General features: G+C 64.3%; 54 protein-coding genes (1 of these 54 running past the window's edge). 26 read left to right on the top strand and 28 right to left on the bottom strand.

Translation table 11 applies throughout. The features are described from left to right. Window positions 1-283: 283 nt before the first annotated feature. Window positions 284-1564 carry an SGNH/GDSL hydrolase family protein gene (locus BTH42_RS22060; RefSeq protein ID WP_075303289.1) on the bottom strand — a complete coding sequence of 427 codons (1281 nt, stop codon included), beginning with the start codon at window positions 1562-1564 and terminating at the stop codon, window positions 284-286. Between the two features lie 115 nt (window positions 1565-1679). Further along, window positions 1680-3302 (bottom strand): NAD(P)/FAD-dependent oxidoreductase, encoded by a 1623-nt coding sequence (locus BTH42_RS22065; protein ID WP_075303290.1) that lies wholly within the window; start codon window positions 3300-3302, stop codon window positions 1680-1682. A 206-nt stretch (window positions 3303-3508) separates the two neighbouring features. Between BTH42_RS22065 and paaA the strand changes: the two genes are divergently transcribed. From paaA to BTH42_RS22105, 8 genes are all read left to right on the top strand, one after another. Beyond that, window positions 3509-4507 carry a 1,2-phenylacetyl-CoA epoxidase subunit PaaA gene (paaA, locus tag BTH42_RS22070; protein ID WP_075303291.1) on the top strand — a complete coding sequence of 333 codons (999 nt, stop codon included), beginning with the start codon at window positions 3509-3511 and terminating at the stop codon, window positions 4505-4507. Window positions 4508-4604: 97 nt separating this feature from the next. After that, complete coding sequence (gene paaB / locus BTH42_RS22075) at window positions 4605-4889, top strand: 1,2-phenylacetyl-CoA epoxidase subunit PaaB (protein ID WP_075303292.1); 285 nt, start codon at window positions 4605-4607, stop codon at window positions 4887-4889. A gap of 8 nt (window positions 4890-4897) precedes the next feature. Beyond that, on the top strand, window positions 4898-5701 hold the full coding sequence (gene paaC / locus BTH42_RS22080; RefSeq protein WP_075303293.1) for a 1,2-phenylacetyl-CoA epoxidase subunit PaaC: 804 nt from the start codon (window positions 4898-4900) through the stop codon (window positions 5699-5701). Between the two features lie 7 nt (window positions 5702-5708). Continuing rightward, window positions 5709-6260 carry a 1,2-phenylacetyl-CoA epoxidase subunit PaaD gene (gene paaD / locus BTH42_RS22085; RefSeq protein ID WP_075303294.1) on the top strand — a complete coding sequence of 184 codons (552 nt, stop codon included), beginning with the start codon at window positions 5709-5711 and terminating at the stop codon, window positions 6258-6260. 1 nt (window position 6261) lies between these two features. Next, complete coding sequence (gene paaE, locus BTH42_RS22090; RefSeq protein WP_075303295.1) at window positions 6262-7350, top strand: 1,2-phenylacetyl-CoA epoxidase subunit PaaE; 1089 nt, start codon at window positions 6262-6264, stop codon at window positions 7348-7350. Window positions 7351-7499: 149 nt separating this feature from the next. After that, entirely contained in the window at window positions 7500-8315 is an 816-nt protein-coding gene (locus tag BTH42_RS22095) for a DUF1835 domain-containing protein (protein WP_075303296.1), read from the top strand. A 12-nt stretch (window positions 8316-8327) separates the two neighbouring features. After that, window positions 8328-8939: a TetR/AcrR family transcriptional regulator gene (locus BTH42_RS22100; protein ID WP_075303297.1), complete on the top strand. Its 612-nt coding sequence runs from the start codon at window positions 8328-8330 to the stop codon at window positions 8937-8939. Window positions 8940-9285: 346 nt separating this feature from the next. Next, window positions 9286-9954 (top strand): GNAT family N-acetyltransferase, encoded by a 669-nt coding sequence (locus BTH42_RS22105; protein ID WP_075303298.1) that lies wholly within the window; start codon window positions 9286-9288, stop codon window positions 9952-9954. A 90-nt stretch (window positions 9955-10044) separates the two neighbouring features. Here BTH42_RS22105 and BTH42_RS22110 read toward each other — a convergent pair whose 3' ends face one another. Next, window positions 10045-10542 (bottom strand): Lrp/AsnC family transcriptional regulator, encoded by a 498-nt coding sequence (locus BTH42_RS22110; protein ID WP_075303299.1) that lies wholly within the window; start codon window positions 10540-10542, stop codon window positions 10045-10047. Window positions 10543-10677: 135 nt separating this feature from the next. On the opposite strand from BTH42_RS22110, the gene hppD reads away from it, so the two are divergent. Next, on the top strand, window positions 10678-11775 hold the full coding sequence (gene hppD, locus BTH42_RS22115; protein ID WP_075303300.1) for a 4-hydroxyphenylpyruvate dioxygenase: 1098 nt from the start codon (window positions 10678-10680) through the stop codon (window positions 11773-11775). Window positions 11776-11924: 149 nt separating this feature from the next. Here the strand turns inward: hppD and BTH42_RS22120 are convergent, their stop codons facing one another. Beyond that, complete coding sequence (locus BTH42_RS22120; protein WP_075303301.1) at window positions 11925-12128, bottom strand: hypothetical protein; 204 nt, start codon at window positions 12126-12128, stop codon at window positions 11925-11927. 392 nt (window positions 12129-12520) lie between these two features. On the opposite strand from BTH42_RS22120, the gene BTH42_RS22125 reads away from it, so the two are divergent. Further along, window positions 12521-16123, top strand: coding sequence for an indolepyruvate ferredoxin oxidoreductase family protein (locus BTH42_RS22125; RefSeq protein WP_075303302.1), 3603 nt, complete (start codon window positions 12521-12523; stop codon window positions 16121-16123). A 177-nt stretch (window positions 16124-16300) separates the two neighbouring features. On the opposite strand, the gene BTH42_RS22130 is transcribed toward BTH42_RS22125, so the two are convergent. Together BTH42_RS22130 and BTH42_RS22135 are read right to left on the bottom strand one after the other, a co-directional pair. After that, on the bottom strand, window positions 16301-18583 hold the full coding sequence (locus BTH42_RS22130) for an NADP-dependent malic enzyme (RefSeq protein ID WP_075303303.1): 2283 nt from the start codon (window positions 18581-18583) through the stop codon (window positions 16301-16303). A 346-nt stretch (window positions 18584-18929) separates the two neighbouring features. Next, a complete protein-coding gene (locus BTH42_RS22135; RefSeq protein WP_075303304.1) occupies window positions 18930-20177 on the bottom strand; it encodes an MFS transporter in 1248 nt (415 codons plus the stop codon). A 280-nt stretch (window positions 20178-20457) separates the two neighbouring features. On the opposite strand from BTH42_RS22135, the gene BTH42_RS22145 reads away from it, so the two are divergent. From BTH42_RS22145 to BTH42_RS22175, 7 genes are all read left to right on the top strand, one after another. Then, window positions 20458-21144, top strand: coding sequence for an orotate phosphoribosyltransferase (locus BTH42_RS22145; protein WP_075303305.1), 687 nt, complete (start codon window positions 20458-20460; stop codon window positions 21142-21144). Between the two features lie 254 nt (window positions 21145-21398). Continuing rightward, on the top strand, window positions 21399-21995 hold the full coding sequence (locus tag BTH42_RS22150; RefSeq protein ID WP_075303306.1) for a YbhB/YbcL family Raf kinase inhibitor-like protein: 597 nt from the start codon (window positions 21399-21401) through the stop codon (window positions 21993-21995). A 54-nt stretch (window positions 21996-22049) separates the two neighbouring features. After that, the gene (locus tag BTH42_RS22155) at window positions 22050-22622 is read left to right on the top strand and encodes a flavodoxin family protein (RefSeq protein ID WP_075303307.1); all 573 of its coding nucleotides are present in this window, start codon (window positions 22050-22052) and stop codon (window positions 22620-22622) included. 182 nt (window positions 22623-22804) lie between these two features. Continuing rightward, entirely contained in the window at window positions 22805-23752 is a 948-nt protein-coding gene (gene argC / locus BTH42_RS22160) for an N-acetyl-gamma-glutamyl-phosphate reductase (RefSeq protein WP_075303308.1), read from the top strand. 500 nt (window positions 23753-24252) lie between these two features. Beyond that, window positions 24253-25623: a DUF2957 domain-containing protein gene (locus BTH42_RS22165; protein ID WP_075303371.1), complete on the top strand. Its 1371-nt coding sequence runs from the start codon at window positions 24253-24255 to the stop codon at window positions 25621-25623. A gap of 142 nt (window positions 25624-25765) precedes the next feature. Then, window positions 25766-27019, top strand: coding sequence for a DUF2957 domain-containing protein (locus BTH42_RS22170; protein ID WP_075303309.1), 1254 nt, complete (start codon window positions 25766-25768; stop codon window positions 27017-27019). A gap of 197 nt (window positions 27020-27216) precedes the next feature. Then, on the top strand, window positions 27217-28041 hold the full coding sequence (locus BTH42_RS22175; protein ID WP_075303372.1) for an OmpW family protein: 825 nt from the start codon (window positions 27217-27219) through the stop codon (window positions 28039-28041). A gap of 220 nt (window positions 28042-28261) precedes the next feature. Here the strand turns inward: BTH42_RS22175 and BTH42_RS22180 are convergent, their stop codons facing one another. Next, complete coding sequence (locus BTH42_RS22180) at window positions 28262-28897, bottom strand: LysE family translocator (protein WP_075303310.1); 636 nt, start codon at window positions 28895-28897, stop codon at window positions 28262-28264. A 173-nt stretch (window positions 28898-29070) separates the two neighbouring features. Further along, window positions 29071-29940, bottom strand: coding sequence for an NAD(P)-dependent oxidoreductase (locus tag BTH42_RS22185; protein ID WP_075303311.1), 870 nt, complete (start codon window positions 29938-29940; stop codon window positions 29071-29073). Between the two features lie 93 nt (window positions 29941-30033). On the opposite strand from BTH42_RS22185, the gene BTH42_RS22190 reads away from it, so the two are divergent. Together BTH42_RS22190 and BTH42_RS22195 are read left to right on the top strand one after the other, a co-directional pair. Next, complete coding sequence (locus tag BTH42_RS22190) at window positions 30034-30792, top strand: Mut7-C RNAse domain-containing protein (RefSeq protein ID WP_075303312.1); 759 nt, start codon at window positions 30034-30036, stop codon at window positions 30790-30792. Between the two features lie 136 nt (window positions 30793-30928). After that, window positions 30929-31207, top strand: coding sequence for a hypothetical protein (locus BTH42_RS22195; protein WP_075303313.1), 279 nt, complete (start codon window positions 30929-30931; stop codon window positions 31205-31207). A 182-nt stretch (window positions 31208-31389) separates the two neighbouring features. Here the strand turns inward: BTH42_RS22195 and BTH42_RS22200 are convergent, their stop codons facing one another. Together BTH42_RS22200 and BTH42_RS22205 are read right to left on the bottom strand one after the other, a co-directional pair. After that, window positions 31390-31608 (bottom strand): hypothetical protein, encoded by a 219-nt coding sequence (locus BTH42_RS22200; protein ID WP_075303373.1) that lies wholly within the window; start codon window positions 31606-31608, stop codon window positions 31390-31392. A gap of 290 nt (window positions 31609-31898) precedes the next feature. Next, on the bottom strand, window positions 31899-32651 hold the full coding sequence (locus BTH42_RS22205; RefSeq protein WP_075303314.1) for an IclR family transcriptional regulator C-terminal domain-containing protein: 753 nt from the start codon (window positions 32649-32651) through the stop codon (window positions 31899-31901). 258 nt (window positions 32652-32909) lie between these two features. Between BTH42_RS22205 and BTH42_RS22210 the strand changes: the two genes are divergently transcribed. Then, window positions 32910-33839, top strand: a complete 930-nt coding sequence (locus BTH42_RS22210) for a DMT family transporter (RefSeq protein ID WP_075303374.1) — start codon at window positions 32910-32912, stop codon at window positions 33837-33839. Between the two features lie 61 nt (window positions 33840-33900). On the opposite strand, the gene BTH42_RS22215 is transcribed toward BTH42_RS22210, so the two are convergent. The 4 genes from BTH42_RS22215 to BTH42_RS22225 form a co-directional block, all read right to left on the bottom strand. Next, window positions 33901-34152: a hypothetical protein gene (locus BTH42_RS22215; protein ID WP_075303315.1), complete on the bottom strand. Its 252-nt coding sequence runs from the start codon at window positions 34150-34152 to the stop codon at window positions 33901-33903. After that, window positions 34149-34355: a hypothetical protein gene (locus tag BTH42_RS34925; protein ID WP_143752160.1), complete on the bottom strand. Its 207-nt coding sequence runs from the start codon at window positions 34353-34355 to the stop codon at window positions 34149-34151. Before BTH42_RS34925 ends, BTH42_RS22215 begins: the two co-directional genes overlap by 4 nt. Window positions 34356-34943: 588 nt before the next feature. Next, on the bottom strand, window positions 34944-35921 hold the full coding sequence (locus BTH42_RS22220; protein ID WP_075303316.1) for a DUF2242 domain-containing protein: 978 nt from the start codon (window positions 35919-35921) through the stop codon (window positions 34944-34946). Between the two features lie 222 nt (window positions 35922-36143). Continuing rightward, on the bottom strand, window positions 36144-36860 hold the full coding sequence (locus BTH42_RS22225; RefSeq protein WP_075303317.1) for a lytic transglycosylase domain-containing protein: 717 nt from the start codon (window positions 36858-36860) through the stop codon (window positions 36144-36146). A gap of 364 nt (window positions 36861-37224) precedes the next feature. On the opposite strand from BTH42_RS22225, the gene BTH42_RS22230 reads away from it, so the two are divergent. The 3 genes from BTH42_RS22230 to BTH42_RS35555 all read left to right on the top strand — a co-directional run bounded on the left by BTH42_RS22230 (window position 37225) and on the right by BTH42_RS35555 (window position 38170). Then, entirely contained in the window at window positions 37225-37485 is a 261-nt protein-coding gene (locus BTH42_RS22230; protein WP_075303318.1) for a DUF6723 family protein, read from the top strand. A gap of 99 nt (window positions 37486-37584) precedes the next feature. Next, window positions 37585-38028: a hypothetical protein gene (locus BTH42_RS35550; protein WP_178392216.1), complete on the top strand. Its 444-nt coding sequence runs from the start codon at window positions 37585-37587 to the stop codon at window positions 38026-38028. Next, on the top strand, window positions 37988-38170 hold the full coding sequence (locus BTH42_RS35555) for a hypothetical protein (protein WP_178392217.1): 183 nt from the start codon (window positions 37988-37990) through the stop codon (window positions 38168-38170). Before BTH42_RS35550 ends, BTH42_RS35555 begins: the two co-directional genes overlap by 41 nt. A 104-nt stretch (window positions 38171-38274) precedes the next feature. Here BTH42_RS35555 and BTH42_RS22240 read toward each other — a convergent pair whose 3' ends face one another. The 10 genes from BTH42_RS22240 to BTH42_RS22285 form a co-directional block, all read right to left on the bottom strand. After that, entirely contained in the window at window positions 38275-39399 is a 1125-nt protein-coding gene (locus BTH42_RS22240) for a cytochrome c peroxidase (protein ID WP_083654864.1), read from the bottom strand. Window positions 39400-39573: 174 nt separating this feature from the next. Beyond that, window positions 39574-40809: an alkaline phosphatase family protein gene (locus BTH42_RS22245; protein ID WP_075303320.1), complete on the bottom strand. Its 1236-nt coding sequence runs from the start codon at window positions 40807-40809 to the stop codon at window positions 39574-39576. Window positions 40810-41558: 749 nt separating this feature from the next. Then, window positions 41559-42038, bottom strand: a complete 480-nt coding sequence (locus tag BTH42_RS22250; RefSeq protein ID WP_075303321.1) for a hypothetical protein — start codon at window positions 42036-42038, stop codon at window positions 41559-41561. Continuing rightward, entirely contained in the window at window positions 42035-43153 is a 1119-nt protein-coding gene (locus tag BTH42_RS22255; protein WP_075303322.1) for an ImmA/IrrE family metallo-endopeptidase, read from the bottom strand. The genes BTH42_RS22250 and BTH42_RS22255 overlap by 4 nt, the downstream gene beginning before the upstream one ends. Further along, complete coding sequence (locus BTH42_RS22260) at window positions 43150-43725, bottom strand: hypothetical protein (protein ID WP_143752162.1); 576 nt, start codon at window positions 43723-43725, stop codon at window positions 43150-43152. The genes BTH42_RS22255 and BTH42_RS22260 overlap by 4 nt, the downstream gene beginning before the upstream one ends. Before the next feature lie 444 nt (window positions 43726-44169). Further along, on the bottom strand, window positions 44170-45987 hold the full coding sequence (gene glmS, locus BTH42_RS22265; protein WP_075303324.1) for a glutamine--fructose-6-phosphate transaminase (isomerizing): 1818 nt from the start codon (window positions 45985-45987) through the stop codon (window positions 44170-44172). 60 nt (window positions 45988-46047) lie between these two features. Continuing rightward, window positions 46048-47409 (bottom strand): bifunctional UDP-N-acetylglucosamine diphosphorylase/glucosamine-1-phosphate N-acetyltransferase GlmU, encoded by a 1362-nt coding sequence (gene glmU, locus BTH42_RS22270; protein ID WP_075303325.1) that lies wholly within the window; start codon window positions 47407-47409, stop codon window positions 46048-46050. Window positions 47410-47545: 136 nt separating this feature from the next. Next, window positions 47546-48508, bottom strand: a complete 963-nt coding sequence (gene ttcA / locus BTH42_RS22275; protein ID WP_075303326.1) for a tRNA 2-thiocytidine(32) synthetase TtcA — start codon at window positions 48506-48508, stop codon at window positions 47546-47548. A 3-nt stretch (window positions 48509-48511) separates the two neighbouring features. Beyond that, the gene (locus tag BTH42_RS22280; RefSeq protein ID WP_075303327.1) at window positions 48512-48907 is read right to left on the bottom strand and encodes a dihydroneopterin aldolase; all 396 of its coding nucleotides are present in this window, start codon (window positions 48905-48907) and stop codon (window positions 48512-48514) included. Window positions 48908-49007: 100 nt separating this feature from the next. Next, complete coding sequence (locus BTH42_RS22285) at window positions 49008-49871, bottom strand: SDR family oxidoreductase (protein ID WP_075303328.1); 864 nt, start codon at window positions 49869-49871, stop codon at window positions 49008-49010. Window positions 49872-49884: 13 nt separating this feature from the next. On the opposite strand from BTH42_RS22285, the gene BTH42_RS22290 reads away from it, so the two are divergent. Beyond that, entirely contained in the window at window positions 49885-51090 is a 1206-nt protein-coding gene (locus tag BTH42_RS22290) for a class I SAM-dependent methyltransferase (protein WP_075303329.1), read from the top strand. Between the two features lie 34 nt (window positions 51091-51124). Continuing rightward, window positions 51125-51319 (top strand): DUF2905 domain-containing protein, encoded by a 195-nt coding sequence (locus tag BTH42_RS22295; RefSeq protein ID WP_075303330.1) that lies wholly within the window; start codon window positions 51125-51127, stop codon window positions 51317-51319. A gap of 44 nt (window positions 51320-51363) precedes the next feature. On the opposite strand, the gene BTH42_RS22300 is transcribed toward BTH42_RS22295, so the two are convergent. The 4 genes from BTH42_RS22300 to BTH42_RS22315 form a co-directional block, all read right to left on the bottom strand. After that, window positions 51364-52596 (bottom strand): multifunctional CCA addition/repair protein, encoded by a 1233-nt coding sequence (locus tag BTH42_RS22300; protein ID WP_075303331.1) that lies wholly within the window; start codon window positions 52594-52596, stop codon window positions 51364-51366. Further along, window positions 52593-53246, bottom strand: a complete 654-nt coding sequence (locus BTH42_RS22305) for a glutathione S-transferase family protein (protein ID WP_075303332.1) — start codon at window positions 53244-53246, stop codon at window positions 52593-52595. The genes BTH42_RS22300 and BTH42_RS22305 overlap by 4 nt, the downstream gene beginning before the upstream one ends. Before the next feature lie 32 nt (window positions 53247-53278). Further along, window positions 53279-54232, bottom strand: coding sequence for a complex I NDUFA9 subunit family protein (locus tag BTH42_RS22310; protein ID WP_075303333.1), 954 nt, complete (start codon window positions 54230-54232; stop codon window positions 53279-53281). 91 nt (window positions 54233-54323) lie between these two features. Further along, window positions 54324-56297, bottom strand: coding sequence for a lytic transglycosylase domain-containing protein (locus tag BTH42_RS22315; protein ID WP_075303334.1), 1974 nt, complete (start codon window positions 56295-56297; stop codon window positions 54324-54326). A gap of 20 nt (window positions 56298-56317) precedes the next feature. Between BTH42_RS22315 and BTH42_RS22320 the strand changes: the two genes are divergently transcribed. After that, window positions 56318-56381: the 5' portion of a 5-formyltetrahydrofolate cyclo-ligase gene (locus tag BTH42_RS22320; protein ID WP_083654865.1), read on the top strand. Its footprint extends 536 nt past the window's final position; 64 of the gene's 600 nt are visible here — the first part of the coding sequence; its start codon is at window positions 56318-56320; its stop codon lies beyond the right edge, outside the window.

The following is a 56381-nucleotide window of genomic DNA, read 5'->3' on the forward strand; positions in this document are numbered from 1 at the left end:
TGACGATGATTAATCCGTCTTTCGACAGACAAACCTTCCTCTAATACTGTGTGAGGCTTTTGATACTTTTGCTATACGGCGATTCCTAAGAACCACCGCTGCATTCCGCATCAAGTGCCCACACTTATCGGCTGTTAATTTTTAAAGATCGATTCGCTTACTTCGTAGCGCCTTGGCGCTGCTTCGTTTGCGTTGCTGCATCAGCAGCAGAGAAACGAGATTATGGAGGCTCTTTCTCGTTTCGTCAACACCCTTTTTGCTTTCACTTAAAAAATCTTGCAGCTCACTTCCGGGTTGCGTTCAGCACCGCCTCGATAGAGACCGCATCCCCCATCGCCGCATAGCCGGCGTCGCTCGGATGGATGTGATCTCCGCTATCGAAGGCGTGCTGCAGACGATCCGGCTGTGCATGGTCCCGAAGCGCAGCGTCGAAGTCGACGACGCCATCGAAAGCACGGCTGGTCCGAATCCACTGATTGACCGCGAGCCGGATATTTTCCCGCTCCGGCGGCAGCGATGCCGGCGTCAGCGTCGCGCCGAACACCTTCACGCCCGCGTGCCGCGCAGCGGCGATCACCCGCTGGTAGCCACCGATCAGGTCGGCAGCCGTCACCGACGTATGCGGAAAGTCGCAGTCGAGCCCGCTATGGGCCGGCATCGCCGCGAAGTTGATGTCATTGATGCCGATCAGCAGAACGACGGCTTTCACGCCCGGACGCCGCAACACGTCGCGATCGAAGCGGCTCACGAGCGCATCGCCATAACAAGGCGAGTCGCTCAGCAGCCGGTTGCCGCTGATCCCTAGATTGACGATCGCGACCGGTTGCCCGCCGCTCGCATCCAACCGCCGCGCCAATGCGTCCGGCCAGCGGCGGTTCCGGTTCAGACTGGAACGCATCCCATCGGTGATCGAATCGCCGATCGCGGCAACGGTCGCCGCCGGCGCGGACGCATCCACCGACAAGCCGGTCACCCACACATATTGCGTAAAGCGGCCGCGAAACGCCGCGGCGGAAGCGTCGGCCGCATGATTGCCGGGCGCCGACACGTAATTCACCTGATTGGACACACGGTGCCAGGCGGCCATCCGCTGCTCCGGCCCCATGAACGCGCTGATTGCGTACGGAGTGCCCTCGACGATATCGACCGCGACCGGATCACTGTCCAGCTCGCCGCCCGGCGGAATACTGACCGCGCCGCGTCCACCAAACGTCACGCGGATTCCACCGCCCTCCACCGCCGCAGCGCCGCCCGCCGAGCGCGCGATGCGCAGATCCTCGATCACGAGCGGCGTCTTGCCGTACGCATTGCTCAGGTGAATGCGCGCACTTTTTCCGGACAGCGTCGGATAAACGATCTGCCGAACCGTCCGTCCGGCAACTTCGGGCGCGCGATACAGCGGCGGCAGGTCGGCTCGCTGAGGAATCGGTTGCAGCGCGGTCGCCCACGCCGACACCCAGTGCCCGGGCGTCTCCGCGGCGACAGCGCTCGACGAAACCGCTAATGGAACAAATTGGACAAGCAGCGCGGCGCCGCAGGCGGCAGCCAGGTGACGGAGAGTCATTCGGATGGATCGGTGCGAGGCGAAACGCGCATTGTGCCCGATCGCGACGGTCCCCGCGGGCAGTGGCGAGCGATCCGCCTCACCCGGGGGAACAGCGCGTTCACGCCGCGCGAGTTCAAGCCTTCTGCTGGCTCATGATCTTGAGCGCGACCGCCTCGGCCACCTCGATCCCGTCGATCGCCGCGGAGTAAATCCCGCCGGCATATCCGGCACCTTCACCCGCCGGATACAGCCCTTCGACGTTCACGCTCTGGTAATCGTCGCCGCGACGCACGCGAATCGGCGACGACGTTCGAGTTTCGACACCCGTCAGCACCGCGTCATGCATCGCAAAGCCGGCGATCTTCTTTTCCATCTGCGGCAACGCTTCGCGAATCGCCTCGATCGCATAGTCGGGCAGCGCGGTACTGAGGTCAGTCGGCCGCACGCCCGGTTTATACGACGGCACCACCGAACCGAGCGACGTGGACGGCCGCCCCGCGATGAAGTCGCCGACCAGCTGCCCCGGCGCCATATAGTTGCCGCCGCCGAGCTCGAACGCCCGCTCTTCCCACTTGCGCTGGAACGCGATGCCCGCCATCGGTCCGCCCGGGTAATCCTCGGGCGTAATGCCGACCACGATGCCCGCGTTCGCATTGCGCTCCGCGCGCGAGTACTGGCTCATCCCGTTCGTGACGACGCGCCCCGGCTCCGACGTGGCCGCGACCACCGTACCGCCCGGACACATACAGAAGCTATACACCGCGCGCCCGTTGCTGCAGTGATGCACCACCTTATAGTCGGCCGCGCCGAGCTGTTTGTGACCGGCAAATTTGCCGAACCGGCTGCGATCGATCACGCCCTGCGGATGCTCGATCCGGAAACCCAGCGAAAACGGCTTCGCTTCCATGTAGACGCCGCGGTCGAACAGCATCTGGAACGTATCGCGCGCGCTGTGGCCGACCGCCAGCACCACATGGTCGGTGCGCAGCGTCTCGCCGGTCGACAGCGTCAGCCCACGCACCTTGCCGTCGTCGATCTCGATATCCTCGACGCGCGTCTCGAAGCGCACCTCGCCGCCGAGTTCGTGAATCTTCGCGCGCATTTTCTCGACCATGCTGACCAGCCGGAACGTGCCGATATGCGGCCGGCTCAGATACAGAATGTCTTCGGGGGCGCCGGCCAGCACGAACTCGTCGAGCACCTTGCGGCCGTAATGCTTCGGATCCTTGATCTGGCTGTACAGCTTGCCGTCCGAGAACGTACCCGCGCCGCCTTCGCCGAACTGCACGTTCGACTCCGGATTGAGCACCGATTTGCGCCACAGCCCGAACGTATCCTTGGTGCGCTCGCGCACGGCCTTGCCGCGCTCGAGGATGATCGGCCGGAAACCCATCTGCGCGAGGATCAGCCCCGCGAACAGCCCGCACGGCCCCATGCCGATCACGACCGGGCGCGGCGTGCTCAACTGCTCGGGAGCGCGGGCGACGAACTTGTAGCTCATGTCGGGCGTCACGCCGCAATGCGGCACGTCGGCGAGCCGCTTGAGCGCGGCCGCTTCATCCGTGACCTCGACATCGACGATGTAAGTCAGCTTGATGTCGGCGCGTTTGCGCGCATCGTGGGCGCGGCGAAACACGGTGTATCGGATGAGCTCGTCGCCGGTCACGCCGAGTTCCGCGAGACGCGCACGGATGGCCGCTTCGAGGGCGCTCTCGGGATGATCGAGCGGGAGTTTGATTTCGCTTAGACGTAACATGAGTACCGGAGATGCAGAAAGGGCCGTCAATCGCGGCCAATTCGCAATTTTATCGGTTAAGCGTCGGAACGGGGCGACGACGGTTGCCTGAACACTGCCCCCGCGCACTATCGAACGTACCGGCTATCTTTAAAAAATTTATTAACCGACCGGTCGGTTGGTTTATACTACGCCGACCCAGACAACTTCGGCAGAGAGCGTCCCCCATGTACACGCAATCCCTCGATATCCCCGGCAATGTCGCCCCGCTCGACGCGGACGCGAATTCGCCGGAGCAGGCCCGCTTCGATGCGGTCATGGCCGCGGACGGCAAGATCGAGCCGCAGGACTGGATGCCCGACGCGTACCGCAAAACGCTGGTCCGGCAGATCTCGCAGCATGCGCATTCGGAAATCGTCGGCATGCTGCCGGAAGGCAACTGGATCACGCGCGCACCGAGCCTGAAGCGCAAGGCGATCCTGATCGCCAAAGTGCAGGACGAAGCAGGCCACGGGCTCTATCTATATAGCGCGGCCGAAACGCTGGGCGTATCGCGCGATCAACTGATCGCCGCGCTGCATGCCGGCAAGGCCAAATATTCGAGCATCTTCAATTACCCGACCCCGACCTGGGCCGACGTCGGCGTGATCGGCTGGCTGGTCGACGGCGCGGCGATCATGAATCAGATCCCGCTGTGCCGCTGCACGTACGGTCCGTACGCCCGCGCGATGATCCGCATCTGCAAGGAGGAGTCGTTCCATCAGCGCCAAGGCTTCGACGCGCTGCTCGCGATGATGGCCGGCACCGACGCGCAGCGCGAGCTGGTCCAGCAGGCGGTGAATCGCTGGTGGTGGCCGGTGCTGATGATGTTCGGCCCGAGCGACAAGGATTCGGTCCATAGCAACCAGTCGGCGAAATGGGGCATCAAGCGCATTACCAACGACGACCTGCGTCAGAAATTCGTCGACGCGACCGTCGAGCAGGCCAAGGTGCTCGGCGTCACGCTGCCCGACCCCGACCTGAAGTGGAACGAGGCGCGCGGCCACTACGACTACGGCGACATCGACTGGGAAGAGTTCTGGCGCGTGGTCAACGGCGACGGCCCGTGCAACCGCGAGCGCCTCGCGACCCGCGTGAAGGCCCATGACGATGGCGCGTGGGTACGCGAAGCCGCGCTGGCCCACGCCGAAAAGCAGCGCGTGCGCGCGCATCAGCAGGCGGCTTGAGGCTTTAGCGCTGACACAAGCGCATCGACGAATTCACAGGCGCCAGCCCGCTCGACGGCGCGCCGCCTGAACAGCACCGCATATCAGGAGATCAGCAATGAACAAGGAATGGCCGATTTGGGAAGTGTTCGTGCGCAGCAAGCAGGGACTCGACCATAAACACTGCGGCAGCCTGCACGCCGCCGACGCGCCGATGGCGCTGCGCATGGCCCGCGACGTCTACACGCGCCGCCAGGAAGGCGTGAGCATCTGGGTGGTGCCGTCGTCGGCGATCACGGCTTCCGCGCCGGACGAAAAGGCCGAGCTGTTCGAACCGGCGGGCGACAAGATCTATCGCCACCCGACGTTCTACCAGCTCCCCGACGAAGTCAACCACATGTAAGCGCGGCCATGTCCATCACGTCCCAACATCTCCAGTACGTGCTGCGCCTCGCGGATACCGCGCTGATCCTCGGACAGCGCAACACCGAGTGGTGCGGCCACGGCCCGATCCTCGAAGAGGACATCGCGCTGTCGAACATGAGCCTCGACCTGGTCGGCCAGGCGCGCCTGCTATACACGCACGCGGCCGACCTCGAACAGCAGCTCACCGGCAAGCAGCGCAGCGAAGACGACTACGCGTACTTCCGCGCCGAGCGCGAGTTCGCGAACTACACGCTCGTCGAGCTGCCGCACTACGGCCCGCTCGCCGGCACCGCGCAGACCGGGAAGGATTACGCGGTGACGATCGCGCGCAACTTCCTGTACTCGACGTTGATGCTGCATCTGTGGAGCGCGCTCACCGCCTCCACCGACGAACAGCTCGCCGCGATCGCGGCGAAGTCGATCAAGGAAACGCAGTACCACGTGCACCACGCGAGCGAGTGGCTGATCCGTTTCGGCGACGGCACCGACGAATCGCACCGTCGCGCGCAGGCAGCGCTCGACTATCTGATCCCATACACGCGCGAGTTCTTCAGCGCGGACGCGGTGGAAGACGCGATCGCCGCGGCCGGCATCGGCCCGCGCACGGCGGAACTGGAAGCCGCGTGGCTCGCCGACGTGAGCGCCACGCTCGACGAAGCCACGTTGACGTTGCCCGAACCAGTCAAGCACGTGACGACCGGCAAGCATGGCGAGCACTCCGAGCACATGGGTTTCGTGCTCGCCGAGATGCAGAGCCTCGCGCGCCAGCATCCGGGCGCCAACTGGTAAGCACACGATGACGACCTCGACCGCCCCGCATCCCGCCGACGTAGCCGACGCCACGCTCACCCACGCGTGGGCGGTGCTCGAAGCGGTGCCCGATCCGGAGATCCCGGTGGTATCGATCCGCGAGCTCGGCATCCTGCGCGACGTGCGCCGCGCCGCCGACGGCGCGCTCGAAGTCGTGATCACGCCGACCTACTCGGGCTGCCCGGCGATGTCGCAGATCGCTGAAGACATCGGCCTCGCGCTCGATGCCGCGCAGCTCGCGCCGTACCGGATCGCGACCGTGCTCGCGCCGGCGTGGACCACCGACTGGATCACCGCCGACGCCCGCGAAAAGCTGCGCAACTACGGCATCGCGCCGCCCACCGGCAATTGCGCATCGACCGCGCAGCCGCGCGAGCAGGTGATGCGCTTCGTGCCGCGCGCGTTGCCGGCGCCGTCCTGCCCGCGCTGCGGCTCCGCGCACACCGAGCGGCTCGCGCAATTCGGCTCGACCGCCTGCAAGGCCCTGTATCGCTGCCTCGACTGCCGCGAACCCTTCGACTACTTCAAACCGTACTGATATGGCCACCCCGCAATTTCATCCGCTGCGTATCCGCGAAGTGCGTCCCGAAACCGCCGACGCTGTGTCGGTCGCGTTCGAAGTCCCGCCCGAGCTGCGCGACCAGTATCGTTTCACGCAGGGGCAGTTCGTCACGCTGAAGACGCATATCGACGGTGAGGAAACCCGCCGCTCGTATTCGATCTGCGTCGGCGTCACCGACTACGATCGCGACGGCGAGTTGCGCATCGGCATCAAGCGCGTGCGCGGCGGGCGTTTTTCGAACTTCGCGTTCGACACGCTGCAGCCCGGTCACACGATCGACGTGATGACGCCGGACGGACGCTTCTTCACCCATCTGAACGCCGAGCAGGGTCAGCAGTACCTCGCGTTCTCGGGCGGCTCGGGCATCACGCCGGTACTCGCGATCATCAAGACGACGCTCGAAGTCGAGCCGCGCAGCACCTTCACGCTGGTGTACGGCAACCGCAGCGTCGACCAGATCATGTTTGCCGAAGAGCTCGAAGATCTGAAGAATCGCTTCATGAACCGCTTCGTGCTGTATCACGTGCTGTCGGACGATCTGCAGGACGTCGAGCTGTTCAACGGCGTGCTGGATCAGGAAAAGTGCGCGGCATTCCTCGAAAACCTGCTGCCGGCCGACGCGGTCGACGAAGCGTTCATCTGCGGCCCCGCGCCGATGATGGATGCCGCCGAAGCCGCGCTGAAGGCCGCCGGCGTGCCGCCCGCGAAGGTGCACGTCGAGCGTTTCGGTTCGCCGTTGCCGCAGGCGGGCGTGCCGGCGGTCGAAATCACCGAAGACACGCCGGCCGCCGACCTCGAAATCGTGCTCGACGGCAAGCGCCGCAAGCTGCGTCTGCCGTACCAGGGTGTGAGCGTGCTCGACGTCGGACTGCGCGCCGGTCTCGCGCTGCCGTACGCGTGCAAGGGCGGCGTCTGCTGCACCTGCCGCGCGAAGGTGCTCGAAGGCGAAGTGAAGATGGAAAAGAACTACACGCTCGAAGAGCACGAGATCCGCGACGGTTTCGTGCTGACCTGCCAGTGTCATCCGGTCAGCGACAAGGTGGTCGTCAGCTACGACGAACGCTGAGGCGCCGGCATAGCGGGGCAAAGGCGCCGCTTTCGGCCATTTCGCGATCCGCTTACACTAGGGGCCGCTCATCGACCCGGACCTCGGTTCCCGGTCGGCGAGCGGCCTCTTTTCGTTACAGCCGCTAGCGTCACAGCCAGCCTTAGCCAATGAGCACGATTCACCTTACCAACGGCGACGTCGCCGCCGAATCACTGCGCACCGCGCTGACCCAGGCCGGTCGCGACGACCGCGTGCAGGCGTTGCGCGACGATCTCGCGGTCGGCCCGTTACGCGGGGTCGACGACGGCCCGCAGATCCGCGCCGATTTCTGGGAGCGCGTGAGCGCCGACACGCGGCGCGACTTTGTACGCGAATTCCGCGAACAGGCCGCGATGCTCGCCAGCCTCGCGAACGGCACCGCGAATCTCGTCGTGTGGCACGGCGAAAGCGCGTCCGATCAACTGATGCTGCGGCGCGTGTGCTACCTGCTGCGCAACAGCCCGCAGCGCCTGAACGAAGTGCGCCTGTCGCTGGCCGATCTCACCGATCCGAACGCATGGGCGTACACCCGCAAGGATCGCGCGACCTCGGTGGGGATGTTCTCGCCGGACGTGCTGCAGGCGCGAGTGCCGGACGCCGCGCCGATTTCGGTGCTGCGCATCAGCCGGCTCGCGCTCGAATGGCAGGAGGTCAAGCACGCGAACGGCGAGACCCGGCGCTGGCGCGACAACACCTTCACCAGCAGTAGCTTCGCCGAACTCGACGCGCTGATCCTCGAGCACGCCGGCGCCGACTGGCAGCCCGCATCGCGCGTCGCCGCCAATGTGATGACCGCCGAACTGTGGTTCCTCGTCAGCGACACCATCGTGCTGTGGCGGATGCGCGAACTCGCGGCGCTGCGGCGCATCCGCCTACGCGGCGACGCGAACGCATGGCGCTCGCTCGAACTGTGCGCGGCGCTCGCCCCCTGCTCACCTCAATAACAACAGACGACTATGGCCCGTACCCGAGCCCCAGACCACGAAACCCAACGCGAGCAGATTCTCGAACTGGCCGCGGCGAAATTCGCGCAGACCAGCTATCCGAGCACCTCGATGGCCGATCTCGCCGCGGCGAGCGGCACCTCGAAAGCGCGCCTCTATCACTATTACGAGAGCAAGGAAGCGATTCTGTTCGACCTGCTGGATCGCTACACGAAGCGGCTGATGCTGATCATCGCCGAGGTCGAAGGTTCGAGTCAGCGCCGCGGGCTGAGCGAGCGCGAGACTTTCGCCGAACTGATCCGCGCGTTCCTGTTGGAGTACGAGACCTCGCATAGCCGGCACGTCGCGCTGCTGAACGACGTCAAGTACCTGGTCGACGCGCAGCGCGAAATCATCCTGAACCGACAGCGCGACGTGGTCGCGGCGTTCGCGCGGCAACTCGCGCGCGCGTATCCGGAACGGGCGACCCGCGACAACCAGACCGCGCTGACGATGATGGTGTTCGGCATGATCAACTGGACCTTCACGTGGCTGAAGCCGGACGGCCGGATGGGCTACAGCGAGTTCGCCGAGCAGGTGGTGAATATGGTCGACCACGGTCTCGGGACGGCGCCGGCAGCGTAAGCCAACGACTCCGGGCCGGCCCCGCGAACCCGCTGCGGGGCTTCGGATCCGCTCGGTTCAATTGCCGAGGCCGCCCAGGTCCCACCGCGGCAACCGCGCCAGAATGACGCAGAGCAGCAATATGCAGACCGCCTAAAGCCCTGATGTGACCCATGTGGCATCGTGTCACGAACGCATGTTCCATTCTATTTATTCTTTAAAAATCAAATAATTAAAATTAGGTCTTTAACGTTTTAGATAGTCCACTCTGTTTTTGGTACGGGTTTTCCCTAGTGAGACCCTTGGGTTTCCGGTAAAATTGGTTTTGCGGTGCACAACACCGCCTGATCAAAAGGAGAACCCGACCATGAACCTGCTGCCCCCTAGCACCGCCGAGCTGATCGCCTCGAACGATCGTGCGTCGCTGTCTGCCGGACGTGCGCCCGTTCTGGTCCGCGAACTCACCGCAATCGACCGCGAACGCCTGCTCACCCACTTCCTCGCACTCGACGAAGAAGACCGTCTGCTGCGTTTCGGCCAGGTCGTGCCGAATCACGTGATCGAAAACTATGTGCGCGCGATCGATTTCACGCGCGACACCGTGTTCGGCGTGTTCAACAGCAAGCTGGAACTGAGCGGCGTCGGCCATCTGGCTTATCTGCCGGCCGAGGGCGACAAGCGCACCGCCGAATTCGGCGTCTCGGTGCTCGAAAGCGCGCGCGGTCAGGGCATCGGCAGCAAGCTGTTCGAGCGCGCGGCGATCCGCAGTCGCAACACGCACGTGACAATGCTGTACATCCACTGCCTGTCGCGCAATTCGACAATGATGCACATCGCCAAAAAGGCGGGCATGAAGATCGAATACGCGTACGGCGAAGCCGACGCCTACCTAACGTTGTCGCCGGCCGACCAGTCGAGCATCCTCGCTGAAATGCTGCAGGAGCAGGCCGCCGTGTTCGACTACGCACTGAAGCGCCATGCGCGTCAGGCATCGCGACTGTTCGAGTCGTTCATGCCGGCCGCTATCGCTGCCTGAATAATCGCTACGGGGAAATGAGAAGGGGGCGGCCGCAAGGTCGCCCTTTTTTCTTTTGGGGGATGTCTGGCACATCGAGCCCACAAGTGCCTACAAAATAGGCAGCGCCGTCGTTTCCTTGATCTTCTCCAGCGAGAAGCTCGACTTCACATCGATCACCGACGGATGGCGCAGCAGCTGATCCTGCACGAAGCGCGAAAAGTGCGCCATATCCTCGACCTGCACGCGCAGCAGGTAATCCATCTCACCGGTCATCGCGTGACAGGCGACCACTTCGGGCCATGTCTGCACGGCGGCGCCGAACAGGTCCGCATGCGTCGCCTCGCCTTGTGGGCTGAACGCGCGGCCGCCGCCCTTCTCCAGCCGCACGTTCACGTACGCGAGCAGATCGAGTCCGAGACGCTGCGCATCGAGCAGCGCGACGTAGCCGCGAATCACGCCGCTTTCCTCGAGCCGGCGAATCCGCCGCAAGCAGGGACTCGGCGACAGATTGATCCGCTCCGCGATTTCCTGATTCGACAGCCGGCCATTCTCCTGAAGAATGGCCAGAATCCGCCGGTCGATCGCGTCCAGTTCTGCGTTAGCCATGTTCTGCCACGTAAGGTTTAAATTGAGACATAAACTGGCTCAAGCGTAGTCAGACACAATTAAGTTCGCAAGCTTTTGCCTCCCACGCAGTCCTACACTTGCTCCATGCGTTCGCGCCTAACAGGAGACAAAACCATGCAGGTTGCAACTTGGGACAACCCCGTCGGCACCGACGGCTTCGAATTCATCGAATACACCGCGCCGGACCCGAAAGCGCTCGGCAAGCTGTTCGAGCAGATGGGCTTCACCGCCGTCGCGCGGCATCGCCATAAGGATGTGACGCTGTATCGGCAGGGCGGCATCAACTTCATCGTCAACGCGGAAAAGGATTCGTTCGCGCAGCGCTTCACGCGGCTGCACGGTCCGTCGATCTGCGCGATCGCGTTTCGCGTGCAGGACGCCGCCAAGGCCTACAGCCAGGCGCTCGAAAAAGGCGCGTGGGGCTTCGACAACAAAACCGGCCCGATGGAGCTGAACATCCCGGCGATCAAGGGCATCGGCGATTCGCTGATCTATTTCGTCGACCGCTGGCGCGGCAAGAACAGCGCGGCGCCGAACAGCATCGGCGACATCGACATCTACGACGTCGACTTCGAGCCGATTCCCGGCGCGAACCCGAACCCCGCCGGCCACGGCCTCACCTATATCGATCACCTGACGCACAACGTGCATCGCGGCCGCATGCAGGAATGGGCGGAGTTCTACGAGCGCCTGTTCAACTTCCGCGAGGTGCGCTATTTCGACATCGAGGGCAAGGTGACGGGCGTGAAGTCGAAGGCGATGACGTCGCCGTGCGGCAAGATCCGCATCCCGATCAACGAGGAAGGCTCGGACACCGCCGGCCAGATCCAGGAATATCTGGACGCGTATCACGGCGAAGGGATTCAGCACATCGCGCTCGGCAGCAACGACATCTATCGCACCGTCGACGGCCTGCGCGGCGCGAACATCTCGCTGCTCGACACGATCGACACCTATTACGAACTGGTCGACCGCCGCGTACCGAATCACGGCGAACCGCTCGACGAGCTGCGCAAGCGCAAGATCCTGATCGACGGCGCGCCGGACGATCTGCTGCTGCAGATCTTCACCGAAAACCAGATCGGCCCGATCTTCTTCGAGATCATCCAGCGCAAGGGCAATCAGGGCTTCGGCGAGGGCAACTTCAAGGCGCTCTTTGAATCGATCGAACTCGATCAGATTCGCCGCGGCGTGGTGCAGGACAAAACCTGAGCACACCGCCGCCGCACGGCCGGTCAGCCGGTCAGCCGGCCAATAAAAAAGGGCGAGGATCGCAGGATCCTCGCCCTTTACTTATTTACGCCGCCGCTCGCACCGGAGCGGCGGCCGGTTACAGAGAGACGCTCCGCCCGCGCGGCGCGTCAGGAATTTTGCCCGTCCTCGTCGCGGCTGACCGACCCTTGCGTGAGCCGCCCGGCTTCCGCGCGCGCCGGTGCGACCTGCGCGCTACGGCTGATCGCGTTGGAAAGCGCGCCCATGCTGCCCGGGTTCGACCGCGCCGGCGCGCTGATCGCGAAGAAAGCGGCGGAAACCATCAGGAAGGTCTGGATGTTTCTAGTGTTCATGCGTACTCCTTGTTCTAACTGCCCTGCTGCCCCGAAGCCGCGCCGAATGCGCGGCGTTACACGGGCATCGCTCGCAGGTCGGGGATTAGACAGTTGTTTTCACTGCGGTTCCGTAGATTCGTAGGTTTTACAACCTGTTACATGCGAAATCGCGATAGAAGCGCATTCCAGCCAAAACGAAGCGCAATTGAATGGAATTTGCAGGCAACACGCGACGAATCGACTCGAAAAGCTGCCGCGCATAGCCATTTCTGAAACGCCTGCGGCGGGTTTCCACCAGTGCTACCATCGGCTAAAACCAGTCAATATGAGCACCCCGGCCCCAGCATTCACAAGATGTCGGGGACACAAAAAGTTTTGGCGATCCCAAGCTGAGTGGAGGAGTACACATAATGAATGCCCCGCTAGACGCAGGTCAGCGAGCCAGGCTCGAAGCCGCGTTGTCATCCGTCACGCTCGACGACAAATACACCCTCGAACGCGGCCGCGCGTATATGAGCGGCATCCAGGCGCTGGTGCGTCTGCCGATGCTGCAGCAGGAACGCGACCGCGCCGCCGGCCTGAACACCGCCGGCTTTATCTCCGGTTACCGCGGCTCGCCGCTCGGCGGACTCGATCAGTCGCTGTGGAAAGCCAAACAGCATCTGGCCGCGCACCAGGTCGTGTTCCAGCCCGGCGTCAACGAAGATCTCGCCGCCACCGCGGTGTGGGGCTCGCAGCAGGTCAACCTGTACCCGAGCGCCAAATACGACGGCGTGTTCTCGATGTGGTACGGCAAGGGCCCTGGCGTCGACCGTAGCGGCGACGTCTTCAAGCACGGCAACTCGGCCGGTTCGTCGCGCCACGGCGGCGTCCTCGTACTCGCCGGCGACGATCACGCGGCCAAATCCTCGACCCTCGCGCACCAGTCCGAACACATCTTCAAGGCCTGCGGCCTGCCGGTGCTGTTTCCGTCGAACGTGCAGGAATACCTGGACTTCGGCCTGCACGGCTGGGCAATGAGCCGTTATTCCGGGCTGTGGGTCGCGATGAAGTGCGTGACCGACGTGGTCGAATCGTCGGCGTCGGTCGATATCGACCCGCATCGCACGCAAATCGTCCTGCCCGAAGATTTCATGATGCCGGACGGCGGCCTGAACATCCGCTGGCCCGACCCGCCGCTCGTGCAGGAAGCGCGGCTGCTCGACTACAAGTGGTACGCCGGCCTCGCCTACGTGCGCGCGAACAAGCTCGACCGCGTCGAAATCGATTCGCCGCATGCGCGCTTCGGCATCATGACCGGCGGCAAAGCGTATCTCGACGTGCGCCAGGCGCTGACCGATCTCGGTCTCGACGACGAAACCTGCTCGCGCATCGGCATCCGCCTGTACAAGGTCGGCTGCGTGTGGCCGCTCGAAGCGCAAGGCGCGCAAGCGTTCGCGCGCGGCCTTCACGAAATTCTGGTGGTCGAGGAAAAGCGCCAGATTCTCGAATACGCGATCAAGGAAGAGCTGTACAACTGGCCCGACGCGCAGCGCCCGCGCGTGTTCGGCAAGTTCGACGAAAAGGACGGCGCTGGCGGCGAATGGTCGGTGCCGATGGGCAACTGGCTGCTGCCCGCGCACTACGAGCTGTCGCCGGCGATCATCGCGAAGGCGATCGCGACGCGGCTCGACAAGTTCGATCTGCCGTCCGATGTGCGCGCGCGGATCGCCGCACGGATCGCGGTGATCGACGCGAAGGAAAAAGCGCTCGCGCGCCCGCGCGTCGAAGTCGAGCGCAAGCCGTGGTTCTGCTCGGGCTGCCCGCATAACACGTCGACCAACGTGCCGGAAGGCTCGCGCGCGATGGCCGGGATCGGCTGCCACTACATGACGGTGTGGATGGACCGCAGCACCAGCACCTTTAGCCAGATGGGCGGCGAAGGCGTCGCGTGGGTCGGCCAGGCGCCGTTCACCAACGACAAGCACGTGTTCGCGAACCTCGGCGACGGCACCTACTTCCACTCGGGGTTGCTGGCGATTCGCGCGGCGATCGCGTCGAAGGCGAACATCACCTACAAGCTGCTGTACAACGACGCGGTCGCGATGACCGGCGGCCAGCCGGTCGACGGCGTGCTGAGCGTGCCGCAGATCACCCATCAGCTGGCCGCCGAGGGCGCCGCGAAGATCGTGATCGTCACCGATCAGCCAGAGAAGTACGCGGCCAACGTCGGCCTCGCGCCGGGCATCGATATTCATCATCGCGACCAGCTCGACGACGTGCAGCGCCAGCTGCGCGAAATCCCCGGCACGACGATCCTGATCTACGACCAGACCTGCGCGACCGAAAAACGGCGCCGCCGCAAACGCGGCGCGTATCCGGATCCGGCGCGCCGTGTCGTGATCAACGAGGCGGTCTGCGAAGGCTGCGGCGATTGCTCGGTGAAGTCGAACTGCCTGTCGGTCGAACCGCTCGACACCGAATTCGGCACCAAGCGCCAGATCAATCAATCGACCTGCAACAAGGACTTCTCGTGCGTGAACGGCTTCTGTCCGAGCTTCGTGTCGGTTGAAGGCGGCCAGTTGCGCAAGCCGAAGGCGGCGTCGGGCGTCGGCGCGGAGGCGATGCCGCCGGTGCCGGAACCCGAACTGCCGTCGATCGACCGGCCGTACGGCGTGCTGGTCACGGGCGTCGGCGGCACGGGCGTCGTCACGATCGGCGCGCTGCTCGGGATGGCCGCGCATCTGGAAAGCAAGGGCGTCACCGTGCTCGACGTGACCGGCCTCGCACAGAAAGGCGGCGCCGTGATGAGCCACGTGCAGATCGCGAACCAGCCGGCCGACATCCACGCGACCCGCATCGCGATGGGCGAAGCGAGCCTCGTGATCGGCTGCGACGCGATCGTCACCGCGAGCGACGAATGCGTATCGCGGATGCAGCCGCAGCACACGCGCGTCGTGCTGAACAGCGCGCACACGCCGACCGCCGAACTGATCAGGAACCCGAACTGGCGCTTCCCCGGCACCAGCACCGAAGCCGACGTGCGCGCGGCGGCCGGCGACGACAACGTCGCAACCGTCGACGCGAACCAGTTCGCGGTCGCGCTGCTCGGCGACGCAATCTACACGAACCCGTTCGTGCTCGGCTACGCGTGGCAGCGCGGCTGGGTGCCGCTAACCTATCAGTCGCTGATTCGCGCGATCGAGCTGAACAACGTGCAGGTCGAGAAGAACCGCGCGGCGTTCGAATGGGGCCGGCGCGCCGCGCACGACCTCGCCGCGGTGCGCAAGCTCGCGCAGACCCAGGGACGCGCGGACGCGGCCGATGCACCGAGCGGCAAGATCATCGCGCTGCATACGCCGAAGGCGCTCGACACGCTGATCGACAAGCGCGCCGATTACCTCGCCGCGTGGCAGAACCGCGCGTATGCGGAGCGTTATCGCGCGCTGGTTGGGCAGGTGCGGGCCGCGGAACAGGCGCTCGATGCGGCCGACAGCCAGCTGCCGCTAACCGAAGCGGTCGCGAAGAACCTGCACAAGCTGATGGCGTACAAGGACGAATACGAAGTCGCGCGGCTGTACAGCGACCCGGCGTTCATCGACAAGCTGAACGCGACGTTCGAAGGCGACTGGAAGCTGCATCTGCATCTCGCGCCGCCGACGCTATCGAAGAAGGACGCGCAAGGTCATCTGGTGAAGAAGAAGTACGGCCCGTGGATGTTCCGCACGATGCCGCTGCTGGCGAAGCTGAAGTTCCTGCGCGGCACGCCGCTCGACGTGTTCGGCAAGACCGAGGAGCGCCGCACCGAGCGCGCGTTGATCGGTGAATACGAGGCGCTGGTGCGCGAGCTGATCGGTGGGCTTACCGTGCAGAAGCGCGAACTGGCGCTCGAGCTTGCGAATCTGCCGGATGGGATCCGTGGTTATGGGCACGTGAAGGAGAACAACCTGAAGGGCGTGCGGATCCGCTGGAACGAGTTGCTCGCGCGCTGGCGCGCGCCGGATGCGGGCAAAGCGCAGCACGCGGCGGCTTGATAGGGTTGTCTCACGGCAACGGCAACGGCAACCGCTTCGGCAGCTGCAACTGCCGAAGCCGAACCTGACAAAAGCGGCGGTCCCCACGGACCGCCGCTTTTTTCCGCCCATAAAAAAACGCCACGCAATCTCAAGGATTCCGTGGCGTTGCTCGCTCAGTGGCGACCTACCGGTTACTTACTGCGCATTCACCGACTTACGCGCGTTCGCCGAAGCAACCGCGGTCATGTTGATGATCCGGCGCACGGTCGCGGCCGGCGTCAGGATGTGCACCGGCTTTTCCGCGCCGAGCAGAAACGGGCCGACGGTCACACCTTCGCCGCCCACCACCTTCAGCAGGTTGTACGCGATGTTCGCCGCTTCGACGTTCGGCATGATCAGCAGGTTCGCTTCGCCGCTCAGCGACGTGCCCGGGAACGCGGCCTTGCGGATCGCTTCCGACAGCGCCGCGTCGCCGTGCATTTCACCGTCGATTTCCAGCGACGGCGCACGCGCGGTGATCAGCTTGCGGGCGGCGGCCATGCGCTGCGACGACGACGACGGCGCGCTGCCGAAGTTCGAGTTCGACAGCAACGCGACCTTCGGCGTGATGCCGAACTTCTCGATTTCGCGCGCGGCGAGCATCGTCATGTCGGCCAGTTGCTCGGCGGTCGGCACTTCGTTCACGTACGTGTCGCAGATGAACAGATTGCGGCCCGGCAGCATCAAGAGGTTCATCGCCGCGAAGTTCTGCACGTCGTCGGCCTTGCCGAGCACCTGTTCGATGAAGTTCAGGTGCGTGTGGTACTGGCCGATCATCCCGCAGATCATCCCGTCGGCTTCGCCCAGACGCACGAGGATCGCGCCGATCAGCGTGTTGAACTTGCGCATCGCGGCCTTCGCGACGTCCGGCGTCACGCCTTCGCGCGCGCCGAGTTCGTGATACGCCTGCCATGCGCGCTGATAACGCGGATCGTCTTCCGGATCGACGATCTCGACGTCCTCGCCGCACTTGAGCTTCGAGCCCATCTTCTTCAGACGCATCTCGATCACCGACGGGCGGCCGATCAGGATCGGCTTGGCGATCTTTTCGAGCAGCACGAACTGCGCGGCGCGCAGCACGCGCTCGTCTTCGCCTTCCGCGAACACGATGCGCGCCGGCGCCGACTTCGCCGCCGCGAACACCGGACGCATCACCATGCCGGTGCGGTAGACGGTCGTGCCGAGTTCTTCGCGGTACGCGTCCATGTCCTTGATCGGACGGGTCGCGACGCCCGAATCCATCGCGGCCTGCGCGACAGCCGGCGCGATCTTGATGATCAGGCGCGGATCGAACGGCTTCGGAATCAGGTACTCGGGGCCGAATTCGAGCGAATGGCCTTCATACGCCTTCGCGACTTCGTCGCCCTGGTCGGTTTCCTCGGCCAGCTCGGCGATCGCGCGCACACACGCGAGCTTCATTTCCTCGGTGATCGTGGTCGCGCCGACGTCGAGCGCGCCGCGGAAAATGAACGGGAAGCACAGCACGTTGTTGACCTGGTTCGGATAGTCCGAACGGCCGGTCGCGATGATGCAGTCCGGGCGCACTTTCTTCGCGTCTTCCGGGCGGATTTCCGGCTCCGGATTCGCGAGCGCGAGAATCAGCGGCTGGGTGCCCATTTCGACGACCATCTCCGGCTTCAGCACGCCGGCGCTCGAGCAGCCGAGGAACACGTCGGCGCCGCGGATCGCGTCGGCCAGCGTGCGCGCGTCGGTATTCGCCGCATAGCGTTCCTTCGACGGATCGAGGTTGCCGCGGCCTTCGTAGATCACACCCTTCGAGTCGGTGACGAGGATGTTCTGCTTCGACAGGCCGAGGTTGACCAGCAGGTCCAGACAGGCAATCGCCGCCGCGCCCGCGCCCGAACAGACGAGCTTCACTTCGTCGAGCTTCTTGCCGACCACTTTCAGGCCGTTCAGGATGGCCGCCGACGCAATGATCGCGGTGCCGTGCTGATCGTCGTGGAAGACCGGAATCTTCATGCGCTCGCGCAGCTTCTTCTCGATGTAGAAGCACTCGGGCGCCTTGATGTCTTCGAGGTTGATGCCGCCGAGCGTCGGCTCGAGCATCGCGATCGCTTCGACGAGCTTGTCCGGGTCCGACTCGCTCAGCTCGATGTCGAATACGTCGATACCGGCGAACTTCTTGAACAGACAGCCCTTGCCTTCCATCACCGGCTTCGCGGCGAGCGGGCCGATGTTGCCGAGGCCGAGCACGGCCGTGCCGTTGGTGATCACGCCGACGAGATTGCCGCGCGACGTGTACTTCTGCGCGTCGAGCGGCGTGTCGTAAATCGCCATACAGGCCGCTGCAACACCCGGCGAATACGCGAGCGACAAGTCCAGCTGGTTCGACAGCGGCTTGGTGGGCGTCACCGAAATCTTGCCGGGTTTCGGATTCTGGTGGTATGCGAGAGCGCTTTGCTTGAGTTGTTCGTCCATTTCTAGGCCTGCGAGACGTAAGTAATTGGGCCCGGGGCACCACACCGTTGCTTCGCTTGCATCTGTCAGACGGATAGCCGACCGAGGCGGTTTTCGCACGCGCCGGTTGGCGCGGTGGCTTACCTCGACGAAGTACGGGACGATGTGGAGTGCTTCGCGGGTCGACCAGTGTACACCTGGGACGTGTCGATGCACTGAGTGGTTAACAGGACTAACCAATGGCGAAACAGCGGCTGATAATACTGCCGCGCCGCTTGCAGGCGCCGGGTTTCGCGGGCCGGCGATTTAACAATGCGCCGCGCATGGGGCGCGGATTCGTAGTTATTCGCGCCCGCGCGGCGGTCACTTACTCCAGTTCGGCGCCGCGTCGTTCAGGAATCAGAAACAGTGTCGCGACGATGTCGAGCAGATAGATCGACGCGAGCAGCGCCAACGCCGCCGCGAACGAATAGCGCGCGGCCAATGCACCCACCACCACCGGCCCGAAACCGCCGACCGCGCGGCCCGCGTTGAACAGCACGTTCTGCGCGGTGGCCCGCGCCTCGGTCGGATACAGCTCGGAGATCAGCGCGCCGTAGCCGCCGATCATCCCGTTCACGAACACGCCCATCGCCGCGCCGCCGATCAGCAACGCGAGCGGTGTGCTCAGTTGCGCGTAGACGAACACCATCACGACCGCGCCCGCCTGATAGAACAGGAAGGTCGGCTTGCGGCCGAAGCGGTCGGCGGCGATGCCGAACAGCCAGATGCCGGCCGCCATGCCGAGAATCGTCGCGGCGGTCCAGAGGCCGGACTTGGTCAACGAATAGCCGAAGGTCTTCGACAGATAGCTCGGCAGCCAGATCATCAGCCCGTAATAGCCGAAGTTCTGCACCGAGCACAGGATCGTCACGCCGACGCTCGCGCGGGTGGTGCGCGCATCGGCGAACAGCAGTTTGAGCGGCAGCTTGCGCCTGCCGCGCGCGGCGCGCTCGGTAAACAGCGCCGGCTCCTCGACCCGGCGCCGCACGAAAAACGACACGACCGCCGGCAGCAGCCCGATCGCGAACATCCCGCGCCAGCCGATCAGCGGCAGCAGCAGCGGCGTCAGCAACGCGGCAGCCAGCACGCCGAGCTGCCAGCCGAGCCCGACATACGACGACACCCGCGCGCGCTGCGCCGCCGGCCACGCTTCGGCGACCAGCGTCATGCCGATGCCGAACTCGCCGCCCAGCCCGATCCCGGCGATGGTGCGGAAGATCAGCAGGTCGGTGTAGCCTTGCGCGAGCGCGCACAGCCCGGTGAACACCGCGAAGATCAGGATGGTCCACGTCAGCATCCGCACGCGGCCGAAATAATCGCTGAGCACACCGAAGATCACGCCGCCGGCGACCGCGCCGATCAGCGTCCACGTGACCAGCGCGCCCGCTTGCGCCGAGCTCAGATGCAGGTCGACGGCGATCACCGGCAGCATGAAGCCGAGGATCAGCAGATCGAAGCCGTCCATCGCGTAGCCGAGCACCGCGGCGAGCAGCGCGCGGCCCGCGTGGCCCGGTCTGAGCGCTGGAGCGGCGGGTGCGGCGGCGGTCGCGCGAGCGGGAGGAGCGGCGTTCATCGAAAGGATTCCGTAGGTCGGGGAGCGGGCGCGGCGGGGCGTCCGCCAAAGTCGCGTGAGTGTAAAGGCGGCGTTGCCCGCTCACAAGACGATGCGCCCGCCGACGGCCTCCTCGGCGCCACCCATTTCGGGTAAAATAGCCGCCCACGCGCGCAGCAAACGCCGGTCTCTGCTCTACCGCCGGTCGCGTATTCCGCCCAGCATGGCGCGGCATACCCCAGCTTGCTGCGCCACCGGGCCCGCGCCCGCTTCTCCCCCGCTCATTCCGAAGGATCCGCCCATGACAGGCTTCGATCGCCAGACGATCTCCGACACCACCGCCAAAATGCTGCTCGAAGTGCAAGCAGTGCATTTCAACGCGGAGAAACCGTATATTTTCACGTCCGGCTGGGCGAGCCCGGTGTATATCGACTGCCGCAAGCTGATCTCGTATCCGCGCGTGCGCCGCGGCCTGATGGAAATGGCCGAAGCGACGATCCTGCGCGACGTCGGCTATGAGCAGATCGACGCGGTCGCCGGCGGCGAAACCGCCGGTATCCCGTTCGCGGCGTGGCTGTCCGACCGCCTGATGGTGCCGATGCAATACGTGCGCAAGAAGCCGAAGGGTTTCGGCCGCAACGCGCAGATCGAAGGTCTGCTGACCGAAGGCCAGCGCGTGCTGCTGGTCGAAGACCTGACCACCGACAGCCGCAGCAAGATCAACTTCATCAACGCGCTGCGCACCGCCGGCGCGACGGTGAACCACTGCTTCGTGCTGTTCCACTACAACATCTTCAAGGAAAGCGTGTCGGTGCTGAAAGACATCGACGTCGATCTGCACGCGCTCGCCACGTGGTGGGACGTGCTGCGCGTCGCAAAGGAAAACAAGTACTTCGACACCAGGACGCTCGACGAAGTGGAAAAATTCCTGCACGCGCCGGCCGAGTGGTCGGCCGCGCACGGCGGCGCCACCTCGACGCCGCAGTAAGCACACAGCCAGCCGCCTGATGCGGGCTGAATGAAAAAGCCGCCGGTCTTCGCGACCGGCGGCTTTTTTTATGCGCGTTCCGCAAACGGCGCGCGGTTCGGGCTTTCCGCGCAGCGCGCGCCCCTCACGACGATGCATCGCACAGCTAACCAGCGCCGATCCAAGTGTTAGACTTGGTTTCACTTTAGGGCACGATTAAGGACAACAACCATCGCGAGGACGAGCGCCTCGCGCCCTGACAGGAGAGCCGGCACATGCGCGCGCGTTGCCTGGTTGTTTCGCTGACTTCCTCGTGGTGGCATCGATCGATTGTCGTATGCGCAATGCTCGCGCTGACGGCCGCGCAAAGTTCGGTCGCGCGCGCCGACGGCGCCTTCACACTGACCAGCGCGAATCTGCGCGCGGGCGCGCCGGTGCCGAACGCGCAGGTGTTCGACCAGAACGACTGCAAAGGCGGCAACCGCTCGCCGCAACTGACATGGCGCGGCGCGCCGGCCGGCACCCGCGGCTTCGCAATCACGATTTTCGATGAGGACGCGCCGGGCCGCGGCTGGTGGCATTGGGCCGTCGCGGGCATTCCGGCCAACGTCGACAGCCTGCCGGAGAACGCGAGTTCGTCGGGGTTCCTGAAGAAACTCGGCGCGGTCGAAGCGCGCAACGATTTCGATACCGACGGCTACGGCGGCCCCTGCCCGCCGCCCGGCAAACCGCACCGCTATATCATCACCGTCTATGCGCTGAACTCCGCCGATCTGCGGCTCGCGCAAGGACGTCCCGCGCTGATGTTCGATCACGAAATCGGCACCGCTTCGATCGGCAGTGCGAAGCTCGCGGTCAGCTACGGGCGCTAACGTCCGGCCAATTCATCCGGTTCACCCCGTCCGCTCACTTTGCTGGAGTACTGCATGTCGAAGATCGTCATCGTTTATCACAGCGGCTACGGCCATACGAAGAAAGTCGCGGAAGCGGTACACGCGGGCGTGCTCGAAGCCGGCGCCGAAGCGAAGCTGATGCCGGTCGGCGAGATCGACGACGCGGCGTGGGACGAACTGGCCGCCGCCGACGCGCTGATCTTCGGCGCGCCGACCTACATGGGCGGCCCGTCGGCCGACTTCAAGAAATTCGCCGACGCGAGTTCGAAGCCGTGGTTCGGCCAGGCGTGGAAGGACAAGATCGCGGCCGGCTTCACGAACTCCGCGACGATGAACGGCGACAAGTTCTCGACGATCCAGTACTTCGTCACGCTGGCGATGCAGCACAGCATGATCTGGGCGGGCACCGGCATGATGCCGGCGAACACCAAGGCGGCGACCCGCAACGATCTGAACTTCGTCGGCGGCTTTACCGGGCTGCTCACGCAGTCGGCGGCCGACGCATCGCCCGACGAAGCGCCGCCGCCCGGCGACCTCGAAACCGCGCGGGCATTCGGCGCGCGCATCGCGGGCGTGACCGCGCGCTGGATCGCCGCGCGCGGCTAGGCGCGCGATCTTCTGCCAACTTCCCCGCATCCGTCCGGATCTGCCGCGCAACGCTTCACGCCGCTGTCACGTTGCGCGCGCATCGTCGTTTTTTCGCGCTGCGCCGCACGAGCGGCGCGCTGACGTCTTAAAATAGCGTTCCGGCGCCGCGTCGCGCCCCGTTTCCAGCGAGTGAGATCGAGATGAGCACGAAAGTTTTTGTCGACGGACAGGAAGGCACCACCGGCCTGAAGATTTTTGAATACCTGTCGCAGCGCGCCGACGTTGAAATCCTGCGTATCGAAGAAGCGAAGCGCAAGGACCTCGACGAGCGCCGTCGTCTCATCAACGCGTCGGATGTCACGTTCCTGTGCCTGCCCGACGTCGCGTCGCGCGAATCCGCGTCGCTCGTCGAGAACGAGCGCACCGTGCTGATCGACGCGAGCACCGCATTCCGTACCGCGGCCGACTGGGCCTACGGCCTGCCCGAACTGGCGCGCGCGCAGCGCGAGCGTCTGCGCAGCGCGAAGCGCATCGCGGTGCCGGGCTGCCACGCGTCGGCGTTCGTGCTGGCGATGCGCCCGCTCGTCGAAGCCGGCGTCGTCGCGCCCGAGTTCGCCGCGCACGCGTACTCGATCACCGGCTACAGCGGCGGCGGCAAGAAGATGATTGCCGACTACGAAGCCGGCGGTAACGACAAGCTGAAGAGCCCGCGTCCGTACGCGCTCGGCCTGACCCACAAGCATCTGCCGGAAATGGCCGCGCACACGGGCTTGACGTCAGCACCGATCTTCACGCCGATCGTCGGCGACTTCTACAAGGGTCTCGCGGTCACCACCTACTTCTCGCCGAACCAGCTGGCCAAGAAGGCCACGCCGCAAGACGTGCAGGCGCTGTTCGCCGAGTACTACGCGGGCGAGGCGTTCGTGCACGTCGCGCCGTTCGATGCGGACGCGAATCTCGACAACGGCTTCTTCGACGTGCAGGCGAACAACGACACCAACCGCGTCGACCTGTTCGTGTTCGGCAACGAAGAGCGCTTCGTCACCGTCGCGCGACTGGACAACCTCGGCAAGGGCGCATCGGGCGCGGCGATCCAGTGTATGAACCTCGCGATCGGCGCGGCCGAAGAAACCGGCCTGAAACGCTAGGCGAAGCGTGCCGCGAACGGGAATCCGCACTCACCGTTCGCCACGCCCCTCGAAAAGCCGGTCTGCAAAGACCGGCTTTTCTGTTTTTAAAACACCCCCAATCCAATTCGATTAGCACCGGCTGTCGGTAGTGGCCCGAATTACTTTAAATAAGAAACGGGACCATTCACCGCATTCCGGTAATTCATGCCCGCAATTGCCGCGCAGCGCATTGTTTTCCGCCTGGGGAAACACCCGATTTTTTTGCGAACGGTCGTACCAGGATGATAGAGCCTTTTTGCCGTGACGCTTGCCCAGCAAGGCGATGCGGCGAAGCAACGGCTCCGCGCTCAGCGTCGAAAAAAGCTTTTGCGTTTAAAAGGACGGCAACTGTCCGTGCCATGCGCGCGCAATGAAAATCACGCTGTTTGAATCAGCCTTTTTAGACGGCTCATTCAATTGACAGCGAATAAACGCACAGCAAAATGACTCCGCACAATTACATGAAGGGAGACAGCAGCATGTCGCACGCCATGACACGCGGCCTGGCAATGGCCATTGCCGCAGCGCCGTTCCTGATTGCTTGCGGAGGCGGCAAGGCCGGCGATCCGAGCCCGGTCACGCCGACGCAATGTTCGGGCGCGAGCTGCGGCACGCAAGGCGCGCCGACCTCGAGCGCGACGACGGCCACGCTGTGTCCCGATACCGCCGATATCGTCAAAAGCACCTACCTCGGCGGCGCCGGCAGCGGCGAAGTCGTGCAGCTGAACATCGACGCCACCGCGATGACCTACACGCTGAAGTGGCTCGAGTCGCCGATTCCGCTGACCAGCGCCAGCGTGTCCATCACCCGCAAGGGCACGCAGATCGCCGGCCCGGTGATCCACCCGCCGGCGGGCATGCTGCCGACCGACGAACAGACGCGCTGCGCATTCATCCTCGGCGCGGGCAGCGGCACCGCATCGGACGGCACGACCTACACGACGCCCAGCTTCGTGAACAACCCGAATCCGCCGATGGTGCTGGTCGGCAAGGGCGTCGCGGGCGGCGGCATCCCCGGCGCGACGGTCGAATACGCGGGCATCAACCTCGTCGTGACGACGCTCGGCGCGGTCACCAAGCGCCACTTCGATTTCTATCCGTTCCTCGGCTTCGCGAGCACGACCACCGACCTGTCGCAGCTGCCCGGCACCTACAACGCGCTGCTGTACCACCTGTCGCCGACCGCGAACTACGAAACGATCGCGACCAACGCGGTCGAGACCTTCGACGCGAGCGGCAACTGCACGTCGTCGAGCTCGACCGGCTGTCTGTCGACCGGTAACGCGCTGACGCTGAACAGCAACGGCTACTTCGACAGCAGCAAACCGCCGCAGATCGTGCCCGGCACCGGCGCCGCTGCCAACCCGCTGCGCACCGGCAACTACGGCACCGCGCACATGATCCTCGGCCAGCTGAACGGCGCGACGGTCCCGCTGGTGGTGCGCACCGGCCTCGCCAATCCGGACACGCTGCAGGTCGACGACGAATCCGGCATCGCGATGCTCGCCGCGGCGACGCCGCTCGCCTCGGGCGGCTTCGACGGCGGCTACGTCGGCGCGGATTCGAACTTCAAGTACACCGCGACGCTGGTGCAGGGCGCGGCCGCGACCTTCATCAATCCGTCGACGTCGGCCCCGGAAAGCACGTTCGGCCTCAGCTACGGCGCGTCGACCCCGGGCCTCGTCAACGTGCTCGACGGCAACGGCAACGCCGGTCTCGCGATCGCATCGGGCGGGCTGTACGCGACCGTGATCCAGGGCAGCGAAAACGGCGGTATCGCGTCGACCTCGGCCAACCCGGATACGCCGAGCGCGCCGTACTTCGGCATCGGCGCGCAGATCAGCAAATAAGCGGCAAACAAGCGGCAAAGGACCGGCCGCGCGCAACGCGCGGCCGCCCCGCTGGCGGCGGGACACCGCAGTGGGACATATCAGGCGGAAGGTGGCCGGACGCGGAGCCGGCCCCATACAACGACAACATTCGGGAGGCGGTATGAATTGGAGAATGGTTTCGGTGCTGGCGCTGTCCGCACCGTTGCTGGGGGCGTGCGGCGGTGGCGGCGGCAGTGACAACGGCGACGGACCGATGACCGAGACGCGGCTGTGTCCGTCGGCGCTCGACTACAACACGGTCTTCACCGGCGGCGGCGGCGACGGCGAGCTCGTCAAGCTGCAGCTCGACACGACCAGAATGACCTGGCAGATCAGCTACATCGAATCGCCGATACCGGCGACCGCCGGCACCGTGATGCCGACCCGCGCGGGCCAGAGCGCGAGCGGCACGCTGACCCAGGAAACGCTGCTGCCGACCAACAAACTCAATCAATGCGCGTTCCGCCTGAACGGCGCGAGCCTCGATTCGACCCGGCCGGCGCGGATTTTCGTCGGTGAAGGCGTTGCCGGCGGCACGATTCCGGGCGCCGAAATCTCGTTCGGCGGGGTGCTCGGCGTCGGCGCGGTGCCCGATACCACGTTCCCGTACTACCCGTTCATCGGCTTCTCGTCGATTGAAACGAATCTCGCCAACGTCGCCGGCACCTACAACCAGGTCGGCTATCACCAGGTGCCGTCGCAGAAGTTCGCGCCGGTCGCGGTCGATTCGAAGATCACGATCAACGCCGACGGCACATGGAGCGAGTGCGACAACACCGGCGTCAATGCGGGTACCTGCCAGCAGCCGGGCGGCAACTTCAGCGCGGCCACCGACGGCAGCGGCGCGTTCCAGACCAATAACTTCCTCGGCCAGGCCAAGCCGACGCTCGCGGCCACCCCGAAAGCGCGCGGCTACATGATCGTCGGCAAGCTGAAGAACCAGCTGGTGCCGATCCTCGTGCGCACCGGCGCGGCCAACTCGTCGGCGACCACCGCGGTCAACGGCGAAACCGGCCCGTACGCCGACGACGAATCGGGCATCTCGATCCTCTCGCCGCAGACCGCGACCACGGTGAACGCGCAGAACGGCGAGTACATCGGCGTCGACAGCCAGTTTGACTACCGGACCACCGCGCTCGAAGGCACCGAGGCGACGCTGCTCGATCCGTTCAACGCGTCGCAGGCATCGCTCGCGACCGCGCTGAACCTCGACTTCACGCAGACCGTGCCGGGCGTCGTGACGACTTACAAGGTCGGCGCGTCCACCGGCACCAAGGCGACCGGCAAGATGATCTTCACCGGCGGCGTGTTCGGCTACCTCGACATGACCGACGCGTCCTCGCCGTACTTCACGATCGGCGCCTTCGTCCAGTAATGGCCACCCGCGGCGGCGCCGGCGTGCAGGCCGGCGTCCGCACCGCGGTTGCCGCGTTGCGCTGCGCTGCCCTCGCGGGGCGCGCAGCGGGCGACGCGGCGACCGCCGCCCCCCCGAACATCCAGCGCGGCGGCCCGGCCGACGCGCGCCGCCGCCCGTCGCGCGCCATGCCGGCCGGGCGTCTGAGGAGAAATACGATGAAAAAGCTCTGTCTCGCGCTACTGGCGATGCTGTTGTCGGCCAGTGCGTACGCCCAGCGTGCGGGCGACAACGTCGCCGTGCTCGGCTGGTTCCACGTGATGCCGCAGGATTCGAGCACGCCGCTCACGACCCACGTCGCGCCGACGCCGATCAACACGCCGCTGCGGCTGCCGGATCAGTTCACCTCGGCGGGCACGGGTCTGTCGACCAATTCCGCGAACACGGTCGGTCTGGTGTTCAGCCACTACCTGACCGATCACATCGCGGTCACGACCGTCGCCGGTATCCCGCCGACCTTCAAGATCTACGGTCACGGCGTGATCAAGCCGCCGGGACCGGCCGGCGCGCTCGGCCAGCAGAACCTGGGCGACCCGCAGGCCAATCCGATCGTCAAAAGCGTGCGGCAGTGGAGCCCGGCGCTGATGTTCCAGTACTACTTCAACGAGCCGACCGCGAAGCTGCGGCCGTTCCTCGGCATCGGCGTGTCGTACAACTGGTTCTCCGACATCCAGCTGAGCCCGAATTTCGTCAAAGCGACTCAGGAAAATCTCGGTGCGGTGCTCGCCGCGGGCGCGGGCAAGAGCGGGACGACGCAGGTGTCGGCGAAGGCGTCGTCGTCGTGGGCGCCGGTGTTCAACGCGGGTCTCGCGTACAACCTCACCGATCATTGGGGGCTGGTGGCGTCGGTCACCTATATCCCGCTGAAGACGACCTCGTCGGTGATCATCAAGGCGGCGGACGGGACCGAGCTGGGGGTGTCGAAGGCGGATCTGAGCGCGAATCCGATCATTTCCTTCCTGGCGGTGTCGTACAAGTTCTGACGGCGCTACCGCGCTGCCCGGATTGCGGGCAAAAAAAAGCCCGCCTAGGTTGGCGGGCTGAATCCATATCAGAGGAGACATGGAGGAGACAAGAAGAACTATAGCAAACCGCTTGGTGCGACGCAACATGCAAATTAGGGTTGACCCTCAATGTTGCTTACATACAACGGTCATATTGCATAGTGCCCGGCTGCTCCCCTCCTCCCGCTGCCGGCGGCGCCTAGTGGCGCACCAGCGCCATCATCGCGCCGAAACCGACGAATACGCCGCCGGTCAGCCGGTTGAACGCCCGCGCGACGCTGCGGCTCTTCAGCTTCGAGCCGATGCGCGTGCCGAAGCCTCCGTAGACCAGATACCAGCTGACTTCGATCGCCGCGAAGGTCGCGACCAGCACGCCGAACTGCGGCAGCTTCGGCTCGCTCGCGTCGATGAACTGCGGCAGCAGCGCGGCCGCGAACAGAATCGCCTTCGGGTTGCTGCCGGCGACCAGAAAGCCGTTGCGGAATAGCGCGAAGCGCGAGCGCGCGGGTTTGGCCGACTGCTCGTCGAGATTCTGCGCGGCGGCTTCGTCGACCGGCGCGCGCCAGGCCTTGATACCGAGGTAGACGAGATAAGCCGCGCCGATCAGGCGCAGCGCGTTGAACATCGCCGGCCAGGCGGCCAGCACCACGCCGAGCCCCGCCGCCGACACCGCCAGCATCAGCACCAGCGCCGACAGACAGCCCGCCATCGTCGCGCTGGCGCGGCGCAGGCCGTGCTGCGCGCCGTGCGTCATCACCAGCAACATGTTGGGACCGGGAATCGCGGACACGACGAAGACGGTGGCGACGAACAGCCACCAAGTATGCAGAGTCATCGGAACTTGGGGGAATTTAGAGAAATCGGGCGGCTATTATGCCTTGCCGCCCGACCCGGCTGGATGCGGCTGCTTTTGGCCGCTTTTCGCCGCGGGGAAATGCGGCCTGGAGCGGGTGCCGGAAGCCTGGAGCCGAGCGCCGGGCACAGCTATCCGGCGCCCGCCTTCGCCCGTTAGCGCCCAGCCCGCCGCGCCGCGACCTGACCCAGCACCGCGAAGTCCTTTTCGCCGTCGCCGTGCGCGACCGCTTCGATCAGGCTGTCGCGCACCACACTCGCGACCGGCATCGGCGTGGTCACCGCATCTGCGGCGGCCAGCGCGAGGCGGATGTCCTTCAGGCCGAGGCGCGCCTTGAACAGCGCCGGTTCGAATTGCTGGTCGGCGATCAGCTTGCCGTAGCCCGCATACACCGGCCCCGGGAACAGGCCGCTGGTGATTACGTCGAGGAAGTCCTGCATCGCCAGACCGTGGCCGGTGACCAGCGCCGCGGCTTCACCGAGCGTCTCGATCGCCGCGCCGAGCATGAAGTTCGCGCCGAGCTTCATCACGTTCGCCTGCTGCGGCAGCGAACCGATACGCCAGGTTTTCTGGCCGATCACGTCGAACAACGGCTGGAGCCGGTCGATCGACTCGGCCGGCCCGCCCGCGACGATCGTCAGCTTGCCGGCCGCCGCCACGTCCGGGCGGCCGAGCACCGGCGCGGCGACGTAGTGCACGCCGCGCGATGCGTGCGCGGTCGCGAGTTCTTCGGCGAGCGCGACCGAAATCGTCGCCATATTCGCGTGAATCAGACCGCGCGGCGCGTGCTCGAGCAGCGACGCGGTGATGACCTCGCGCAGTGCGGCATCGTCGGCCAGCATCGAGAACACGGCGTCGCCCGCAAACGCTTCGGCCGGCGTCGCGACGACCTGCGCGCCGAGTGCCGCCAGCGGCTGGGCTTTCTCCGGCGAGCGGTTCCACACGCGCACCTGGTGCCCGGCTTTCAGAATGTTTGCAACCATCGCGGCGCCCATCTCGCCGAGACCGATAAAACCGATGTCCATCTATCGCTCCGTCAACTAAAGAACCCGAAGTAAAGCACACTCATGCGACATGCGCAGGACAACGCGCAACACGGACGGTGCGATACTGCCGGGATGGTCACCGCGACTTTCCGCTTCTACGAGGAGCTGAACGACTTTCTCGCCCGCCAGTTGCGCCGGCGCGAGTTCGCCTGCGTGTGCGCGCGCGGGGCGACCACCAAGCACATGATCGAAGTGCTCGGCGTGCCGCATACCGAGGTCGAGCTGATTCTGGTGAACGGCGTGTCGGTCGGCTTCGATCATCCCGTCGCGGACGGCGATCGCATCGCCGTCTATCCGAAGTTCGAAGCGCTCGATATCCAGCCGCTCCTGCGCGTGCGCGAACGGCCGCTGCGGGTACTGCGCTTCATCGCCGACGCGCATCTCGGCGGCCTTGCGCCGCTGCTGCGTCTGGCGGGTTTCGATACGCTCTACGACAACCACTACCCCGATGCCGATATCGAGGCGCTCGCCGCCGCGCAACAGCGCATCGTGCTGACGCGCGACCGCGAGCTGCTGAAACGCCGCAACATCACGCATGGCTGCTACGTGCGCGCGCTGCGCCCGCGCGAGCAGTTGCGCGAAGTGTTCGAGCGGCTCGATCTGGCGCGCAGCGCGCAACCGTTCCGGCTGTGCCTGATGTGCAACGCGCCGCTGCGACGCATCGCGCGCGAGGAAGCGGGGCCGCGGGTGCCGCACGGCGTGTTGCAGCGGCATAGCCGCTTCGTCACCTGCGACGTGTGCCAGCGGATCTTCTGGGAAGGCACGCATTGGCAAAGGATGCGCGCATTGATGGACAGCGTGTCAGCGCCGCCGGCGCAGCGCGCGGACTGACATCGGCGCACGCAGATGATTCGCTCACCCTGCCCTTACCCCGCACTCACGATGCGCGTCGCGGCAGACCGCATGGCGCCACCGCTTGCGCGGCTGCGTACAATGCTGGCTTATTTACCTCGCAGAGGCCTTCCAGATGGCGATGAAAAAAACCGACCTTGAAAAGAACAAGGCGCTGAAACTGAACAACGCAATGAAGCAGGCGGGTGCGAACCGCGCCGGCAAGGGCAGCGCGACCGCACCGGTCGCCGACCGGCGCGAACAGCGCAAGCTCGATCAGGCGCAAGGCCTCGTCGCATTCGCGTGCAAGCTCAACGGCGACCTCGTGAACGAACTGAAGACGCGCGCGGCCACGCATCCGGACGGCCTGAACGGTCTGCTGGACGAAGTGATCCGGCGCGGCCTGGCGGGCTGATCGTCGGGTCGAGCGTGACATAAGCGGCGTAGAAGCGGCGCAAAACGCGCCGCGGATGCAAAAAGGCCAGAGCTTTCGCTCTGGCCTTTTTGCTGGCAACCCGGTTCACAACCGGCTGCCGCGGGCGGCGAACCGCACGACGCAAGAACCGCTACGTCGCGTAGCGACGAGCGTGCGTCGGCTTAGTTTGCCGTGCCCTTGTCGTTCGTGCCTGCTGCCGAAGCTGCAGCTGCCACCGGCGCGCGCTTGCCGTGGGTCTTCAGCTGCTTGACGTGGTGCTTCTTCGGTGCGCTAGCAGCAGCGGCAGCCGGCGCAGCAGCTGCGTCCGATGCCTGTGCGAAAGCCTGAACGGAAACCAGCGCGAACGAAGCGGCTGCGAGCGAGACGATGACTTTTTTCATGTGTTGATCCCCAAACCTGACGACTGAGTCGAATGTGAATTGAAAACAACTGCACGGTAGAGCAGGCTGCGAGATGCCTTCAGCTCCCCGCGGGAGAGTATTACCCAAGCGTAGGCGGTTTGTCATGCGTAAAACTCGATATGTATTTTCCGGGAGACACCCTGCTTTCAGCGTGCTTTCAATTATTCAGTATTCCCTACCAGGGACAATACCTACCCCGGTGAAAGCGGCTTGCAGCGGGCGTTACCGCGGATGGCCGACACCGCGCTGACGCAGTGCGCGAGCCACGCTCAAACCAGATTGCGCAGCAGGCTCGCGGTTTCCTGCAGGGTCGGCAGCACGCGTTGCAGCGCCGCGTTCGCCGACTCGTCGCCGATCGCCATGCTGACGCTGATCGCCGCGACCACCACCCCATGCCGGTCGCGCAGCGGCACCGCGATGCCGCGCACGCCGACCTCGAGTTGCTGATCGGTGACCACGTAGCCGTTGCGGCGAATTTCGCCGAGCACTTCGCGCAGACGCTCGACCGTCGAATACGTGTACGGCGTAAACACCTTGATCGGATACGACGCCAGCCATTCGTCGATGCTGTCCGGCGCCTGAAACGCGAGCAGCACCAGCCCCGCCGACGACAACGGCGCCGGCGCCCGCGAGCCGGTGACGAAGCCGACCGCCATCGCGCGATTGACGCCGTTGCGCGCGACATACACGACGTCGTGTTCATCGAGGATCGCGACCAGCGCGGTCTCCTGCACGGTCGCGGTGATCCGCTGCAAAAACGGCTGCACGGTGCGCGGCAGGCGCGCCGAATCCAGATACGACTGACCGAGCCGCAGCACGCGCGGCGCGAGCCAGAACAGCTTGCCGTCGGTGTCGACGTAGCCGAGTTCGCGCAGCGTCAGCAGATAACGGCGCGCGGCCGTGCGCGAGAGGCCGGCGCGGATGGCGACCATCGTCGGCGTCATGCGCGCGTGCTCTTCGTCGAATGCTTCGATGATCGCGAGCGCTTTCGCGGCGCCCGCGATCCAGTCCTTGTCGTCCATCGTGTTTTATCCGTGCGCGGTTGGCGGGATCTCGCGGTTGGGCCGGAGCGCGGGTGATCGATGGAAGTATCGAGCGCGCATCGGCGGCGCACAGTCGCGCGGCTCCAGCCGTTGCGCGATTATCGCGCGAGTCGTGCGGCGTGCCTGGCGGTTGCGCGGCCCGCGTATCATGTGAGCGACTGCTTACCGGCAGCGCGCCGCGTGCCAACGTCGCGTGTTTCGCCGGCACGATCCACCGCTCAAAACCACAACAACACCTTGAATCCCGATACCCGCCAACACCTGCGCGCCAACGTGCTGATGCTGATCGCCGCGCTGATCTGGGGCTCCGCGTTCGTCGCGCAGCGCCTGAGTCTCGATGCGATCGGCCCGTTTCTGTTCACCGGTCTGCGTTTTCTGCTCGGCGCACTGGTCGTGCTGACGATGATCGTCTGCGTGCGCCGCTCCGCGCTCGCCGAACTGACGAAGCGCGAACCGGGCGGCGCCCGCGAACTGCTCGGCGCGGGCGCGTTGCTCGGCGTGGTGCTGGCGGTGTCGATTTCGTTGCAGCAAATCGGCCTGCAATACACGAAGATCGCCAACGCGGGCTTCATCAGCTCGCTGTACGTGGTGATCGTGCCGCTGCTCGGCGTGCTGTTGCGCCATAAGACCGGTCCCGGCACGTGGCTCGGCGCGGTGCTCGCGGCGCTCGGCATGTACTTCCTGAGCGTCGACGAACATTTCTCGATGCTGTACGGCGACTGGTTCCAGCTGGCCGGCGCGCTGGCGATTTCGTTACAGATGATGCTGGTCGGCCGCTTCGCCGCGCGCCACGACACCTTGATGCTCGCGCTCGTGCAGTTCGTGACCTGCGGGCTCGTGTGTCTCGCGATCGGGCTCGCGCTCGAACCGCTCAGCGCGGCGATTATCGTCCGCGCGGCGCCGACGATCGTTTACGGCGGAGCGTTGTCGGTCGGGGTCGCGTATACGATCCAGGTGGTCGCGCAGCGCTATGCGGCGCCGTCGCACGCGGCGGTGATCTTCAGCATGGAAGGCGTGTTCGCGGCGTTCGCCGGCTGGCTGGTGCTCGGCGAAACCTTGACGGCGCGCGCACTGTTCGGCTGTGCGCTGATGCTCGCGGGTTTGATCGTGTGTCAGGTGTTGCCCGGCTGGAAACGCGGCCGGGAGCGCGTGTCGAAGGCGGCTTGAGCGACGTTGTAAACGTCGTGTGAGCGTGCGGAGTTAACGCCGGCTGTATCGCGGCCGCCGGCTATGCCGCGCGCGGATGCGCGAACAGACTCCGCGTATCGGCGGTCGGCGGAAACACGCACCAGCAGCCGTCGTCGTGGCGGAAGAAAAACAGCCCTCGACGGCCCTCCTGCGGTGACGTCTCGACTCTCACATAACGCCGCCCGCCCATTCGCGTGCGGCTGAATTCGGTCACGTGAACCGGCTCGGATGGCGACGGCGCCAGCCACTTCTCGACCAGAAACCGCAACGAGCGTTCGCTTGCGGCTCTCATGACCGGCTCCGGAACAGCTTGTCGCGATAGGCGTCGCGGGTGGATTCGGTGTTCTCGTCATCGGCGGCGATATCTTCGTCGGCCTCGGCGCTTGCCAGCGCTATCGCGCGGTTGGTCGCGGCGGCCCGTAACGTACTGCAATGGGCCGCATGCCGAAGGTCCGAAAGAAGCCGGACGAGCTGTCGTGCTGATCTGCGTTTCATACATCCCCCCGCACTGCACCAAGAACCTCACAAAGCACTTTAACTCTATGCCTGATTTGGCCGTTGGCTAAACGGATTTAGCGAAATAGCAACAGTTGCGTTTGCAAAAAGTAAACACGCAATCTTTGTTCCGTGTTCTCACTATGCGCGCGGGGTTAACCGGATTCTGTGCGTTAACGAGCGCTTCGCGGTGCGCGAATCGTCCGTTCGGCCGCATTGGGAAAAGCGTTGCGAGGGCCAGGTTATCCACAGCGACCTCTGAACAACTCGGGGACAGCACGGCGAATAGCCTGTGCGTGGAATCTTGATAAGAGCAGGTGCCGGTTAACGTGCCTTCAAAGTTATCCCGGCCACGTAGTTTTTCTACAGCCGTGTTCCGCACGGTTATCGTTTCCGCATCGTGTTGATGCGATAAGGGATTTGGGAGTTATCCACAGAAACGGGTGCCCTTTGTTAACTACTACTATGTATGTATACGTATTAAGTAAACCCCATAAGGTAAACGTCGCTGCATGGGGTTAACGGCTGATCAGTGCTTGATCAGCCCCAACACATTTGGTGTTCTTGTTGGTTTACCGGGTTAACGGTTTACGGGGCGAGCGTCGCGCCGCTCGCCGGTTCGATCGCGGCAGCCTGGTCGATCGGGTCGAGGAGCTGGTTAACCGGAGCGGGTGCGGGGGACTGCATTACGGTGCGTGCCGACGGTTGGATTGCCACGGGTGTGGTGATCTGGACCGGCGTTGGCGATGTGATCTGCACCGTTGCGGGAATCGATGACAGCGTTGCTGCGGGCACTGTGATCTGGACAGGGATGGTTTGCGTCGGCTGGATCACTGCGGGTGCAGTTATCTGCTCCGGCGCTGTGACCTGAACCGGTGCGCTCATTTGAGCCTGGGCCGGGGCCGGCACTGCCGCCGGCGCACTCGTCGTGACCGGAACCGCGGCGGGAATCGTCGTGAGCTGCAGCGGCGTCGCGACCTGCATCGGCAGCATGCGCGTTTCGATCGCGCTGCTCGTCACCGGCTGCGTGCGCACGACCGTCTGCAGATAGTGATCGACGAGCCCAAAGAACCGTTCATAGAACTTGCCCGACGGAATCGTCTCGCTCGAAATTTTCACCATCGCATCGCTATTCGAGCGGATCGGCAGCGATAGCGAACCGAGCACGCTGAGCCCGACGCTCGCCGATGTATCGCTCTTCTTCAGCGCAAAGCCGTTTTGCACGGCGTTCACATAAACGATGCTGCTGCTCGCAGCCTCTTCCCCCGGCGTGCAGACCACGTGAAATTCGACGACCACGTGGGTGTCGCTAGTCGGCTGGAAATTTTTCGTGCCGTCGACGGAATCGGGCCGCGACATCGTCGTCAGATAGCCCTGGCTCAGCAGCGCGCGACGCGCGGCTTCGCAGCTATCGATGGTGTTCGAATTGAAATTGCGCGCATACGGACTCGCGCCGGTTTCGAACATTTCCTGGGTGAATTTCGGTTGCGGCGTGCTGCTGCATGCCGCGAGCGCCAGCAGGCCGAATACGGCCGCGGCGGTGGAGCGGAAAAACGGGATCTGCATGGTCGATGGCAAGAAGCGCGTGGCGTGAACGCGAATGGGAATGCATTGTAGAGCGGCGATGTGAGCGTGCGTAAAAAGCGTGCAACGCCACGCCGGCGCCGCATTACGATGCATAACAGGGGCGGCAACAGGCGGACTCGCCGGCTTGGATGCTCTGGCCTGTCTTCTGGGAAAAAGTGCGATGAACCGCGCGAAAGGGATCAGCGGACCCGGCGAACGCGATTATTTCGACGCGCCGCGCGGCGAGCCCGACATAGAAGCCGAAGTCGAGCCCGAACCGGACGCCGATGCGGAACTGGACGAAACCGCGACCGCGGCCGACGCCGCCCGCGCGCCGCTCGCTACTGCATTAGCGGCGGGCGTAGCCGGCACGCTGAACGCATCGGCCCACGGATTCGCGCCGTCGCATCGATCGGCTTCACACGACGCGGCAGGGCCGCCGCCGGCTTGAGCTTTGTCCTGAGGCGCGGCAACCGCCGAGAAATCCTCCACGCGCAAAGTGACCTTCTGCGCGTACGCCTTCGAGCCACCGTAACTTTTCAGCGCGGCGTTCAGATCGCCGTTGGCCGAGCGCATGTAGCCGTACAGGATCGCCGAGCCCGCTTCGATGTTCGCGCCCGGCTCGGTCAGATCCTTCACGTTGCGCAGCAGTCCGCGATGCGCCTGTGGCACGACCTGCATCAGCCCGGTCGCGCCGTTGGCGCCGCGGGCTTTTTCCTTGAAGCGGGATTCGATCGAGATGATGGCGAGCAGCAGCGCCGGCGGGAGGGAGTATTTGGAAGCGGCGGATTGCACCGCGTCGGAGATCTTTTGCGCTTTGTCTTTGTTGAGCCCGAACTTGTGCGTCAGATACGTCGAAATCCGGTCGCTGTTTTCGTCGGCCGCGGCGGTTTGCGCGAGGCCGAGCGACAGCACGATCAGGCAAAGTAACCGGCTCATGACGGGGCGGAAGGTAACAAAGACCTGCGCATTATAGCGCCGGCACCCTGGCTGTCATCGGACCATCACAATTTTTGTCTTTTAAATCAAGGTTGAACGAAAGTTAAGGCGGTGGAATGCGCCCCCGCCTGCGCTGCAAGCCGGGTTTTCTAAAAATTGCGCGATTAAGCTGTTAGTTGCGTTTGTGGCAAAGAACCGCCCGGCAACCCTGTCCTCTCATGGAATCGTGTCGCCCCGCAGACCGCACCCAGCCGTCGAGCTTTGCGTGGATTTGCGACAATGCAGGTCGCCCGCCTGTCGCGGGCTTCCTGGAAGCCAACGTATCGGCTCACCCCAAGCGAACCAACCAGCGATGTTTTCACGGATGAGCAAGACCGCGTTTATTCCCAGCGTCCCCGGCATGTCGGAGGACGACTTCGAGATTTCGGCGAGCGCGAAAATGACCGGCTACCGGCGCTTCTTCGGTGTATTGAAGGTGGTGCGCACGACCGACGGCCGCGTGCTGTTTCCGTTCGACGGCGCCCCCGAGCTCGGCCCGCACGCGAGCCGGCTCGAAGCGACCGCGGCGGCGCAGGTGTACGGCGAACATATCGTCGAGAGTGATCTGGCGCGGCCGGAGTTATAGGCTTAGGAGAGACGCGCCGCGCCGGTCACGAAGCGGCGCCACCGCGTAGCACGCGCGCCAAGACGGCAGCCATAGCAGCGACAACCTCAGGAGCGAACCATGCGGGCAATCAGCGGTTGGCGCGAAGCAGGACGAACGCTCGGCGCGCTGGGCTGCGCGGCCCTCCTTGCCGGCGGTATCGTTCCTCAGACCGGTTTCGCACAGAGCGAACCGGTGTCCGCAGCGGCCGTGCAGGCGGCGCTGCGGCAGGCCGACGTCGTACACATGCAGGTGCGCGTCGTCGCCATCGATCCCGCCAACAACAGCGTCACGTTGCGCGGCCCGCGCGGCCAGCTCGCCGACGTCGATGTGAATCCCGCGATCGCCGATATCAGCCGGCTGCGGGTCGGCGACCGGCTGAACGTCGCGTATCAGCAGGCGCTGCTGGTGCAGGTCGACAAACTCGCGGCGAGAGGCGTGCGCGTTGCCTGCGTCCGGGGGCAGCGCGTCGTCCGCGCATCGGGTGCGGATCGTCGCGACCGTGGTCCATATCGATCGCGATAAACGTCTGCTGACGTTGCGCGGGCCGAAGCATCAACAGGTGCTGCACGCGGCGCGTGAGATCCCGCTTGCCGACCTGCGCGTCGGCGATAGCGTGCGCGCAGAGTTTGTGTCGGCGGTTGCGGTGGCGCTCGCGAAAGAGTGACCGCGAGCGCCGGGCGTTTCATGCCTCGGTGAGACTTTAGCGACACGCTTGCACGAAGCGAGACGCACAGCGGTACCGCACACTAAACGATCGATTGACCCCGTTCAGTGCATCGCGGTTTTCCCAACCGGCTGCGCATCGCTGTCGTTCAGCGTGTTCAGGAACGCGATCACATCGCGGATATCCCCTTCCGACCACACCGGCTTGCCGCCCTTGTGGTTGGTCATCGGAGCAGTACGGCGATCGACGTTGTTCTGATACTTCGCGGGCAGATCGTCGAACGGCTGCTTGCCGGCGGGATGCGGATACCACTTCTGCGGATTGGTATCGCGTTGCACGTAGAAGCGCAGCGAATCTTCCAGCGTGTGGAAGCGGCCGTTATGGAAGAACACCTTGCGCGTGCTGACGTTGCGCAACGTCGGTGTCCTGAACATTCCGCAGTACCACGCGGTGTCGGACTTGTCGGTTCGCAGCGGGCCGCACAGCCCCATGTCGTAGTACTTCGGATCCGCATTGGCCGGAATCTCCGGATTACGCGGCACGCCGAGCGTCTGGAAGTTGTAGTCGGTCAGCACCGGATGCGCGCCGGCCGCGCCCTTCTCGACCAGATGGCACGATGCGCAGTTGCCGCGCTCCGGATCGACGAACAGCGCAAAGCCGCGCGCTTCCTGGGTGGTGAACTGCGCCTTGCCGTCCAGCACCTGGTCGAACTTGCTGTCGAACGGCTGGAAGCTCGGGTCGTCGAACTGGAAGCGTTCGAGCGACTTGCCGAGCGCCGCGAGCGCATCGGCCGGACGCGTGAAGATGTCCTGGCCGAATACCTCGCGAAAACGCGCCGCGTACGCGGTTTTGCTCAGGCGGGCGGTAACGTCCGCGGCATTCGCGTTGGCCATCTCGTCCGGGTTCAGCAGCGGAAACGCGGCCTGGTCGGCCGGGCGGTCGAAACGGCCATCCCACCCGTAGCCGCCGGAAGGCTGATTGTCGCCGTCTTCGAGACGCTCCTTGAAGCTGCTCGCATACGTGTGCGTCCAGATCGGCACGCGCCGCAGATAGCGCAGCGACGGCACCGCGCGGGTGCCGTAGTGCTTCATGTCGGCGCCGCCCAGTTGCACCGCGAGGCCGTTCGGCGGACCGTACGCATGCTCCGGGCTATGACAGCTCGCGCACGAAAGTTTGCCCGAAGCGGATAACGACGGATCGAAAAAGGCCAGCTTGCCGAGCTGCGCCATGTCCTTGTTCGAAGGCACCGGCGCCGACTTCGGCGCGGGCGCCGCAACGGTCGCGGCGCCGGCCGTGTTGAGAGGAGCGTCCTGCTGGCCACATGCCGTGAGGAACACGCTTGCAATGAAAAAAAGGGCCGCCCCCCGGGCGGTCCCTTTCGAACAGTTAAAAAACATCTGTCTTTATTGAGTGAAGATGTCGGACCCGAAAGTCACGAGTTTCGAATCGTCCGCATATCCCAGGTACTCCGGAATACCGAAGCGGTCTTCCAGGCTCTTGAGCAGCGAGTAGTGGTTGTAGCCGGTGGTGCTGGTGGTGCCCGCCTTGATGAACGGCGACAGCAGCACCGCGCCCGTCCGGTCACCGCCGACGCCGTCATAGTGCATACCGATCTGGATCGTCTGCACCGTCGACGGCAGCGACGACGCGTTGATGCCCAGCGTCGACGCATACGCGATCGGCAGAGTCGACATGATCTGATCTTCCGGACGCTTGACGTTCGGGCCGGTCTGCTGGTTGCAGCACGACTCGCCGGTCAGGTTGATCGTCAGATTCATCTGCGTGTAGGCCGAGTTGAACGTGGTGGTCATCGGCGAGCTGGACGCATTCGATTCGTCGAAGTTGATGATGATCAGGCCGTCCTGCTTGTAGGCCGCCGATGCCTGGATGATCGGAATCCACTTCTTCAGGAACGCGTCGATCGAGGTCAGGCCGCCGGCCGCGCCGCTCTTGCAGCCCTTGCCCGCCGCGCCGGTGCCGTCGCCGTCGTGGCCGTCGTCGCACAGGTTCGGCGTGATGTACACGAAGTTCGGCGTGGTATCGATCGACTTCAGGTCGTTCTCGAGGTTGTCGTCCAGATTCACGACGTGCTGGTCGCAGTAGTCGATGTCGTCGATGATCGAGTGGAAGTACACGAACGGGTTGTGACGGGTCGCGTAGGCGTCGGCCTTCACGTCGCCCGATGCCGAGCTCGCCTGAGCGGACTGCGTGCCGTCGACCGCCTTCGCCGGATCCGTGCCGGCCAGCTTCGCGGTACGGGTCGGGAAGCTGCAGGTCTTGGTGCCGTCGCGGTTCAGGTCGTTGCCCATGTCGCCCATGTAGCCCTTCCACGTCAGCTTCGCGTTATCGAGCTGGTTCGGGAACGTCTTCACGCGCGCCGGGAACACGCAGCCGCCGCCGGCGTGACCGTTCGCATCGGTGCCGGCCTTCAGGACCTTCGGGTTCGCGCTGTCGTTGCCGGCATCGGCGATATCCGACCAGATGCTGAAGCAGTCGGTTTCGGTATCGACCGTCGACGGCTGGCCGCTCATCATCGAAATGTAGTTGTCCAGACTGACGTGGCCGGTGTGATCGACCTTCTCAGCGATGTCGCGGACGAACTGCTTTGTGACCGGTTTTAGGTCTGCCAGAGTTGTCATATATTTGTCTGCAAGCAAGAGCGCCTCGCATAGCGCTAATAATTCGCGTGGTCTCTTAATCTTTCCTCAGCCCCGTCTGCCACAAGACGGTGTGATGATACTTTCGATAGCCCATGCACTGCTCACTTTTGTGGCGCTTCATCAGCTTTCTCCCGAGGCGTCGTCGACCTTGCCGTGCGAACCTTCTTCGCGGCATGAATCGCGAGAACATTCTTGACGAAGCGTATCCCATTGTTCTTCGAAGCTAGCGCGCTTAGAAGGTATTGTGCGAGGAAAAGCAGACCGCAGTACACTGCAACTGAGGTAGGACTTCCGAGGAGTATGAGGCAGACAGGCGCCACTATTAAAAGCAAAAGTGACATTGCCACAATATCGCGACACATCAAATAGTTCTGGTGACTTTCAAGCGCGTCAGTGTCGTTTTCCTCTGGTTTGTAGAGCCGGTACCACGTCGAATTTTGGGCTCGCTCACAGTCTGCGATGCCCCACCTCGCGGGCCGTCTCGTGTGTTTATCATGTCCAGCCTGCGGGGCGGCCCATTTTGACATTGGAGAACTCGCTTTTACTCCGCACACCGACCATCTTTGTGATACATGCGGTCAAAGCTTTCGTTCTAAGTCTCGTGCGAAAAATGTTATTAGCAACCCATTTCTGGCGACAAAACTGGCACTCGCCAGAACTGCCCCAAATCACGTCAGAAACGACGTGCTGGGACTTCGACCCGAGACTCTATGAGAGCACAGTCGCGATTACAGGTCGTTCAGTGTGATTTCGGGGAGGAATCCACCCCGGACTTTCATAAGTTTGTACGCGGTGAAGGCGTCTTCTCTCGATAGGTGAGACCCGTGTATCGCCATGCGGAGCAGTCCTATCGAGCCAGTTAGCCGAATCGTCTGGGAGTGCCGCAATATGGTTTTTCTGGCAGCACCATCATCGCATGCGACCTCACACTGTAACTTGAGCGCGGCGAGGAAACACTCTGTTTCTCCAGCGCCTAGGCCCCATGTTGCGAGTGCAGTCTCATATTCGTCTGCATCGATGCAATCTGCGTCGACCCACTCCACCTCTCCGCGATTCACTGCGGCTTCAATCTCGCGGGAAACGGTCTTGGACTCCTTCCGCACGGCTTCGCTGATGCAAAAACGGACGTCAGGCATGCGAACAACGGTGGCGAGAACTTCGCCGTTTGCGAGGTTGATGAGGGTGGACGCGTCGAGAATAACAATCACGCGTCAATGTCGGAGTTGGACACGACAAGTGTTGAGACCGGCACATTGAGTGCGTCGGCTGCCTTTCCTAAAGAAATCCTTCCTTCTCGAATCTGAGCAACCGCTGCTTTAATTATTGCGGGAGAAGTCTCGATTTTTAGATTCGGGCGTGACGGCACGTTGACCGAGGTGGCATATTTCTCTGGGTTACCGTGGTCTTCTACGATTTTTTGATACAGCGCACGCGCTCCCCTCGCTGGAAGTAATTCCAGCGATTCGAAGCGCCTTGCTGCAACTTCGAAGCTAACGTTAAAAAAGTGCGCAACCCAAGCGATTTCCAGCGCACCGAGAGGCGCGTGAACTATTTGGAGTTCCGACCGAACGTCGCGAAGCGCAGTAAGCACACCAAAGCGGGGCAAAAGCAGGGCTGCGGCAAACGCATCGGCGAATCGTTCTTCGTCGCGGTCGACCTGGTTGAAATCTCCCACTGCCTTGTCCACGCTAGCATAGCCATTTGCGCGCTTGTCGTGGTGGCCAACAATGTGCCCCAGTTCATGGGCCATAGTGAACAAAGTTCGTGGCTGGAAGCGCCGTGCGGCTAAGACAATAAATGCGCGACCATTGACAATGGCGGACACTCCTTCAATGCTTGGGTCGCGGGAATAGAGCAATACCACTCCGAGCCGGTTCAAAATAACAGGCAGCTCCGGCAGAGGTTCAAGCTCATCGACGTTGGCGAAAGACCCGCGGAACCGCTGTGCAAAAGCCTCAGCATTCTCAAGCGTAGATGGAAGACCCGAAAAAATATCTAGCCAGTCCAGGTCCGTATCCAAATCTCCCGCGATAGGCAACGCGTCTCGAATTTGGGCCGAGACAATATCTGCCTGCGATGAAACATCCGGGGAACGCTGTGCGAGCGTTTGTCTGAACAAAAGTTGAACCGGTTCAAGACTCGGTCGGTCGAGCAAGCTCGAGACCGGCAAATTTAGCGCATCGGCGATTAGGCGAACTTCCTTAAGAGACGCCTTAGAGCCCCGAGCAACTTCCTCGAATCTTTCACGAGACAGTCCCGACCTGGCAGCAGCCTTCTCGACAGATAGTCGCCGGCTCACCAGATAGTCGGTGATATTAATCACAGGACTGCCTCGCGTTTGATTTCCTTCAGCGCCTCAAGCAAGCGTTCGGTCTGTATATCGGTGAGCTTGCGGTTCCGGCCAACAATGTGCTGCACTCTGTCGCCTTTTCGGTCGAAAATTTCAGACAGAATGTCGACCGAGCGCTGCCGACCAAGAGTCACTTCCGCCGGAGTCTGGAGCACTACCGCGTTTTTCCCAATGACGTAGTTCTTGATACGACGGTCGAAGCCAGAGTGATTGTCACGGGGATGCTGGGCGCCGTTTGGCAACGCGATAATATTGCCCTCTTTTTGTTCGCCCACGAATCTCAACGCATTCTGAGGGTGACGCCGCAACGCCTCCAGTTGGTCCTCGAGCTTCTCATCAATCTCCATTCCTCCAATCACATACTGCTGATGTCGTAATCCGCGGCTTCCGCTGATGACAAATATGTGGTCGCCCGGCGTGACCATACGCCTTAAATCTGGCCGGCAGGTGCCCATGGTCGGCTTTGCCGCGGTCAGAATCGGGTCAACTAGAGGCAGGCCTGCACCAGGGTCCGAACCCGGGGAGACAAAGATATAGCTGGACATGACAGCCCCTCAGAGTGATGCCTGTTATTTTATACAGTATTTCTCGGTGGACCAATATACGAGCTTCCAAAATCACGTAACGCAAAGAGCGTAACGGCTCGCCTTCTTTAGTAGGGCCAACTCAGGAATCAAGCGTACCACTGGATTTGAAAGAAAGTCATTCAAGATGGTTACTTTTCCGAGCATTGCAGCGCTGGCGTTGAATAACAACCGCCTTCGAAGGCCAATCAGATTGCCGCTCGTCCCAGCCTGTTCACCAGAATACTCTGCAATTGCAAAAAAGGGGCGCAGGAAATGGCTCCAGCGCCCCTTTGACAATAGTTTTGGTTACGCCTTTAGCGACAAGGCTTACCGGTCAGTCGGTCCCCGTAACCGGAATTAATCGGGCGGCCTGTAACCGCAACTAATGCAACTCCGCACAGATGGATGTGGACTTACGCCCCCTCACTCCACCGTCACCGACTTCGCCAGATTCCGCGGCTTATCCACATCCGTCCCCCGCGCACAAGCCGTGTGATAAGCAAGCAACTGCAACGGCACCACATGCAGAATCGGCGACAGCACGCCGTAGTGCTCCGGCATCCGGATCACATGCAGCCCTTCGTCGTTGACGATCTTCGTATCCGCATCGGCGAACACATAAAGCTCGCCGCCGCGCGCGCGCACTTCCTGGATATTCGACTTGAGCTTTTCGAGCAGCGCATCGTTCGGCGCAACCGTCACGACCGGCATCGCCTCGGTCACAAGCGCCAACGGCCCATGCTTGAGCTCCCCGGCCGGATAAGCCTCCGCATGGATATACGAAATTTCCTTCAGCTTCAGCGCGCCTTCGAGCGCGATCGGATAGTGCATCCCGCGGCCGAGGAACAGCGCGTGTTCCTTGCGCGAAAACTCTTCCGACCACGCGATGATCTGCGGCTCCAGCGCCAGCACGCTATTGAGCGCGGCCGGCAGGTGCCGCAACTGCTTCAGATAACCTGCTTCCTGCTCGTCGCTCAAACGACCGCGCAGCTTCGCGAGCGTCGCCGCCAGCGTGAACAGCGCGACCAGCTGCGTGGTGAACGCCTTCGTCGACGCAACCCCGATCTCGCGACCGGCATGCGTGAGGAACGACAGTTCCGTCTGCCGCACCATCGCGCTGGTGCCGACGTTGCAGATCGCGAGCGTATGGCGATGGCCAAGCTCCTGCGCATGCTTGAGCGCCGCGAGCGTATCCGCGGTCTCACCCGACTGCGAAATCACCACCACCAGCGCCTTCGGATTCGGCACCGACTCGCGATACCGGTACTCGCTCGCAATCTCAACCTGAGTCGGAATCTTCGCGACCGATTCGAGCCAGTACTTCGCGGTCAAGCCCGAGTAATAGCTCGTGCCGCAAGCGAGAATCAGCAGGCTGTCGATATCCGCGAACACTTCACCCGCATTCACGCCGAACAGCGACGCGTCGAACGCATCGCTTTGCGGAATCGTGTCGGTGATCGCGCGCGGCTGCTCGAAGATTTCCTTCTGCATGAAGTGGCGATACGGGCCGAGTTCGACCGCGCCGCCGTACGCCGCCACCTGGCGCACTTCGCGTTGTGCTTCGTTGCCCTGACGATCGGCGATGCGCACGCCGTCGAGCGACAGTTCGCACACGTCGCCTTCCTCGAGGAAGATGAAGCGCTCGGTGCTGCCCGCGAGCGCGAGCGCGTCCGACGCGAGGAAGTTCTCGCCATTGCCGAGCCCGACCACCAGCGGCGAACCCTGCCGCGCGCCGACCACCGTGTGCGGTTGGTCCTTATGCAGCACCGCGATCGCATACGCGCCGTGCAATTGCGCGATCGCCTCGCGCACCGCGGCGAACAGATCGCCGCGATACAGGCTGTGGATCAGGTGCGCGATAACCTCAGTGTCGGTCTGCGAGACGAACGTGTAACCCTTGCCGCGCAGCATTTCGCGCAGGGTTTCGTAATTCTCGATGATGCCGTTGTGTACCAACGCGAGCGCATCCTTCGAGAAGATCGGATGTGCGTTGTCGGTGATCGGCGCGCCGTGCGTCGCCCAGCGCGTATGCGCGATGCCGGTCACGCCTTCGAGATGGCCGTCATGCACCTGCGCGTCGAGGTCGGCGACGCGCGCGACGCTGCGCGCGCGCTTCGGCCCTTCCGCGCCGAGCACGGCGACGCCGCACGAGTCGTAGCCGCGATATTCGAGGCGCCGCAGTCCTTCGATCAGGACGGGAACGATATTACGTTGCGCAACCGCGCCGACGATGCCGCACATGGTGTATTCCTTTTCAAGAGCCGGGTTCGACGTGCGCGCCGCGCGCGCCCGCCATCCGCATCACGCCTTCTTTTTGACCGGGCGCACATAGCCCGTTTTGCTCGTTTGAGTCTTGTCGTTCAGTACCAGCGCGTCCGCCGCGACGTCCTTCCAGACCGTCGTGCCGGCCGCGATCGTGGCGCCGCGCTGCACCCGCACCGGCGCGACCAGTTGCGTGTCGGAGCCGACGAACACGTCGTCCTCGATCACCGTGCGGAATTTGTTCGCGCCGTCGTAATTGCAGGTGATGGTGCCCGCGCCGATATTCACGCGCGCGCCGATGTCGGCGTCGCCGATATAGGTCAGGTGATTGGCCTTCGAGCCGTGGCCGAGCACCGCGTTCTTCACCTCGACGAAATTGCCGACGTGCGCTTCGTCTTGCAGCGACGCGCCCGGCCGCAGCCGCGCATACGGTCCGAGCACGACGTGCGCGCCGACTTCGGCGCCTTCGATATGCGTGAACGCATCGACCCGCGTGCCGGCGCCGAGCGTCGCGTTACGGATCACGCAGTTCGGCCCGATGCTGACGTTGTCGGCGAGCGTCACACGCCCTTCGAACACGCAGTTCACATCGATCGACACATCGCGGCCGCATTCGAGCGTGCCGCGCACGTCGATACGCGCCGGGTCGGCGAGCGTCACGCCGGCGACCAGCAGCGTCTCGGCGACGTTGCCCTGATGGATCCGTTCGAGTTCGGCGAGCTGCTGCTTGCTGTTCACGCCGAGCGTTTCCCACTCGTCGTCCGGCTGCGTGGTGACGACTTCGAGGCCGGCTTCGATCGCCATCTCGACCGCGTCGGTCAGATAGAACTCGCCCTGTGCGTTGTCGTTTTTCAGCGCCGCGAGCCAGCCCGCGAGACGCGCGGTCGGCGCGACGATGATGCCGGTGTTGATCTCGGCGATCTTCAGCTGTTCGGGGCTCGCGTCCTTCTGCTCGACGATGCGCTGCACCTTGCCCGCCTGATCGCGCACGATCCGGCCGTAGCCGCTCGGGTCGTCGAGCGTGACGGTCAGCACGCCGTAGCCGTCACGGCCGGCGCGTTCGGTCAGCGCCTGCAGCGTGGCCGCGCGCGTGAGCGGCACGTCGCCGTACAGCACCAGAGTGGGGAGCGTGGGATCGAGCAGCGGCAGCGCCTGCTGCACCGCATGACCGGTGCCGAGCTGCTGCTCCTGCACCGCGAATTGAAGATCGGGAGCGGCGACCGCCGTGCGCACCGCTTCGGCACCGTGGCCGATCACAACGACGAGACGCGCGGGCTTCAGCGCGCGAGCGGTGTCGATGACATGAGCAAGAAGGGGCTGGCCGGCGAGCGGATGGAGCACCTTGGGAAGCGCGGAACGCATGCGCTTGCCGGTACCCGCCGCCAAAATCACGATGTTCATGGCGTCGGCATAAGAGGAGTTTTGAGGGGCCGATTTTAACATGCGGCACTGCACTAAAAAGGCCGCTAATGCGGCCTTTACCACGTTTCCATCTCTTCAATTCGCGCCGAAATGCCTGCAAATCAGGCGCTTTTCTTCACAGATCGTCGAACTGGACCAGCGGGATGGTCTTCGCGCCGTTCAGCGGCATGCCCTCTTCGCTGCCGGTCGAGCACGGTTCTTCGTCGAACGCGATGTCGCCGTTCGGATCGGCCTCGCCGCTCGCGCGCAGCCCCGCGAACGGGAACAGCTGATGATCCATCAGATGCGACGGCACCACCTTCGACAACGCATTGAACATGTTCTCGATGCGGCCCGGGAAGCGCTTCTCCCAGTCGCGAATCAACGCCTTCATTTCCGCGCGCTTCAGATTAGGTTGGCTACCGCACAGATTGCACGGAATGATCGGGAACTCGCGCAGCTCCGCGTACTTCTCCAGATCGGTTTCCTTCACGTACGCGAGCGGACGGATCACGATGTTCTTGCCGTCGTCCGATTGCAGCTTCGGGGGCATGCCCTTCAGCTTGCCGCCGTAGAACATGTTCAGCAGCAGCGTCTGCAGAATGTCGTCGCGATGGTGGCCGAGCGCGATCTTGGTCGCGCCGAGTTCGCCCGCCACGCGATACAGGATCCCGCGCCGCAGCCGCGAGCACAGCGAGCAGGTGGTCTTGCCCTCCGGCACCAGCCGCTTGACGATGCTGTAGGTGTCCTGATTCTCGATGTGAAACGGAATGTCGAGCTGCTTCAGGTACTCGGGCAGCACGTGCTCGGGGAAGCCCGGCTGCTTCTGGTCGAGGTTCACCGCGACGATCTCGAAGTTGATCGGCGCGCGTTCGCGCAGCCGCATCAGGATGTCGAGCATCGCGTAGCTGTCCTTGCCGCCCGACAGGCACACCATCACCTTGTCGCCGTCCTCGATCATGTTGAAGTCGCCGATCGCCTGGCCGACCTGGCGCGCGAGGCGCTTGAACAGCTTGTTGTTCTCGTACGCTTCTTTCTGCTCGCGGCGGGTGAGCGGGGATTTGGTCGCGTGGGCGGTCTCGATCTCCGGTGCGTTCATCGCTCAATCCTCCTTCACGCGGAACACTTCGACGCCGACCGCGTCGCAGTCCGGATAAACATCCGGCTTCTCGGTCGACACGCGCGCGGCGCGCACCTGCGGATGTTCGAGCATCGTGCGCACGAGGTCGTCGCACAGCGTCTCCTGCAGATGGATATGCCCTTGCGATACGCGCTTGGCGATCGTCGAGCGCATGAAGTCGTAATCGACGACTTCGTTCAGCTTGTCCTGCACCGGCGTCGACAGCGCGAGCGGCACATACAGTTCGACGTTGATCACGACGCGCTGTTCGCCGCGCTTTTCGAAATCGTGCACGCCGATGTTGATGTGCACTTCGTAGTTGCGCAGAAAGAGCCGGCGGCAATCGGCGAGCCGGGGATGCGAAAGAGCGGCAAACATGTTCGTTCCAGTCAAAAAAGCGTGCTTGGCACGCAAAGGGGCGCTGCGTCGCGCAGCGCGGCGGCCTCGGCGAAGCGAGGCGTGGCAAACCGCGCGCGGATCAGGCGCCCGTCAAAAACATTACGTCGCGCGGCAGCGGCACGAGATGCTGCCCGCCGTCGACCACCAGCGTCGTTCCGGTGACACCGGCTGCATCCGCGAGATACAGCGCGGCGGCGACGATATCCTCAGGCCGCGACGCACGGCCCAGAGGCGTCATTCGATGCGCGGCGGCAAACCCTTCCAGGGTCTGGTCGCCCGATTGCATCGTCAGGCCGGGCGCGAGCCCGACCACCCGGACTTTCGGCGCGAGCGCCTGAGCGAGCGCGACCGTCGCGGTCTGCAGCGCCGCCTTCGATAGCGTGTACGACAGATAGTCCGGGTTCATGTTGTACAGCTTCTGGTCCAGCACATTGATGACCACGCCGCGCTGGCTTTCGTCGTGCACCGCCGCCTCGGGCGTCGCGTCGTACAGCATGCGCGCGAGCACCAGCGGCGCGCCGACGTTCATCGCGGTCAGCTTCAGCAGCAGCTCGTAACCGACGTCGCGCGCGGTGTCTTCCTCGAAGCGCGACGCGTTGTTGACGATGCACGACGGCCGGCCCAGCGCCTCGGTGCAGGCCGGCAGCAGCCGCGTAACCTGCGCCTCGTCGCCGAGTTCGGCCGGCAGCGCGACCGCGTGGCGGCCGAGCGCGACGATCTGCGCGACGGTTTCGTCGGCGTCCTCACGCGACGCGCCGTAGTGCACGGCCACGTCCCAGCCGCGCGCGGCAAAGCCGAGCGCGAGCGCGCGGCCGATGCGGCGCGCGCCGCCGGTAACTAGCACGACGCGAGGCTGCTGCGACGGCACGGCGGGCGCCACGGCGGACGCCCCTAAGGACGGCGCTTCGGCCGGGCGGGCAACGTTGTCCGGGGAGACGGTCATTTACAATGCGGGGATGAATCCGAAAGCTCACCAACCCGATAGTTTACCTGCTCCCGGCCCGAGCGCGCTCGCGCAGTCCGACGCGCTGGTCGCGCAGATCCGTGCGCAGCTCGACGCGGCCGGCGGCTGGCTGCCGTTCGACCGCTATATGGAGCGCGCGCTGTACGCGCCGGGGCTCGGCTATTACAGCGGCGGTGCGCGCAAATTCGGGCTGCGCGGCGACGACGGCAGCGACTTCGTCACCGCGCCGGAACTGTCGCCCCTCTTCGCCGCGACGCTCGCGCGCCCGCTCGCCGAAGCCTTGGAGGCGAGCGGCACGCGCGAGCTGATGGAGTTCGGCGCCGGCACCGGCAAGCTCGCGGCGGGCCTGCTCACCGCGCTCGACGCGCTCGGCACGGAGTTCGACAGCTATTCGATCGTCGATCTGTCGGGCGAGCTGCGCGAGCGGCAGCGCGACACGATCGCGGCAGCCGCGCCCGCGCTGCTGGCCAAGGTGCGCTGGCTCGATGCATTGCCGGAGCGCTTCGAAGGCGTGGTGATCGGCAACGAGGTGCTCGACGCGATGCCGGTGCGGCTCTTCGCGAACCGCGGCGGCGCCTGGCTGGAGCGCGGCGTGGTGTGGCGCGACGACGCGTTCGCATTCGACGACCGCCCGGTCACCGCGGCCGCCGACCTGCTGCGGCTAGAGGAAATCGACGCGGCCCGCGAAACCGGTGCCGGCGACGACTACCTGACCGAGACGCACGAAGCCGCGCTGGCCTTCACGCGCACGATCTGCACGATGCTCGCGCGCGGCGCGGTGATCCTGATCGACTACGGCTTTCCGCATCACGAGTACTACCACGCGCAGCGCGCGCAGGGCACGCTGATGTGCCACTACCGGCATCGCGCGCACGGCGATCCGTTTCTGTATCCCGGCTTGCAGGACATCACCGCGCACGTCGAATTCACCGGCATCGCGGAAGCCGGTACCGACGCCGGCGCGGACCTGCTCGGTTTCACGTCGCAAGCGCGCTTTCTGATGAACGCGGGAATCACCGAAGTGCTCGGCGAAATCGATCCCGCCGACACCGCCCGCTTTCTGCCGGCCGCGAATGCGGTGCAGAAGCTGCTGTCGGAGGCGGAGATGGGCGAGCTGTTCAAGGTGATCGCGTTTTCGCGCGGGCTCGACGATACGCTGCGCGCGTTTTCGAGCGGCGATCGCTCGCATACGCTGTGACGTGCCACGCCTTTAAGGACCCGAGAGACTCGCGATGATCCGCTGGCTATTGACCACCTTCGTTGCCGTCGCGATTCTGTCGTCGTGCTGGCCGTGGCTCAGGAAGCTCGGCATCGGCCGGATGCCCGGCGACGTGACGCTGCGGCTGTTCGGCCGCGAGTATCCGTTTCCGTTCATGTCGACGCTGGTGCTGTCGATACTGCTGTCGTTGCTGGCGCGGGTGCTGTAGCCAACCCCCGCGCCTTCCTCTTTTAGCCGCGTGTCGCGCCTGCGCTAACCCAGCGCCGCTTCCACCGCCCTGACCCGCTCCTGATGCACGGCGTCCTTGATGCCGGCCGGCGCATCGGCAAGACGCTGCGCAACCGCGCCCGCATCCACTCCCCGCGCGGCCACCAGCGCGACCCGCAAACGCTCCGCCTGCGGATAATCGCGCGTCTCGAAGCCCAACCGCCCGCGCGCATCCGACTCGCACGCCTGCAACGCCTCGGCGAAGCGGGCCGGCTTGCGCATCGCGTCGCTGCGCTCGAACAGCCGCACCAGCGCGGCCGCGCCCATTTCCATCACGCGATGAATATTGCCGTGCTCGCGCGCGACCAGCAGCGCGAGATCGCGGCACTCGTTCGGCACGCGCAGCCGTTCGCATAGCGGCTTGAGCAGATCGACGCTGCGGCCTTCGTGGCCGAGGTGACGCGGCAGGATGTCGTCCGGCGTGGTCGCCTTGCCGAGATCGTGCGTCAGCGCGGCAAACCGCACCGGCAACGCATAACCCTGCTGCGCCGCATGGTCCAACACCATCATCACGTGCACGCCGGTGTCGACCTCCGGGTGATAGTCGGCGCGCTGCGGCACGCCGAACAGCGCGTCGATCTCCGGCAGAATCCGCGCGAGCGCGCCGCATTCGCGCAGCACGTCGAACATCCGCGACGGCTTCTTCTCCATCAGCCCGCGCGACACTTCCTGCCACACCCGCTCGGCGACCAGCGCATCGGCCTCGCCGTCGGCGACCATCTTGCGCATCAGTGCCACGGTTTCCGGCGCGACCGTGAAATCGGCGAAGCGCGCCGCGAAACGCGCGATGCGCAGAATCCGCACCGGATCTTCTAGAAACGCGTCGCCGACATGGCGAAACAGCTTCGCCTTCAAATCGGCCTGGCCGTTGAACGGATCGATGACCGGCCCGGTCAGCTCGCCGTCCGGGCGCACTTCGCGCGCCATCGCGTTGATCGTCAGATCGCGGCGCGCGAGGTCTTCCTCGAGCGTCACGTCCGGCGCATAGAAAAACTGGAAGCCGTGATAACCGGCGGCGGTCTTGCGCTCGGTGCGCGCGAGCGCGTATTCCTCATGCGTCTGCGGATGCAGGAACACCGGAAAGTCCTTGCCGACCGGCCGGTAACCCTGCGCGACCATCTGCTCCGGCGTCGCGCCGACCACCACGTAATCGCGATCCTGCACCGGCACGCCGAGCAACTCGTCGCGGACCGCGCCGCCAACTGCGTAAATATTCATGGGCATTCGTCTTGATAGGGCACTGCGTGCGTTTCCTTGCGCGCGGCGTCGATCCACGCATTGACCGCCGGCAGCGCGGTGAGCCGCTCGACATACGCGGCGGCCGTCGCCGACAACGCCGGCTTCCACGTGTTGAAGCGCATTGCGACCGGCGCGTACATCGCATCGGCGATGCTGAATTCGCCGAACAGGAACGGGCCGCCGTAGCTTTGCAGGCAGTCGCCCCAGATCGCCTCGATGCGGGCGATATCGGCCAGCGCGCCCGCGGTCGCGTTCTTACCCGGGAACGACGCGCGGATGTTCATCCACATGTTCGAGCGCAATTCGCCGAAGCCCGAATGCATCTCGGCGCTGACGCTGCGCGCATGCGCGCGCGCCGCCGCGTCGCGCGGCCACAGCGCGTGCTGCGGAAAACGCTCGGCGAGCGTTTCGGCGATCGCCAGTGAATCCCACACCGGCTGACCAGCATCGTCGATCAGGCACGGCACCTTGCCGGGCCCGCGCGGCGCGAGGGCGCGGATCTTCGCATTGGTGTCCGCCTCGTTCAGATGGATCAGCACTTCGTCGAACGGGATGCCGAAGTGCTTGAGCAGCAGCCACGGCCGCATCGACCACGACGAATAGTTCTTGTCACCAATGAGCAGCTTCATGCGTTGCCTGAAAGTGAATGGAGAAGAAGACTTCAGCGCCCGGCGCTGGCGCGGAACGAGTCGAGCCGCGAACCCCTGGACGCGCCGGTGAGATAGGTCGGCACGATCGCCTCGATGCTGGCCGGTTCGATCCCGAGTTCGGGCGCGAGCGGCCCGCTCAGGATGTTCGGGACTTTCATCGAGTCGAGATTGTCGCGCGAAATCACCGGTTCGCCGGGCGCCATCTCGAAGCTGAGCGCCTGCAGGCGGGCCAGCGGTTCGGGCAAGCGGATGATGCGCGCATGCTTGCCGATCACGTCGCCGCAGTAGGACACCAGGTCTTCGAGCGTATAGACGGTCGGGCCGCCGAGTTCATAGGTGCGGCCGGTGGCGGCATCGAGATCGAGCACGTTGGCGATCGCCTTCGCGACGTCGCCGACGAAGACCGGCTGGAACTGCGCATCCGGCATCGCGAGCGGAATGGCCGGAAACACCCGTTGCAGGAACGCGAACTTGTTGAGGAACGCGTCCTCGGGGCCGAACACGACCGACGGCCGGAAGATCGTCCACGCGACGCTGCCGCCGTGCACCGCTTTCTCGCCGTCGCCCTTCGAGCGCGCGTACATGCTAGGGCCGTTCGAATTTGCGCCGAGCGCGCTCAGATGAATCAGCCGATGCACGCCCTTGCCTTCGCACGCGGCGACGATGCGCGTGGGCAGCTCGACGTGCGCGCGCGCGAACGCTTCGCCGTACGGTTTGCCGCGTTTGGAGTTCAGCACCCCGACGAGGTTGATTACGCAATCGGCGCCCTCGACGAAGCGCGCAAGCTGCACCGGATCGAACACGTCGGTTTCGATCACGTCGATGGGCAGCATGGTGAGATGGCGCGCGTTGTAGCGGCGCCGGGTGGCGACGCGCACGTCCTTGCCGAGTTCGACGAGCGCATTGACGACGTAGCTGCCGATAAAACCGGAGCCGCCGATGACCGCGATAGCTTGATGTCGCATTTTCGACTCCCTGATGGAAGCCGCGGCAACGGCTGATGAGACGCGCCGCGGTGCGGGCTCGCAAGACCCGGCGACCGCGGCGGCACGGCGCTTACGGTGCGATGTAACCCAGACGCGCCTTCAGCGATTGCGGACGGCCTTCGAACAATGCCGCGTAGTAGACCGTGTTGGACAACACATTCTTTACGTAGTCGCGCGTTTCCTGGAACGGGATCGCCTCGGCGAAGATCGCGCCTTCGACCGGACGTTGCAGCGACTGCCGCCAGTTGCGCGGACGGCCCGGACCGGCGTTGTAGCCGGCGGTGGCCAGCACGGCCGAACCGTCGAACTGATTGTAGATCATCGCCAGGTAGTTGGTGCCGAGCAGGATGTTGGTGTTGATGTCGTTCATCTGCTCGCGCGACACCGGGCCCAGACCGATCTTTTTGGCGACCAGTTGCGCGGTGGCCGGCATCAGCTGCATCAGCCCGCCCGCGCCGACTTCGGAGCGCGCGTTGATGATAAAGCGCGATTCCTGGCGGATCAGCCCGTACGCCCACTCGATGTCGAGCCCGCTCGACTGCGCGTCGCGCTCGACGATATCGCGGAACGGCGACAGATAGCGCAACGAGAAATCGTGCTCGGTCTTCGTACGGTCCGCGGTGTTGACGGTGCGGTCGTACAGCTGGATCCGGCGCGCGTATTCGGCGGCCGCGAGCAGTTGCCGGTCGCTCATCTGGCGCAGCGGCCAGTTCCATTCGCGATTGCCTTCGAGCCGCAGATTCAGCGCGTAGAAACGCTGTGCGAGATCGAAGCCCGGAGTGGCGCCGGCCTGCTGGATTTCGGCGTCGGTGACCGTGGTCTTCGGCGGCACGGTGATCTTCTGGCCGAGTTCTTCTGCGGCGAGCTGGCCGTAGAAGTTGAAGTTCTGCGCGATCGACTGGAATTCCTGGTTGGCCGTGTCGACGTCGCCGGCCTGCTTGAGCGCGCGCGCGTGCCAGTACACCCACGACGGCTGCTTGCGCAGCCCTTCGGGCATCTGCTCGATCGACCAGCGCACCATGTTCCAGTCGCCGGCGAGCAGCGCGCTGCGGGTGCGCCATTCATACGCGGGATTGGACAGCGGCGCGTTGGCCGACAGCCGGAACCAGTCGACCGCGCCCGGCACCTGCTTGACCGCCGCCTGATAGCCAATCGTGCCCCAGCCGATCGCCCGCTCCGGCGAATTCAGCGACGGCGCGACCGAGGCGAAGGTAGCCGCCGCCATCGCCGGATCGTTGCGCGCCATCCGGGTGATCGCGAGCAGCGCCAGCTGATGCGACTGCGAATCGGCGCCGACGCCGCGCGCGAGCAGCAGCGGCGGCGTATTGACCGCCTGGCTGAACGCGACCGGGTCGGGTGCCTGGTCGCCGAGCGCGTCGACCAGCTTGCTGCCGGTGCTGGTGTAGTTCTGTTCGTACGCGAGGCGGATCTGCTGCCAGATGTCGTCGCTGCTGAACTGACGATTGACGCCGAGCACCGTGATCAGATCGACGCAGCCGTCGCCGTACCACTTCGGATCGACCAGCAGGCCGCGCGCCGCGTCCGCGACGTTCTCGCCGCGCGATGCGCGCGATTCGAGCGCGTAGCACTTGACCTGGGTGTCGTCGTTGAGCACGAACAGCGGGTACTGCTGGTCGAAGTTACGCCAGTCGTGGCGCGTGCCGAGCACGGTCAGATAGTCGTTGCGCATCCGGTCGGCGATCGCCTGGCCGTCGTACTTCTGCAGGAACGCGAGCACCGGCGCGTCCGGCGCGTCGACCCGCGCATGGCCGCCCGAATCGAACAGCTGCGGCTTGATCTGGAAGTACTCCAGATACGACGGCGCCGGATAGTCCGGAATCATGCTCGCGAGCTGGGCCGCGCGCGGGGCGTCGTTCTTGCGCGCGGCCTCGCGAAGCTGAACGAAGATCTGGTCGTCGTTCGCATTCGTGAGCTGCGAGATCGGGAGAGGTTTGACGGCCGAAGCGGTGCTGCACGCGACGAGCGCCGCGGCGGCCAGCGCGATACCGGCTGCGCGATATACTCGAAAAAGGCGTTTTGACATCGTTGTTTCTGGAGCGCGAATTGGACCAAAGCATAGCACGCAACCCCGTCCCGATAACGAAAAAGGCATTGCGCCAGAGGCTCC

It is taken from the genome of Burkholderia sp. SRS-W-2-2016, from assembly GCF_001931485.1.
Lineage (GTDB): Bacteria > Pseudomonadota > Gammaproteobacteria > Burkholderiales > Burkholderiaceae > Paraburkholderia.

Excerpts from the sequence above, each read along its gene's own strand:
- BTH42_RS22060 (WP_075303289.1), bottom strand. The coding sequence starts at position 1,564 with ATGACTCTCCGTCACCTGGCTGCCGCCTGCGGCGCCGCGCTGCTTGTC.
- BTH42_RS22065 (WP_075303290.1), bottom strand. The coding sequence starts at position 3,302 with ATGTTACGTCTAAGCGAAATCAAACTCCCGCTCGATCATCCCGAGAGC.
- paaA (WP_075303291.1), top strand. The coding sequence starts at position 3,509 with ATGTACACGCAATCCCTCGATATCCCCGGCAATGTCGCCCCGCTCGAC.
- paaB (WP_075303292.1), top strand. The coding sequence starts at position 4,605 with ATGAACAAGGAATGGCCGATTTGGGAAGTGTTCGTGCGCAGCAAGCAG.
- paaC (WP_075303293.1), top strand. The coding sequence starts at position 4,898 with ATGTCCATCACGTCCCAACATCTCCAGTACGTGCTGCGCCTCGCGGAT.
- paaD (WP_075303294.1), top strand. The coding sequence starts at position 5,709 with ATGACGACCTCGACCGCCCCGCATCCCGCCGACGTAGCCGACGCCACG.
- paaE (WP_075303295.1), top strand. The coding sequence starts at position 6,262 with ATGGCCACCCCGCAATTTCATCCGCTGCGTATCCGCGAAGTGCGTCCC.
- BTH42_RS22095 (WP_075303296.1), top strand. The coding sequence starts at position 7,500 with ATGAGCACGATTCACCTTACCAACGGCGACGTCGCCGCCGAATCACTG.
- BTH42_RS22100 (WP_075303297.1), top strand. The coding sequence starts at position 8,328 with ATGGCCCGTACCCGAGCCCCAGACCACGAAACCCAACGCGAGCAGATT.
- BTH42_RS22105 (WP_075303298.1), top strand. The coding sequence starts at position 9,286 with ATGAACCTGCTGCCCCCTAGCACCGCCGAGCTGATCGCCTCGAACGAT.
- BTH42_RS22110 (WP_075303299.1), bottom strand. The coding sequence starts at position 10,542 with ATGGCTAACGCAGAACTGGACGCGATCGACCGGCGGATTCTGGCCATT.
- hppD (WP_075303300.1), top strand. The coding sequence starts at position 10,678 with ATGCAGGTTGCAACTTGGGACAACCCCGTCGGCACCGACGGCTTCGAA.
- BTH42_RS22120 (WP_075303301.1), bottom strand. The coding sequence starts at position 12,128 with ATGAACACTAGAAACATCCAGACCTTCCTGATGGTTTCCGCCGCTTTC.
- BTH42_RS22125 (WP_075303302.1), top strand. The coding sequence starts at position 12,521 with ATGAATGCCCCGCTAGACGCAGGTCAGCGAGCCAGGCTCGAAGCCGCG.
- BTH42_RS22130 (WP_075303303.1), bottom strand. The coding sequence starts at position 18,583 with ATGGACGAACAACTCAAGCAAAGCGCTCTCGCATACCACCAGAATCCG.
- BTH42_RS22135 (WP_075303304.1), bottom strand. The coding sequence starts at position 20,177 with ATGAACGCCGCTCCTCCCGCTCGCGCGACCGCCGCCGCACCCGCCGCT.
- BTH42_RS22145 (WP_075303305.1), top strand. The coding sequence starts at position 20,458 with ATGACAGGCTTCGATCGCCAGACGATCTCCGACACCACCGCCAAAATG.
- BTH42_RS22150 (WP_075303306.1), top strand. The coding sequence starts at position 21,399 with ATGCGCGCGCGTTGCCTGGTTGTTTCGCTGACTTCCTCGTGGTGGCAT.
- BTH42_RS22155 (WP_075303307.1), top strand. The coding sequence starts at position 22,050 with ATGTCGAAGATCGTCATCGTTTATCACAGCGGCTACGGCCATACGAAG.
- argC (WP_075303308.1), top strand. The coding sequence starts at position 22,805 with ATGAGCACGAAAGTTTTTGTCGACGGACAGGAAGGCACCACCGGCCTG.
- BTH42_RS22165 (WP_075303371.1), top strand. The coding sequence starts at position 24,253 with ATGTCGCACGCCATGACACGCGGCCTGGCAATGGCCATTGCCGCAGCG.
- BTH42_RS22170 (WP_075303309.1), top strand. The coding sequence starts at position 25,766 with ATGAATTGGAGAATGGTTTCGGTGCTGGCGCTGTCCGCACCGTTGCTG.
- BTH42_RS22175 (WP_075303372.1), top strand. The coding sequence starts at position 27,217 with ATGAAAAAGCTCTGTCTCGCGCTACTGGCGATGCTGTTGTCGGCCAGT.
- BTH42_RS22180 (WP_075303310.1), bottom strand. The coding sequence starts at position 28,897 with ATGACTCTGCATACTTGGTGGCTGTTCGTCGCCACCGTCTTCGTCGTG.
- BTH42_RS22185 (WP_075303311.1), bottom strand. The coding sequence starts at position 29,940 with ATGGACATCGGTTTTATCGGTCTCGGCGAGATGGGCGCCGCGATGGTT.
- BTH42_RS22190 (WP_075303312.1), top strand. The coding sequence starts at position 30,034 with ATGGTCACCGCGACTTTCCGCTTCTACGAGGAGCTGAACGACTTTCTC.
- BTH42_RS22195 (WP_075303313.1), top strand. The coding sequence starts at position 30,929 with ATGGCGATGAAAAAAACCGACCTTGAAAAGAACAAGGCGCTGAAACTG.
- BTH42_RS22200 (WP_075303373.1), bottom strand. The coding sequence starts at position 31,608 with ATGAAAAAAGTCATCGTCTCGCTCGCAGCCGCTTCGTTCGCGCTGGTT.
- BTH42_RS22205 (WP_075303314.1), bottom strand. The coding sequence starts at position 32,651 with ATGGACGACAAGGACTGGATCGCGGGCGCCGCGAAAGCGCTCGCGATC.
- BTH42_RS22215 (WP_075303315.1), bottom strand. The coding sequence starts at position 34,152 with ATGAGAGCCGCAAGCGAACGCTCGTTGCGGTTTCTGGTCGAGAAGTGG.
- BTH42_RS34925 (WP_143752160.1), bottom strand. The coding sequence starts at position 34,355 with ATGAAACGCAGATCAGCACGACAGCTCGTCCGGCTTCTTTCGGACCTT.
- BTH42_RS22220 (WP_075303316.1), bottom strand. The coding sequence starts at position 35,921 with ATGCAGATCCCGTTTTTCCGCTCCACCGCCGCGGCCGTATTCGGCCTG.
- BTH42_RS22225 (WP_075303317.1), bottom strand. The coding sequence starts at position 36,860 with ATGAGCCGGTTACTTTGCCTGATCGTGCTGTCGCTCGGCCTCGCGCAA.
- BTH42_RS22230 (WP_075303318.1), top strand. The coding sequence starts at position 37,225 with ATGAGCAAGACCGCGTTTATTCCCAGCGTCCCCGGCATGTCGGAGGAC.
- BTH42_RS35550 (WP_178392216.1), top strand. The coding sequence starts at position 37,585 with ATGCGGGCAATCAGCGGTTGGCGCGAAGCAGGACGAACGCTCGGCGCG.
- BTH42_RS22240 (WP_083654864.1), bottom strand. The coding sequence starts at position 39,399 with ATGGCGCAGCTCGGCAAGCTGGCCTTTTTCGATCCGTCGTTATCCGCT.
- BTH42_RS22245 (WP_075303320.1), bottom strand. The coding sequence starts at position 40,809 with ATGACAACTCTGGCAGACCTAAAACCGGTCACAAAGCAGTTCGTCCGC.
- BTH42_RS22260 (WP_143752162.1), bottom strand. The coding sequence starts at position 43,725 with ATGTCCAGCTATATCTTTGTCTCCCCGGGTTCGGACCCTGGTGCAGGC.
- glmS (WP_075303324.1), bottom strand. The coding sequence starts at position 45,987 with ATGTGCGGCATCGTCGGCGCGGTTGCGCAACGTAATATCGTTCCCGTC.
- glmU (WP_075303325.1), bottom strand. The coding sequence starts at position 47,409 with ATGAACATCGTGATTTTGGCGGCGGGTACCGGCAAGCGCATGCGTTCC.
- ttcA (WP_075303326.1), bottom strand. The coding sequence starts at position 48,508 with ATGAACGCACCGGAGATCGAGACCGCCCACGCGACCAAATCCCCGCTC.
- BTH42_RS22280 (WP_075303327.1), bottom strand. The coding sequence starts at position 48,907 with ATGTTTGCCGCTCTTTCGCATCCCCGGCTCGCCGATTGCCGCCGGCTC.
- BTH42_RS22285 (WP_075303328.1), bottom strand. The coding sequence starts at position 49,871 with ATGACCGTCTCCCCGGACAACGTTGCCCGCCCGGCCGAAGCGCCGTCC.
- BTH42_RS22290 (WP_075303329.1), top strand. The coding sequence starts at position 49,885 with ATGAATCCGAAAGCTCACCAACCCGATAGTTTACCTGCTCCCGGCCCG.
- BTH42_RS22295 (WP_075303330.1), top strand. The coding sequence starts at position 51,125 with ATGATCCGCTGGCTATTGACCACCTTCGTTGCCGTCGCGATTCTGTCG.
- BTH42_RS22300 (WP_075303331.1), bottom strand. The coding sequence starts at position 52,596 with ATGAATATTTACGCAGTTGGCGGCGCGGTCCGCGACGAGTTGCTCGGC.
- BTH42_RS22305 (WP_075303332.1), bottom strand. The coding sequence starts at position 53,246 with ATGAAGCTGCTCATTGGTGACAAGAACTATTCGTCGTGGTCGATGCGG.
- BTH42_RS22310 (WP_075303333.1), bottom strand. The coding sequence starts at position 54,232 with ATGCGACATCAAGCTATCGCGGTCATCGGCGGCTCCGGTTTTATCGGC.
- BTH42_RS22315 (WP_075303334.1), bottom strand. The coding sequence starts at position 56,297 with ATGTCAAAACGCCTTTTTCGAGTATATCGCGCAGCCGGTATCGCGCTG.